Below are 57,671 nucleotides of genomic sequence, written 5' to 3' on the forward strand. Positions count from 1 at the left end.
GGCCGGCCTCGGGGCCCCGTCCGGGGGGGGGGGCCCGGCCCCCGCCCCTCCCCCCGCCCGCCCCCACCCCACGCCCCGGTCAACACCGTTGCTCAGTCGGCCGGCCCGGTCACCAGAGCGCGCTTGAGGATCTTCCCCATGTCGTTGCGCGGCAGCGCCGCCAGGAACCGCACCGTACGAGGACGCTTGTGCGGCGCCAACTGCACGGCGACATGGGTCATCAACTCCTCCTGGTCCGGAGGGGAGTGCGGCTCCGTCGGGACGATCCACGCCACCACCCGCTCACCGAGGTCGGCGTCCGACTCCCCGGTCACCGCCACCTCCCGGACCCCGGGATGGTCGAGCAGGGCGTTCTCGACCTCACCCGCGCCGATCTTGTATCCGCCGCTCTTGATCAGATCCGTGGCCCGGCGTCCCACGATCCGCACGGAGCCGTCCGGGTCGCGCACCGCCATGTCCCCGGTGCGGAACCACGTCCCGTCGAACGCATCCGCCGTCGCGTCCGGGCGGTTGAGGTACTCCGTGAACAGGTTCTCCCCCCGCACCTGGATCTCTCCGATGGTCTCCCCGTCCTGCTCCTCGACGGCCACGCCCTCGTCGTCGACCAGCCGCAGTTCAACCCCGAGCAGGGGCACGCCCACCGAGCCGGGGCTGGGCTCGCCGTCCGCCCGGACGCTCGTGTTGATCAGTGTCTCGGTCATGCCGTAGCGCTCGACCACCCTGCGCCCGGTCGCCGCCTCGATGCGCTCATGGTCGTGCAGGGGCAACGCCGCCGACCCCGACACCAGCAGCCGGGCACCCGTCAGCGCCTTCGCCACCGCGGCCGGCGATTCGGCGCCCGTACCGGCCGGCGAGGTGGCGACCCCGCTCAGCGCCTCGGCCAACCGGTGGTACATCGTGGGCACTCCGAAGAGCATGGTTCCGCCGTCGCCCAGTTCGCGGGCGACACCGTCCACGGTGAACCGTCCCAGGTGCCGCACCTCGCCCCCGCGGCGCAGCGGCCCGAGGATTCCCAGGATCAGCCCGTGCACATGGAACAGGGGCAGCCCGTGCACCAGCACGTCGTCCGCGCTCCAGTCCCAGGCGTCCGCGAGGGCGTCCAGATTGGCCGCGATCGCCCGACGTGGCAGTACCGCGCCCTTGGGCGGTCCCGTGGTGCCCGAGGTGTAGACGATCAGCGCGGGTGTGAGCGGATCGGGATCGTCCGGCAGCGGCCCCACGGTTCCGGTCACGGGCACGTCGATGCGCTGCAACCGCTCCAACGCGCCCGGCAGCACGGCCTCCGGCCCGGCCAGTACGGCGGCGGGCGCACTGTCGGCGACGATGTGCGCCAACTCCCGCTCGCCGGTCTTGGGATTCAACGGCACCACCGGTACGCCCGCGAGCAGCGCCGCCACGGTGCCGACCGCCGTCTCCAGGGTGGGGGTGGCCCACAGGGCGAGCCGTGCGGCCCCACCGATCCGTACGGCCAGCGAGCCCGCCGCGCCCGCCAGTTCTCCGTACGTCAGTCTGCGCTCGCCGAAGCGCAGTGCGGGCCGGTCCGATGCGACAGTCAGCGCGGGGAAGAGGTCACTCACTCGTCGTTCCTCCAAGATGGGCGGATGGATCGCACAGCGACCTCATTGTCCCGTCGGGCATCGGCGCGGGCGAGGAGCGGCGTGTTCGCACTCCTCCGTACGGTTCGCACCTCTTGGTGCGTCTCGACTTCTCGGTACGGTTCGCACGCCCGTGTCCATGGGGACGCCCCTCGACTTCGCAGGGCGGTGCCCGCTCACAGCGTCGGCAGGGGGAGCGCCACCTTCACCGCGTACGCCGCCACCAAGGCGAAGCCGATCCGAAACGTCCATATTCGAGCCGAGTCGGGGAGTCGGCTGCCGAGCGCCGCACTGACCAGTACCAGGGTCTGCTGCCACAGCAGCGATGCGAGGAAGACCGCACCCACGAACACCAGACCGGCCGTGCCGCCGCTCAGCTCGGCGCCCTGAGCGGTGGTGAGGGCCACGAAGTAGAGGGCGGTGGTCGGATTGATCAGGGTCAGGGCGGCGAACCGGAGGAAGATCCGGCCGAGGGCACCACGGTCGTCCTGGACCGGGACGCCCTCTGGTGTCGGGTCCGTGTGCCTCGCGGTGCCCGGTACCGCCCGGCCATCACCCGGTGATGTGCCCAGGGCCCTCGGCCGCCGCGAGGCGCGCAGACCCAAGCACGCGATCACCCCCAACACCATCGCCGACACCAGTCGCACCCATGCTTCGACCCCGGTGAGCGCGGTCGTGATCCAGGGACCCACCGCGGTCGCCACCCCCGCGTACAGCAGATCCACCGACGCCACCGCTGCCGCGGCGGCCATCGCCCCCCCGGCGGTCGCGCAGCCCCTCCTGCACCAGCAGGACGCCCACCGCGCCCATCGGCAGGGCCACCCCGAAGCCCGCCACCGCACCCGCCACCGCTGTTGTCATGACATCGCTCATGGCACGGCACTCTGGGACCCGGACCGACGCTCACGCGGCTGCGTTACGGTCAGAACTGCGACAATCGCACAATGGACCGAATCGACGGGGAAATCCTCGGTGTCTTGCAGGGGGATGCGCGGATCTCCTACCGCGACCTGGGAGTGCGGGTGGGGCTGAGCGCCAACGCGGCGGCGGACCGGGTTCGCAGGATGGTCCGCAGCGGAGTGATCCAGGGCTTCACCACCCTGGTTGACCCCACCGCGGACCACCGGGCGGGCCTGATGGTCTTCATCGACATCACCCTGCGGCTCGACACCTCCAACGAGGAGTTCGAGCGGGTCGCCCTGCGACTTCCCGGCATCACCGAGGTCGTCCATGTGACCGGCGCCCACGACTACCTCGTACGCGCCCGGGTGGCCGACCCCGCCGCACTCGACGCCCTGTTGCGCACCCTCAAGCGGGAGGCGGGCGTCGCCCAGTCCCAGACCCGCATCGCCTTGCGGGCGGCGTCAGCGTCCGACAGTCGCCCACGATGACACCTATGACACCTATGACACCTATGACACCGATGACGTTGATGACACCGATGCCACAGGCGTCACCGGTGACGGGCCCCTGACCGCCTAGCCGGGCGCCTGCCAACTCACCGTCGTACCCGAACCGTCGTCCTCGCGCTCGCCGTCGTCCCGGACCACCAACCGCACCCCCGTCCGGCCGTCCGGCAGCCGGGCCGTCGCATCCACCTCCACCTCCACCGCCGTGATGCCCGGCCGTCGACGGGCCGCGGCCAGCGCCCCGCGCAGCGCGGCCAGCAACTGCCGGTCGTCGGGTTCCCTTACGAGGGTGTCAACGGCGCCACGAAAGCGTACGGACGGCCGGAACCCCAGCGCCGAGGAGACCGCGGCCGTCTCCCTCAGCACCCGGCTGCGCAGACTCGCCGGTGTCTCGCTGGGCGGCTGCTGGAGGGCGAAGATGGCCGTCCGCACCTCCTGGATGGTCGAGTCCAACTCGTCCACCGCACGCGACAGGAGTTCGTCCGCGTCGTCGGCGGCGGCCCTGCGCCGGGTCGACTCCAACATCATCTCCGTGGCGAACAGCCGCTGCACCACCAGATCGTGCAGATCACGGGCGATGCGGTCGCGATCCTCGTACACCGCCAACTGCTCCCGGTTGTGCTGGGCGTCCGCGAGGACGAGTGCCAGCGCGGCCTGCGAGGCGAACTGGGCGGCGAGCAGCCGGTCGCCGGCCGTGTACGGGCGCCCGCCCCGCTCCCGGGGCAGGGCGAGCGTGCCGATCAACCGTCCACCGCTCTGGAGCGGCAGCATCATCGAGGGGCCGAACCTGGAGCGCACATGGGTGGTCATCCGCGGATCGGTGGCCGAGTCCGCTATGAACACCGGCTCTCCGCCCAACAACTGCACCAACACCGGCGAACCGGGCGCGATGGCCGCCCCCACGATGTCGTCGGCATCGCCGGAACCATCCGTGGCGGCGGCGACGATCTCCATCCCGCCGTCGTCGGTCGGCTGGAGCACCACCCCGGCCGACGCGTCGGCGAGGATGCGGGCCTGCTCGGCCACCGTCGTCAGCGCGTCGTCGGCGCTCTCGCCGGTCAACAGCGCGGTGGTGACCGCCGCCGCGCCCTCGATCCAACGGGCGCGCTGCCGCGCGCTCGCATAGAGCCGGGCGTTGCCGATGGCGATGCCCGCCTGGGAGGCGAGGACCTGGAGCACCGAAAGATCGTCTTCGGTGAAGGGGCCGTCGACCTTCTCGGAGAGGTAGAGATTGCCGAAGACCTCGGCGTGGACCCGGATGGGCACACCGAGGAAGGAACGCATCGCGGGATGGCCATCGGGGACCCCGGCCGCCCGGGGATCGGCCTCCACATCGTTGATCAACAGGGGCTGCGGGTCCCGGATGAGGACGCCCACCAGACCCGCGTCCCCGGTCGGCATCGGGCCGATGGCCTCCCGCTCGGCCGCACTGATGCCCGAGGTGAACAGCTCGGTGATCTGCTTGCACTCCGGGTCCACCACCCCGAGCGCCCCGAACCTGGCCCCGGCCAGTTGGGTGGCCGTGTCCACCAGGTGTTGCAGTGTCGTGGGCAGATCGAGATCGACCCCGACGCTCAGGACCGCCTCCAGGAACAGGGCGAGCCCGGCTTCCGTCGCCGTGCCCTGCCGTGCACCGGGGGACGGCAGGGCCCGCTCGTCACCCTTCGGACCGTTCACGCCGGATGTGCCTCCGCTGTCACTCGACCTCTGCCAGTGGGTTGAGCACCAGCGGCCGGATCTTGCCCTCCAGCATGGCGCCCAGACCCAGGATCGCGCAGATGTCCGGACGTTCCGCAATCTGTACCGGCATACCGGTCGCATCGCGCAGCATCTGGTCGAAACCCGGCAGCAGTGCACTGCCCCCGACCATCATGATCCCTCGGTCCGCGAGGTCGGCGACCAGGTCGGGCGGGCAGTCCCGCAGCACCTTCCCGATGCCGTCGAGCACGGAGGTGAGGGGGGTGTGGATGGCGTTGCGCACGGCGGCGGTGTTCACCTGCACCGAGCGGGCCAGCCCGGTGGCCACGTCCCGACCGTGGATCTCGGTGGACTCAGGCCCCTTGGAGGTCAGGCCGTTGCCGTGCAGCGCGATCTGGAGGGGGCGCACGGACTGGCTGGGCAGCATCAGCTCGTGCTGGGTGCGCAGGTGTTGGATGACCGCGTGGTCGATGGCGTTGCCGCCGACCGGCACCCGCTCGGCGGTGACGATCGAACCGAGCGAGAGCACCGCGATCTGCGTGGTCGCCGCACCACACACCATGATCATGGTCGCGGTCGGCTGCTCCACGGGCAGCCCACAGCCCACCGCCGCCGCGATGAGGGTGTCGACGAGTTCGACGCGCCGGGCCCCGAGGCCCACGAGCGTCTCCACGGCCGCGCGCTGGGCGAGGGGGTCACTCAGATGCGGGGTGCAGGCCGCCGCCCGCAGTCTCGGCTTGCGGCGCAGTTGGCGGCGCAACTTCTCCCCCAGCAGATGCCGGATCATCCGCTGGGCCATGTCGATGTCGACGACGGTGCCGCCGGAGACGGGACGGGCGACCCTGATGTAGTCCGGGGTGCGGCCCGTCATCTGCTCGGCCAGGGCCCCGACCGCGATCAGCGCACCGGTACGGGTGTTCACGGCGGCGACGCTCGGTTCGTCCACGACGAGCCCGGCACCCTTGACGAAGACCCTGGTCCGCGCGGCACCCAGGTCGACGGCGACATGGCAGCGGCGCAACTGCTCAAGACTGACGGTCACGGCGATTCCTCCCGAGTGCGGTACCTGGAGGCATCGTCCGGCGGCCGGAGTGCGGGCGCGCGCTGGGTGGGCCGCTCGGGGGTACGGGGAGCCCCGAGTGGCGCGGTCCAGGGGCCGTACGAGGACGCTGGCGTCCACCGGGCCGAGGCGCAGGTGTGCCCGGGCGGAGGTGTGCCCCGGCGCTACACCAGCCGCTGGAACAGCCCCCAGCAGAACTCGGCGGTACGGATCTCCCCGCCCGGGAGGGTCAGGGCGAGCCCCCAGCGGGTCGGCGCCGATCCCGGCAGCGGGGAGGCGGGGGCGAAGGCCCGTGCGGCCTCGTCCACCGTGCACGACCAGGGCCGTAGATCCGTGGCGGTGTGGAGATCGGGACCCGTCGCACCCGGGGCGCGCACCAGCCATTCGTTCCACACCGCGCCGCCGCGCGCCGCCGCCATCACCTCGAACCGGAGGTCGGGCCAGAGCGGGACCGGCCACAGCAGCGCCTCGCACTCCAGATCGCCGATGCGTCGTGCCTGACGCGATTCGGGTTCGCCGAGGACCGAGCGGTACCGGTTGAGCGTGCCCCGGCCCTTCGGTGAACGCACCATCGCCTGCCAGCGCCGGTTCGCCTCGCGCATGGCCGCCGTGGACACGCCGAGCTCGCGCCGGGCCTCCTCCACCAGCTCCGGGTGGAAGTCGGCCATCCGGCGCAGGAGGACCAGTTGGAAGTCGAGGGGCCCGAAGGGCGCTGTGGCCGTCATGGACACCATCCTGCCGGTGCCGGTGCCGGTGCCGGTGCCGGTGCCTAGTGCCAGTGCCAGTGCCAGTGCCGGGGATGGTGCCGGGGATGGTGCCGGTGACAGCGGCGACGCTCGTGCCCGGTCGGCTTTCGGCTCCCATGGCCCACTCGTACGCATGGGCGAAGAGTCCTCACCGCATCCTCACACCATCCGTCACTTCCGCGCCTTCACGCCTCATAGCCTTCGGGGCCCATGGACTACTGCCACCGTTGCCAACGGCATCTGAATGGAGCCCTCGCCTGTGCGGGCTGTGGAACGCCGGCATCCGAACTGATCCGACCGGCCTCGGCAGGGCCGGGGCCGGGTCGTGGCGACGACGCGATGGGCCGGAGTGCCGAGGTGATCGAGCCGATCGACGTGACTTCCAGGAGATCGCACTCCCGCCCGAGCCCACGACCCCCCGTCCGGCCAGGAGCACGTGCTCGGCGCGCCCGCAAGAGCCGTGGACGCACGGTACTGATCGGCGGTGTCTGCCTCGCACTCACGGCGGGCGCCTGGGGTCTGGTCGAGCTCACCCAGAACGACGAAGGGGCAGGGGCGGCCACCTCGGTCAAGGAGGCGACATCGCCGGAGCCGGAACCGGTGTCCGAGTCGACCGCCACCGTCGAGTCTCCAGCCGATCCCGTTGCGTCAGGCCATTCAGCCGGTTCGGATGAGGCGACCGGTCGACCGACCACCAGCGCCCCCACGACCGAACGCCCGCGCAAGCCCGCGGCGGATTCACGTGCCGACCGCACCCGCGCCCCCTCGCCGGCTGCCACCACCGACCCCTCGTCACGGCCCCCGAACCGAACCACCAGCCCCACCCCCAGCGCTCCCGGCCGTACCGCGAAGCCGCCGCAACCACGCCTTTCGTCGCTGCCGACACCTTCGCCCTCGCCGTCCGACGACTGCGAGCAGTTCCTCTGGTGGTGCGTCTAGGCGCGCCCACGCTCGGCTCGATGAGCCCGCGTCGCTGGCCTGGAGTCGGACGCGGCGCACCTCCCCCCGGTCGGCCGTCAGCGACCGGACGGACCGTATGTCTCGCCGAGCCGATGGATCTCCTCCAGCGGGTACGGAGTCCGTCTGCTCCGGCGCTGGAACTCGCGGTTGAAGTCGGACATCACGGCGGCGATGGGCGCGTGCCGGGCGATGATCGCTGCGGCCTCCGCGGGAATACCGGTGGGACGCTCGCCCTCCGCATAGGCGCGCACCCGCGCGCCGCGGCCGTCCCGGTCTTCGATCTGATATCCGTACAACGCGGTGACCAGCCAGTTCACCAGATGTGTGGCGATGTAGCAGCGGTCGTACGTCTGATGTCGGTCGAAGAAGTCGACCTCGTCCTGCGACAGTGCGAAGCGCGAGGAGATGGCGAGGCCGTAGTCAGCGAAGTACAGCCGCCGGCCGTCGGTGAGGATGTTCTCGAAGTGCGCGTCGAAGTGCTGGAGCCCGCGGCCGTTCATGAACGAGGCGCCGGCCGTCAGCTCCCGCTCCACCATGGCGCAGGCCCGGTCGGCGGCCCGGTCTCCGGCGGCGATCTGTGTGCTCAGCCACTGGTGCAGATTCTGCGGAACGTACTCCAGGAACAGCGCGACGCTCGCCGATGACTGCTGGAGGGCCTCGATCCGGTCGCGCACCTGCGGCCCACCGCCCCAGTAGGCGACGGCCCGGTCGACGTCGGCGAGCTCCTCCGGCAGGGGCGTCGAGTCCGGCAGCACCCGCCAGTGGTACATCAGCGGGAAGCCCTCGTGCTCCGCCGTGAGCACCCACTCCGTCGTCATGGTGTGCACGGCGAGTTCCCTCCAGGCCCCGAAGCCCGGCCCGCCGATGGCGCCGACGCCGTAGTGGCAGAAGTCCGGCAGCTCGAACAGGTTCGCCGTGGACCGGAGGTGTGGGGGCCGCACCTCCAGATCGGTGAGGGGTACGCGCTTCACGAAGACCGGAGTTCCGGCGATCTCCAGCAGGGTCGACTTCCCGCCGATGCCGGATCCGATCGGCGCGGCCGAGTCGACGAGTTCGAGGAGGGCACGATCACCGTGCCGGGCCAGGGCCGCGGAGACGGCGCCATGGGCGGCCAGCCGGGCACCGTGCGACCTGTCGGGGCACTCCACTGCCGTCTCCACCTCGCTGTGAACTCAATGCTTCAACCAGCCGAGCGCTTCCCATGGCGCGCTCCGGCCGAGCGCACACCTCGCCCGGACCGTCGCCGCAGCACTAGCCCGGACCGTCGCCCAACATGCGCTTCAGGAGGTCCCGCAGCACCCGACGCTCTTCGGGCGACAACTGTGCCAGGGGCTCGCGGGCGAACTCCAGCGAATCCCGCAACCGCTCCGCCGTGCTGGCGCCCTCCTCGGTGGGCGCGGCCAGCTTGACCCGGCGGTCCTGCGGGTCAGCCCGTCGCTCGACGAGGCCGCGGGCCTCCAGCCGGTCCACGATCCCGGTCACGTTCGACGGCTCGCAGGTGAGCTTCTCGGCTATCCGGCGCATGGGCAGCGCTTCGGCCGTCAGCAGTCCCAGCACCTTGGCCTGGGCCGCGGTGAGGGCCTGCTCGGCCGCAGCCTGTTCGTACTCCGCGTGGTAGCGGGCCACGACGGCGCCGATCAGGTCGACGACTTCGCGGGTCAAGGGGTCACTGCGCGGTGAGGCCATGGTGGACACCGTACCCAGATGTTTGTCATGGTGAAATATTCAGGTCGACAAGTATTCCATGTGCTGAACCAAATCCCGGAGGCTCCCCAGCATGTCCGCACTTCCCACGACCAGTCGTGAATGGCACCTCGTCGCCCGCCCCCACGGCTGGCCGACGACCGACGACGTCGCCCTGCGCGAGGTGGCCGTATCCGCACCGGGCGAAGGACGTGTCCTCGTGCGCAATCGCTACTTCAGCGTCGACCCCTACATGCGCGGCCGGATGAACGACGTGAAGTCCTACGTGCCGCCCTTCGAGCTGGACCGGCCCATGGAGGGCGGCGCGGTCGGTGAGGTCATCGCCTCCGCCGCGGAAGGGTTCGCGGTCGGCGACCACGTCCTGCACGGACTCGGCTGGCGTGAGTACGCCGAGGTGCCCGCCGCCCAGGCCACCAAGGTCAGCGCCGACCTCGCCCCGCTCTCCGCCTACCTCGGCGTCCTCGGCATGACCGGCCTGACCGCCTACGCCGGCCTGTTCAAGGTCGCCTCCTTCGTCGAGGGCGACACGGTATTCGTCTCCGGCGCCGCCGGCGCGGTCGGCAGCCAGGTCGGCCAACTGGCCCGTATCAAGGGCGCGTCCCGGGTGATCGGCTCGGCCGGCTCCGCCGAGAAGGTCCGGCTGCTCACCGAGGAGTACGGCTTCGACGCGGCCTTCAACTACAAGGACGGGCCGGTCGCCGAACAGCTGGCGAAGGCCGCCCCCGACGGCATCGACGTCTACTTCGACAATGTGGGCGGCGACCACCTCGAAGCCGCCATCTCCTCGTTCAACCTCCACGGGCGCGCCGCGATCTGCGGAATGATCTCCCTCTACAACAGCACCGAGCCGTCGCCCGCGCCGCGCAACCTCCCGCTGATCATCGGCAAGCGGCTGCGCCTCGAAGGCATGTTGGTGTGGGACCACGTCGACCTTCAGCCGCAGTTCGTCCAGGACGTGGCCGGATGGCTGACGTCCGGGGAGCTGAAGTACCGCGAGACCGTCGTCGACGGGATCGAGAACGGCTTCGACGCCTTCATCGGGCTCCTGCGCGGCGACAACACCGGCAAGATGGTCGTCGCGCTCGACCACTGACCCGCGCGGGCCGCATCCCGCCCGGGGCACCCACGGCCCCGCATCACGAGCACATGCCGAAGGCCGCACCCCCAACCCTCGGGGGTGCGGCCCTCACTCACTGGGTCAGCGGGTCAGCAGCGCCCGTCCGACCTGTGCGAACACACCCTTCGGGTGGTCGCGGAACATCGGCTCGGTACCGAACAGCACGACCGGCGCACCAGCCGCCGAGGTACCGCTGACGATCGACGCCTTGCCCGCCGCGTCGGTCGGTCCGCCCGTACCGCTGCTGGTGGTCCGCCAGTGGCCCGACACCAGCGGGTTGCCCGTGCCGTACGTCTGGTCGGCCCGGACGCCCGAGCCGAGGCCGGTGAACCACAGCGGCGAGTAGACGAAGGTGTGCTCCGGAGCGCCACCGGTGATCGCGCCGCCCGCGTTGGACACCTTCACCACGCCGTTGGCGTCGCCGTTGCCCGCCACCGCGGTCACCGGGATCAGCCCGGCGCCCGCGTTGAAGTTGGCACCGCCCGCGCCCCGGCCCACGACCGAGACACCGCTCGCCGTGAACGCCTCACGCGCGGCGGGGTTCAGGGTCGCGAAGCTCAGACCGGTCGAGACGATCAGTGCGTCCGTGCCCTTCCAGTCATAGCCGGCGTTGAGGATCGCCGTCGAGACCGGGACCACGTCGAAGCCCATCTCCCGCAGGGCGAACAGTTCGCCCGCGGTCACCGAAGCGGCCACCTTGGTCCGCTTCAGCGGTGCGACCCCACGGTCCCACGTCGCGTTGAAGGACACTCCGAGCCGCGACGCCTGGGTGTAAGCGGCCTTGCGCGCCGACGCCGGCACGATCGCCGCACCGTCGGCCGTACGCCGGACCGAGACGCCCTGGGCCAGCAGTGCGTTGACCGCGGCCAGCTCCTTCGGGTCGTCCAGACGCAGCTTCAGGTCGCCGATCGGGGCGACGTAACCGGTCGGACCCGCCGAGTTCACGGAACGGCTGATCACCCGGAGGTCACCGCTCGTGGCCTTGTGGACGGTCGCGCCCCACAGCAGTCCGAGGCTCCAGCCCGAGATGTCGTACATCGCCGACACATCGGGGCTGATGTCGCGGCCCTCGGCGAGGATCACATTGGCGATGCCGCGCTTGGGCTGACGCATGTCCACGACGTACGAACCCGCCGGGTGCACCTTGCCCGCCAGCTTGAACGGGAGCAACGCCCGCTCGACCCGGATGTCGTTGGCGATCAGATGGTCCACCAGACGACCCGCGGCCACCGAGCTGCGCTGGTCCCGCCCGGTCGGAATGACGTACGCCCGCGGGAAGGTGGTCGTGTAGACGTCCTCCGGACCGATCCCGGGCACGCCCGGCACGGTCTCCGAGGAGATCGGACGCTGCGCCTCACCGGCCGCACCGCGCCGGAATGTCTCGATCTGGTCGGCGATCACCGAAGTGCGGTTGGCCTGGGTGTAGTCCAGGGTTGACCGCATCACGGCACCGGCGATGTCGGTGTTGATGGCGGAGCGCCGACGCAACTCCTCCACCGGCAGCGACTCGTACGAGGCGTTGTTGACCCGCATAGGGAACTCGATGGTGTGCGAGGCGACCGCGCCCTGGAACGGCATGTACTGCGGGGTGAAGATGGGCGGCCAGTCGTCCCAGCCCTCCGCCTGGTCCCGGAACGGGATCTCGGCGGGCAGCACGCCGTCCTTCTCCGCGGTGTACCCGAGGCCGTTGACGGCCTTCTCCATGCCGAGGGCGTTGGCGTAGGAGTTCTTCAGGAACAGGTCGTACTCGTAGTTCTCACCGTGCGGCGGGGTCGTCGGCTCGATCAGTGTGCCGTTGACGTAGCCGTGCAGGTCGAGCATGACCGCGGGCTGCTTGTCGATGGCGATCTGCCGGATGGCGCGCGTCTCGGGCTGGGACGCCGTGATGAAGTCACGGTTGAGGTCGAAGCCGTTGGAGTTGGGGCGCGTGCCCGCTATGCGACCGTCGGGGTTGGCGGTCACATTGAGGTAGATGCGGTTCTTCGCCAGCAGACCAGCTGTCTTGGAGTCCTTGGCCTTGGCGAGTTCCTCGATCAGCTTGAGGGCCGCGTCCGTGCCCTCCCACTCGTTGCCGTGGATGTTGTTGTTGATGAAGATCGGAGTCTTGTACGAGGACTTGATCTTCCGGTCCCGGGCCGCGGACGCCGGGGAGTTCTCTATCTGCTCCCGCATCCGCTCCTGGTCGCGGACCTCGCGGGAGCTCTCCGGCTCGGTGACCGTCACGAGGTACAGGTCGTGACCGGCCGCCGACTTGCCCGCCAACTCCACGCTGACCCGGTTGCTGAGCCTTTGCAGGTCGTTCAGCTTCGGCGCGATCGAGTGGTAGGGGATCAACCCGAGCTTGATGGACTTGTCCGCCGGGTTGGTGGCGGGTGCCTTCAGGGCGGTGCGCCGGGGGTAGGCGTTTTCCTTGTGGAACGAGGGGTGCTTTTGCCCCAGCGCCTCCGGGGAAACCCGGGACTTGCCGAACGTCGCGAGGGGGGAGAGCGTGGAATCGCTTCCTCCGCGGTCCCGAAGCGGATGTCGGTCGTCGGACGGCTTCGGTGCCGTGGGAGCCGCGGTGGCGGAAACGGGCGCGAGCAGGACTGCGGTGGCCAGCGCTGCCGTGGCGACCAGGACGGGTCTGGAAATGCCCATGCGTGGATGCCTCCGGGGTAGAGGGTCGATCGACGCGACACGTGTCACATCGATCGTTAGGCGTCGGTCTATCGGTTGTAGGCCGCAACAATCAAGACTTGTAATCCACTTTGTTCTGGTATCTCAGTACGCGGGGCCTCCTCCGGCCGACCGTACGAGCAGCCCGGATAGGGTGCACCCATGCGCGATTTCGGGGTGGGTTTCAGCTACTTGATGAAGGGCCAGCGGTGGGTCGGTACCCACGGCCGCTGGTTCGGACTCGGTCTGCTGCCAGGCTTGTTGACATTTCTGCTGTACGTGGGCGCCCTCATCGGGCTCGCCTACGGAGCCGATGACCTCGTCGGCTGGGCTACCCCCTTCGCCGATGACTGGACGTCACCCTGGCAGGGTCTGTTCCGCGGATTCCTGACCGGACTTCTTTTCGTCCTCGGGCTCTTCCTGTCGGTGATCACCTTCACCGCGGTCACCCTGCTGATCGGCCAGCCCTTCTACGAATCGCTCTCCGAAGAGGTCGACCGGACCGAAGGCGGCGAGGTACCGGAGTCCGGTCTGCCGCTCTGGCGCGAACTCTGGATCTCCGCCCGTGACTCGCTGCGGATCCTGGCGCGGGTCGCCTGCTACGGCGTCATCCTCTTCGCCCTGGGCTTCATTCCGGTCGTTGGACAGACCGTCGTCCCCGTCATCGGGTTCTGTGTGACGGGCTACTTCCTCGCCGAGGAGCTCACGGCGGTCGCGCTCCAGCGCAGGGGTGTCGAGCTCAAGGAACGCCTTCAACTGCTGCGCGGCCACCGAATGATGACCATCGGGTTCGGCCTCCCCCTGGCGCTGGCGTTCATCGTGCCCTTCGTGGCCGTCTTCCTGATGCCCGGAGCGGTCGCCGGAGCGACGCTGATGGTGCGCAGGCTGGAAGGCGCTGAGGATGGTGCGGGCGGTGTGGACGGTGTGGACGGGGCCACTGACGGCGCACCGGACAGCCTCGCCGGCACCTGGCCGCAGCCTCCCGGCCATGGGTCCGATGTGACGTACTGAATGGCCACGTACTGGATGTCCCCGCACTGACTGTCCCCGTCCTGACCATCCCCGTACTGGATGTTCCGTCACATCGGACGGTGAGCCAGGACAGCGACCGGAACGCATCTCCGGAGCGAAGGTCCGCCGCGTCCGCTCGACCTCCGGGTCCTCGTACCCCGGCCTCTCCGAGCGGGTGGGGAAGGGTGATTCGAGCCCTTCCCCACGGAGGCGGCTAGCTGTGGGTGGCCCCTTCGATGGCTGCTTCGGCGACCGCCAGGGACCGCACGGACCGCCCCGCCGTCGCCAACAGGGTGCCGTCCGGCCCCCAGATCGAGCTGAGTCCCGGGCAGTCACCGATATCGCTCGGTCCCGTCTGGTTGGCGAGCACCACGAACAGCCCGTTCGTGCGGGCGCGCACCGGATAGACCGTCTCGAACGAGTCGTTGCCCTCCTCCAGCACCGAACTCGCCACGTACACCCGACAGCCGTCCGCCCCGGCCCGCTCCGCGATCTCCGGGAACCGGTTGTCGTAGCAGACCGCCATCGCGAAGCGGACCCCGTCGAGGGTGAACCGCCCGTCCGCAACGCCCGGTGCGAACAGTTCATGTTCCTCGCCGTGGAGATGACGCTTGTCATAGCGGGCCAGCAGGGCGCCGTCCGGCCCGATCACCAGCGAGGTGATGCCCGGCAGCTCACCGGCCGTACGGACCACGGCATTCACCACCACGGCGGTCGACGTCGCCCGGCACGCCTCCCGGATCGGGTCCAGCCGTGGATCGTCCTCGGTGAGCCAACTGCCGGGATCCCGGGCGATCAGCTCCAGCGCGTATCCCGTCACCGCCAGTTCGGGCAGGACGACGAGCCGGGCGCCCTCCCCGGCCGCCTGGACGATCAGCCCACGGATGGTCTCCAGATTGCCCGCAACATCACCGGGTACGGGGGTGAACTGCGCCGATGCCAATTTCATGAGGTCATCATCGCTTCCCTCCGCGGTGCGGGCGCCGCCGCCCTCGGTGCGAGGCACCGACACAGCGGGCCGGCGCCACTCCCGACGCGAGCGCCGGCCCCGCCCCGCTACGGACAGCCCGGTACCGGGCCTACGGCTGGGCCGCGACCTGGATGATCGCCCGCACCTGGGCGATGATGTCCAACCGGTTCTGCACGAAGACCGGGTCCGTGACCTCGGTGCTGTTGCCCGGGCCGAACTGGAGGACCGGGGTGTGCACATGGCCTCCCGCGTTCGTCAGCCCCAGCCGGTCGCGCAGCAGGGTCGCCCGGTAGGCGATCTCATTGGACAGGTAGTCACCGCCACCGCCGGCCCGGGCCGTGGAACCGGGCGTGGGGCCGTTCGGTGCGACGACCGCGGTGGTGGAGCCGGCGGGAATCTCCGTCACCGCCCGGTTGTCGTACACCGGGAAGCGGCCGGTGGGGCTCGCCACAATCCGGGCGTGGGGCAGGGTCGTCGACGTCCACTGCGGCTGCGACGACGGGTCGGCCACGGGCACCGTCTCGGTCCGCGAGACATTGAGGTTGTCCGGGAAACCGCCACGCCAGGCGCCGTTGGTCCGCTCGATGTCGAACCGACCCACCCGCCCCTGGCTCACCGTCGTGAAGAGGTCCGCCTTCGGCAACTGTGCGCGGAGCGTGCGCTCCACCGAGCCGTCAGCGAAGTCCTGCCAGCGCACCGGGAAGATCGCCGTCTCGATTCGGGCGGGGCCGGCCGCCGTCTGGATCAGCGTTCCGTCCAGGGCCAGCGCGCTCGCCCCCGAGGGGTTGCTGATCCGGATGTCGCGATCGAGTGTGAAGGGGTCGAAGCCGGTCATCACCACCCGCTTGACCCGCTTGCTCGACGGCAGGTCGATCGAGTCCTGACCCCGCGACGAACGCTCCAGTCGGTCCAGGAGCCGGGCGCGCTGGCCGTCCGTCAGCCGGAAGGAGGGCTGCCACTGGCGCAGCTCCAGCGTCAGCGACAGACGCGCCCAGTACAACGGCCGATCGTCGTCCCTGCTGAGGTCGCCCACCGCGGGACCCTTGCCCTGTGCCCGGTCAACCGCCCGCTCCCAGAGGTCGGAGCCGTGCTCCTGCACCGCCTTCCGCGCCTGCCCAAAGCTCCGGGCACGATCGAGCGCCTTGCGGAGATCGGTCGCCTCGCCGTCGAACCCACTGCGCCGCAGGATCTCCTGCGGCACCGCACGGGCGAGTCGCGCTTCCTCGACGGTGGCGTCCGCCGTGGGGGCGGGGGCGGGCGAAGCTGTGGCGGGCAGCGGTACGGAGAGGGTGAGCGCGGCGGCCAGAGCGGTGCCGACCACCGTCGCGCGGGCGCGTATCGGGGACACGGGTAATCCTTCCGTTGGGGGGTGGCGGAAGTATCACCTTGGGCTCGCGACCATGGCTAGAGAGATCATTTCGGCCAACAGGGGCGTGGACGGGCCGCATGGGGAGAAATCCCGCCAGCCTCAGTGGGAACACAGGCCACGTCCGCCCATGCCGCTTCTGCCGCCTCTGATCCTGCGAGGCGACAGAAGCAGCGGTGTCCCGCTGCGCTCGGGCCCGGGCGGCTCCCACCCCACCCCTGCACGTCGAGAGGGAGCGGTGCGGCAGTCCCGGCACGCTGGGACTGCCGCCGCACACTCGGGTACGGGACCACTCCGGGGGCGCCGGCCGACCCCCGTGCATACCGTGCACGGCTGTGGATCGTGCCGCCGACAACGCGGCTGACTAGACGGGCGGCTCGGCCGCCGTGACGTTCCGGTAGGCGATCTCCGCCAGTCGGCTCTGCCCCACCTTGCTCGGATGGAACCAGTCCCACCGGCTCAACAGGTCGCCGTCGAAGCGGTACTCGAACACCGCCCCGCCGTCGTACCGACAGCGCAGGTCCTTTCCGCAGACGTCCTTCAGCACCGCGTTGTACGCGACGACCCGCTCCTGCACCAACGCCCGGCGCTGGTGTGCCTTGGCGCTCACGTCCTCCGCATCGCCGAGCATGGTGGCGCAGATGCCCAGCTTCCAGATCTGCCGGCCCAACGCGTTCTCCTTGCCGGTGGACCAGAGCCGCTTGAGGTCCGGGACGCTGGAGACGTAGACGTGCGCCTTGGGCGCGGTGCGCCGCAACTCCCGCAACGCCTCACTGAAGGACGCCCGGAAGTCCTCCACCGGGGTCATCAGCGTCACCGAATCGGCGCACGCGTCGTTCGCACCCACCATGACCGTCACCAGTTCCGGCTGCTGTGCGGCAGCCTTGGTCATCTGGGCCGGGAGGTCCGCCGCCTCGGCGCCCGTTCGGGCGTAGTTCCACGCCCGCTGGGCGACGGTCGCGGGTGCGCCGATCAGCCGGGTGGCCAGGCTGCGCACCTTCGCGTCCGTGCCGGTTGCCCAGGACGCTTCGGGGCAGTCGGAGAGCACGACGCACGCGTCGAAGGCGCGGGTGATGGAGTCACCCACGGCGGCGATGGAGTCGGGGCTGCGATCCCAGACAGGAGTGGCGATGATGCGTTTCTTGGCGGGAGCGCCCTTGGTCTGCGCATCCGACGGGGAGTCACATCCGGTGAGCGCACCCGCCGTGAGGAGCGCGGCCGTGGTCAGGGCCGCGGTCGTCCGGATGCGTCGTGACTGATGGATCGGTCGTTTCCGTGGTGGCTGCATGGTGTTCTGCGGTGTGCGCTGTCCGCGCATCCCGTTCCCCTCCGTATCGACTGGCTGCCCCCGAGGTCCTGCCGAGTGAAAGCTTGGTGCGTACGGTCCTTGGAGCGAGATTACGGCACCTCGCAGTCACCTGCGCACGGTAGCTTTTCCCCGTCGATCCAGAGGCATCGTGCCCATCGGCTCCGGCGGTTCCGGTAAATTGCGTCACGTCACATACTGTCCCTTTTGCGGAGATTCACTCGTGATGCTGTTTACTGAGGCCGTTGGGAAGGCGATCCTCGTCCCACACTGGAGGTCCCGGTGACGACACGCGGCGTTTTGTATGTCCACTCCGCACCACGCGCGCTCTGCCCGCACGTCGAATGGGCGGTGGCCGGCGTGCTCGGTCTGAGGGTCCAGCTCGACTGGATCCGTCAGCCGGCTTCGCCGAGTACCTGGAGAGCGGAGTTCTCCTGGAAGGGTGAGGTGGGGACGGCGTCCAAGCTCGCCTCCGCCCTGCGGGGCTGGCACCTGCTGCGTTTCGAGGTGACGTCGGAACCCTGCGCCACGGCCGAGGGCGAGCGCTATAGCGCCACCCCTGACCTGGGAATCTTCCATGCGGTGACGGGAATGCACGGCGACATCCTGATTCCGGAGGACCGGCTGCGAGCCGCCATGGTCCGCTCGTCACAGGGCGAGACCGACCTGGCAGCGGAGATCGAGAAGCTGCTCGGCAAGCCGTGGGACGACGAGTTGGAGCCGTTCCGCTACGCCGGTGAAGGTGCGCCGGTCCGCTGGCTCCACCAGGTCGTCTGAGCCCCTACGCCACCTCGCCAGGAGTGTGCGCTCCCGTGTGCCTCCCGTTCGGACGCCAACGGTGAGCCCACTCGCGCCTTCGTGAACGAGCAACCGTTGTCCCAGGGCTGACCCGCCCTCATGCCTGAGCGGTCGGGGTCGTCGGGGTCGAGGGCGGGGGTGTTGGAGCGCGGCGCTCGGTCGACGCCACCGATTCGGTCCCTGTGCGAGCCGGTCGCCACTCAACTGTGTCTCGGTGCGCCGGCGCGGTCCGGCCCGGCGTGCACCCCCACATCGCCCGAGTGGCCCAATCGCGTCGATGTGTTTGAACCCACCAACCCGGTGCACCGATGTGTCTCGCTCCGCCTCCGCACGTCCTTGCCGAGGGGTTCCGGTACGTGCTCGAACCCGGCCCCGCCGTGAGATCGGATCCCGCTGCACCCCCGCCGTGACAGCAGGGCCGCAAGGCCGCCTCGGGTGGTACCGGCCCGTGCACACGGCCCACGGGCCCACGCACAAGGCACCACGCACAAGGCCCGCACCCCCGACGGACGGGAGCACGGGCCGGGAGTACGGGCCGAAGCCGAGAAGACCAGTCTGCCGGGCCGCGGGCCACGCGGCCCGGCAGAAGGCGATGTGGGTGCGGTCAGACCGTCCGGAACGCCAGCACCACGTTGTGGCCGCCGAAGCCGAACGAGTTGTTGATGGCGGCGATGGTGCCCTCCGGCAGCGCCCGCGGCTCACCGCGCACGATGTCGGCCTCGACCTGCTCGTCCAACTCGTCCACGTTGATCGTGGGCGGGGCGATCCGGTGGTACAGCGCCAGCACCGTCGCCACCGTCTCGATACCGCCCGCACCGCCCAGGAGGTGGCCGGTCATCGATTTCGTCGCCGAGACGGCCACGTGGTCGAGGTCGTCACCGAGGACCTGGCGCAGGGCCTTGACCTCCGCCACGTCACCCAACGGGGTCGAGGTGGCGTGCGCGTTCAGGTGGACGATCTCCTCCGGCTTGAGGTCGGAGGACTCCAGCAGATTGCGCATGGCCGCCGCGATGCCGCGACCCTCCGGCTCGGGCTGGGCGATGTGGTGGCTGTCCGCGGACAGCCCCTGCCCCAGCACCTCGCAGTAGACCCGGGCCCCGCGCCTGGCGGCGTGCTCGGCGGACTCCAGCACGATCACACCGGCGCCTTCGCCCAGGACGAAGCCGTCGCGGCCCTTGTCGTACGGGCGGGAAGCCTTCTCCGGCTCCTCGTTGTTCTTGGACATCGCCATCATGTTGGCGAACGCGGCCACCGGAAGGGGGTGGATCGCCGCCTCGGTACCGCCCGTGATGACCACGTCGGCCCGGCCGTTGCGGATCATCTCAAAGGCGTAGCCGATCGCCTCCGCGCCGGATGCGCACGCGGAGACCAGGGAGTGCACGCCCGCCTGGGCGTTCACCTCCAGGCCGACATTGGCCGACGGGCCGTTCGGCATGAGCATGGGCACGGTGTGCGGGGAGACCCGCCGCGGGCCCTTCTCCTTGAGCACGTCGTACTGGTCCAGCAGCGTGGTCACACCGCCGATGCCCGACGCGACCACGGCACCGAGCCGGGTCGGCTCGACCTGCTCGTCCTCGCCGGCCGGTGCGGTGAAGCCGGCGTCAGCCCATGCCTCCCGGGCCGCGATCAGCGCGAACTGCGCCGAGCGGTCCAGCTTGCGGGCCAGCGGACGCGGCAGTACGTCCAGCGGGTCGACCGCCGCAAGCGCGGCGATCTTGACCGGGAGTTCGGCAAAACGCTCGTCGTCGAGGAGCTTCGCTCCGGAGCGGCCGGCGAGCAGACCCTCCCAGGTCGATGCGCTGTCGCCACCCAACGGTGTGGTTGCGCCGATACCGGTGACGACCACGGTGCGATTGGTCGAGTTCATCGGAATTCATTCTCCACGTGTAAGGGGTGCTGAATGTGATGCGACGCCACCATCAGGTGGCGACAAGCGCGCCTTGGGGCTCAGGACCGATGGCCCGAGCCCGGGGCCGAACCGGTTACTTGGCGACCTGGTGCTTCGCGATGTAGTCCGCGGCGTCACCGACGGTCTTCAGGTTCTTGACGTCGTCGTCCGGGATCTTGACGTCGAAGCGCTCTTCGGCGGCGACGACGACCTCGACCATGGACAGCGAGTCGACATCCAGGTCATCGGTGAAGGACTTGTCCAGCTGGACGTCCTCGACCGGGATGCCGGCGATCTCGTTGACGATCTCCGCGAGACCGGAAACGATCTCTTCCTGCGTGGCGGCCATGTGGCGCTCCTTCGGTTTCTTTATCTAGCGGTGTGGCGTCCGGATGGTCCGGTTGCCTAGGGGAGGGTAACGACCGTGGCTGCGTAGACGAGACCCGCCCCGAAGCCGATGACGAGAGCTGTGTCGCCGCTCTTGGCCTGCCCGGTCGCCAGAAGCCGCTCCATCGCGAGCGGGATCGAGGCGGCCGAGGTGTTGCCGGTGGTCTCCACGTCACGGGCGACCGTGACGTGATCCGGCAGTTTCAAGGTCTTCACCATCGAGTCGATGATCCGCATGTTGGCCTGGTGCGGAATGAAGACGTCCAGGTCGCTCGCGCTGATTCCGGCCGCGTCCAGCGCCTGCTGGGCGACCTTCGCCATCTCGAACACGGCCCAGCGGAAGACCGCCTGGCCCTCCTGCATGATCGCGGGGAAGCGCTCCACCGTGCCGTCGCGGTAGTCGGTCCACGGAACGGTCTGGGTGATGGTGCTGGACTTGTCGCCCTCGGAGCCCCAGACGGTCGGACCGATCATGGGTTCCTTCGCGGGCCCCACGATCACCGCGCCGGCGCCGTCACCGAAGAGGAAGGCCGTCGCGCGGTCCTCCAGATCGGTCAGGTCGCTCAGCCGCTCCACGCCGATGACCAGCACATGGCTGGCCGAGCCGTCGGTCACCATGCCCTTGGCGAGCGTGAGGCCGTAGCCGAAGCCGGCGCATCCGGCCGAGATGTCGAACGCGGCCGGCTTGCCCGTGCCCAGCTTGTCCGCGATCTCGGTGGCCACTGCAGGGGTCTGCTTGAAGTGCGAAACGGTCGCCACGACCACGCCGTCGATGTCCTTGGGAGTGAGCCCCGCATCGGCGATCGCCTTCCCCGCCGCTTCCACGGACATCGCCGTCACGGTCTCCTCCGGGGAGGCCCAGTGGCGCGTGGCGATGCCGGAGCGGGAGCGGATCCACTCGTCGGACGAGTCGATCGTCTCCAGGATGACCTCGTTGGGCACCACCCGGGTGGGCCGGTAGCCGCCGACGCCCATGATCCGCGCGTACGGGGAGCCCTTGCTGGGCTTGATCTTCGCCATCTCTACGGCTCTCCTTGTCAGACTCGGCAGGGCGCGGTCAGGCGCCCGAACGGTCGGCGGTGGCGTCGGTCCCCGCGTGCTCGGCGAACAGCGCCCGAGCCGCGTCGAGGTCGTCGGGGGTCTTCAGGGCGAGGGTGGCCACGCCCGGCAGGGCCCGCTTGGCGATGCCGGTCAGGGTGCCTCCGGGGCAGACCTCCACGATCGCGGTCACGCCCAGTGCCTTGAAGGTCTCCATGCACCGGTCCCAGCGCACCGGGTTGGCCACCTGCCCGACCAGTCGGGCGATGACCTCGCTCCCCGTGGCGACGACCGCGCCGTCCTTGTTGGAGACATAGGGCAGGGCGGGATCGCCCACGGTCAGCTTCCTGGCCGCGTCCTCAAGGGCCACGACCGCGGGGGCCATGTGCTCTGTGTGGAAGGCCCCGGCGACCTTCAGGGCGACGACCCGCCGGACGTTCTCCGGCTTGTCCTCGGCCAGGGCGGCCAGCTGCTCCGCGGTGCCCGCGGCGACGATCTGGCCGGCGCCGTTCACATTGGCCGCCGTCAACCCGAGTCCTTCGAGATGGGCCACGACCTGCTCCGGTTCGCCGCCGAGCAGGGCGGCCATCCCGGTCTCGGTCACCGCGGCGGCCTCGGCCATCGCCTGGCCGCGCGTCCTGACGAAGCGCAGCGCGTCGAGCTCGTCGATGACCCGTGCGTACACGGAGGCGGTGATCTCGCCCACGCTGTGACCAGCGACGGCGTCAGGCTTGGCGTCCGTGCCCAGCGCGGCAGTGGACAGCAGTCCCGCGGCGACCAGCAGGGGCTGGGCCACGGCGGTGTCCCGGATCTCGTCCGCGTCGGCCTTGGTGCCGTAGTGGACGAGATCCAGTTCGATGGCCTCCGACCATTCCCCGACACGGCTGGAGAGCCCAGGGAGGTCGAGCCATGGGGTCAGGAAACCGGGCGACTGAGCGCCTTGGCCGGGAGCGACGAGTACGAGCACTCTCACACTCTCTCTTGTGTACGCCCCTGGACGCCCGTGGGGACAGGGACGAAGAACCGTCAGGGGAATTGTTGGTGTCTGACAAAAGTCTAGGACTGTGGATCAGCGTCAGCCAAGCGTCCGAGGATGAGAGCGATTCGCAGAGTGAACGCGGAGCGAACATCGGAGGGTGACCAGCCGGTGACATCAGTCACACGTCGGAGCCGGTAGCGCACGGTGTTGGGGTGAACGAACAGCATTCGTGCCGCGCCCTCCAGACTGCTCGCCTGTTCGAGATAGACACTGAGCGTTTCCAGCAGCGCGGAACCGGCCTCTTCCAGCGGTCTGTAGATCTCCTCCACCAGCTGCTCACGCGCGGCGGGATCGGACGCAATGGCGCGTTCCGGGAGGAGGTCGTCGGCCAGAACCGGCCGCGGAGCGTCCTGCCAGGCCAAACACGCCTTGAGCCCGGCCGCCGCCGCCTGGGCCGACTTCGTGGCCGCCAGCAGGTCGGGCACCACGGGCCCCGCGACCACCGGTCCTGCGGCATAAGGGCCGATCAGCGCCTTGGCGACCTGGATCGGATTGTCGCTACCGCCCGCGATCACCACGAGACGGTCCCCGAGCACTCCGGTCAGTACCTGGAGCTTGGCGTGCCGGGCGGCGCGCCGAATGGCCTCGACGGTCAGTTCGCTGTCCCCGTCCGGAGCGGTGCCGAGGATGACCGAGACGTGCTCGGGCGAGTTCCATCCCAGCGCGGCGGCCCGGGACACCGCGCCCTCGTCGGCCTCGCCCGACAGGACGGCGTTCACCACCAGGGACTCCAGGCGGGCGTCCCAGGCGCCACGGGCCTCGGCCGCCTGCGCGTACACCTGTGCGGTTGCGAAGGCGATCTCACGGGCGTACACGAGGAGGGCTTCCCGGAGCACCGATTCGTCGCCCGGCGCGGCGACCTCTTCGATCGCCGACTCCATCACCTCGATCGTCGTACGCACCATCTCCACGGTCTGGCGCAGGGTGATCGCCCTGGTCAGCTCGCGCGGGGCGGTGCCGAAGACATCGGTTGAAATGGCCTGGGGCGTGTCGGGGCGCCGGAACCACTCGGTGAACGCCGCGATGCCGGCCTGGGCGACCAGGCCGATCCACGAGCGGTTCTCCGGTGGCATCGCCCGGTACCAGGGCAGCGACTCGTCCATGCGTGCGATGGCGTTCGCGGCGAGCCGGCCGGATGACTGCTCCAGGCGGCGCAGGGTCGCGGAATGCGGGTGGGCGGCGTTCGATGCAGGTTCGGGCACGGGGACAAGAGTGCCTTATCAGGACGCCGTAGCTAAGTGCCGGGGTTCGTGGACGGTGCACAGGACACGGCCGGGCCCATGGCGGAGGCTACGGTGGGCACGTGATCGATGTACGGCGTTCGGATGAGCGCTACAGCGGTGGCGAGCCCGCACGGGGCATCACCACCCGCCACGCCTTCTCGTTCGGTTCCCACTACGACCCGGACAATCTTCGCTTCGGTGAGCTCATCGCCTGCAACGAGGAGCGTCTGGAGCCGGGGGCCGGCTTCGACGAACACCCCCACAGCCATACCGAGATCGTCACCTGGGTCGTGGAGGGCGAGTTGACCCACCGCGACTCGGCCGGCCACACCACCGTCGTACGGCCCGGGGACGTCCAACGGCTGAGTGCGGCGAGCGGGGTGCGGCACGAGGAGCGCAACGACGGTGACACCCCCCTGGTGTTCGTCCAGATGTGGCTGGCACCGCGCTCCCACGGGGGCGAGCCCTCGTACGAGGTGGTGCGCGCGATCGGGGACGCCGAGCCCTATGAACTGCCCGCGTCGGGTGCGCTGCTCCACATTCGCCGCCCGGCGGTGGGGGAGCGGACCGAGCTCCCCACGGCGGCGGCGGTCCACGTCCATGTCGTCCGCGGTCAACTCCGGCTGGGCGAACACGACCTGGGACCGGGTGACGCCGCGCGGGTCACGGACGGCCGAGGGCTGGAGCTGATCGCGACCGCCGGACCGGCCGAGGTGCTGATCTGGGAGTTCACCGGCTGAGCCGCTCGGTGTGGGCTCAGCCGGCAGCCGAACGCAGTTCGGCGAGCACGGCGTCCGTGAACGGTGGCCACGCCTCCACCGCCCACGCTCCGAAGGCCCGGTCGGTCAGGGCGACACAGGCCGCGCCCACCTCGGGGTCGATCCACAGGAACGTCCCCGACTGACCGAAGTGCCCGAAGGTGTGGGGCGAGGAGGAGGCGCCGGTCCAGTGCGGCGACTTGCCGTCCCTGATCTCGAAGCCGAGTCCCCAGTCGTTCGGCCGCTGCCGGCCGTACCCGGGCAGCAGTCCGTCGAGCCCGGGGTGCACGACCGTCATCGCCGTCAGGACCGTACGCGCGTCCAGGAGCCGTGGCGACTGCACCTCGGCCGCGAAGCGGACCAGATCGTTCACCGTGGAGACGGCGTCCTTCGCCGCGGAACCCTCCAGCGAGGTCCCCGTCATGCCCAGCGGTTCCAGGACGGCCTGGTGCAGATACTCGGCAAAGGGGATGTCGGTGGCCTTGGCCACGTGGTCGGCCAGCACCTCGAACCCGGCGTTGGAGTAAATCCGACGCGCCCCCGGCTCGGCGCTGACCTTGTGCTCGTCGAACGCCAGCCCCGAGGTGTGGGCGAGGAGATGGCGCACCGTGGACCCCTCGGGTCCGGCCGGCTCGTCCAGTTCGAGCGCACCCTCCTCGACGGCCACGAGCACCGCGTACGCGGCGAGCGGCTTGGTGACGGAGGCGAGCGGGAAGCGTCGGTCGACCGGACCGTGCGCACCGGTCACGGTGCCGTCCGCGCGTACGACGGCCGCCGCCGCGGTCGGAACGGGCCAGTCGTCGATCATTGCCAGGCTCTGCATGACCACGAGCCTAAAGGGTCAGCCTCATGGCCGGATCGGGGGTCCGGACGAACCCGAGGGAGGCGTAGAGCGGTTCGGCCTCCGGCGACGCCCGTAGCTCGACCCGGGTCAGGCCCCGCTCCCGGAACCAGTCCAGCAGGGCTTCCACACAGCCGCGGGACAGTCCCCGACGGCGCATGTCGGGGTCGGTGGCGACGCTGAAGAGATGGCCGTTCGTACCCCCGGGGTTGCCCGGACTGCCGAGCCGGCGCTCCACGGAGCCCACCGCACAGGCGGCCAGTGCGCCGCTCTCTGCACGCTCCGCGACGAACGCGGCCAGGTCAGCGTCCACGGGCGCGAGCCGTCTGCGCAGATCAGCGATCGCGACCGAGATCCACCTCCCATCGGGGTCCGGACTGCCGTAGGAGTCGAGCATGACTTTGCGTAGTCGGATGAGTTCTTCGGCGTCGGCAGGTGTGGCACGGCGAATGCGACTCATGGCCACGAACCTAGAACGGTCCACAGAGCGATCTCCACCGGATTCCGCTTGCTTGGAGTGCACTCCAAGGTCCTAGCGTGGAGGACATGACGCTGACCGAGAGCAGCACCACCAGGGAGCGCATCTGCTTCGCCCCCGCCGAAGCGCTTCCCCGCCCCGACGGCCGGGACCTCTACACGATCAGTGAGGTCGCGGACTTCACCGGACTGAGCGCACACACCCTGCGCTGGTACGAGCGGATCGGGCTGATGCCCCACGTGGATCGCTCGCACACCGGGCAGCGGCGGTTCAGGAACCGCGATCTGGAGTGGCTGTCCCTGGTCGGAAAGTTGCGGCTGACCGGAATGTCGGTCGCCGACATGGTCCGCTACGCCGAACTGACCCGGGTGGGGGACTCCACCTTGGCGGAGCGCCGTGAACTGCTGGCGCGCACCCGCCGGGATGTCCTCACCCGGATCGCGGAGCTCCAGGGCACCCTCGCGGTGCTGGACTACAAGATCGAGTTCTACGCGGACCGCCAGCAGGCGGCCGACTGACCGCTCGGGGCAGCCCGGTCGTGTCCCGTCCTCAGGTGAGACCTGACGGTCGAACGCCCCGTTCACCGCCCCGTCCACCGGCCCGCTCACCGTTCCGTCGACCGTCGACCGTCGACCTCCGACCGACTCCGATCGACCTTTCGACTGATCACTTCCCCTGAAACCGAAACGGACTGAATCTGATGGACACCAGCAGGATCGCATCGACCCGACTCGGCACCCACGGGCCTGCGGTCGGTGTGCAGGGCCTGGGCTGCATGGGCATCAGCGAGTTCTACGGGACCACCGACGAATCCGTCGCCCGCGAGACCCTTGACGCCGCCCTCGACGAAGGCGTCACCCTCTTCGACACTGCCGACGCCTACGGCCGCGGCGCCAACGAACGGTTCCTCGCGCCCTTCTTCAAGGCGAACCGCGACCGGATCACGATCGCCAGCAAGTTCGCGATCGTCCGCACCGACAACGCGGACCACCGCGGTGTGCGCAACGACCCCGCCTACGTCCGGCAGTCCATCGACGCCAGCCTGTCGCGGCTCGGCGTCGACGTGATCGACCTCTACTACATGCACCGCCGCGATCCGGCGGTTCCGTTGGCCGAGTCGGTGGGCGCCATGGGCGAACTGGTCACCGCGGGCAAGGTTCGACACCTCGGTCTGAGCGAGGTCACCGGTGCCGAACTGCGCGAGGCGCATGCGGTGCACCCGATCACCGCGCTCCAGTCCGAGTGGTCCCTGTTCAGCCGCGATGTGGAGCACAGCGCCGTGCCCGCGGCGGTCGAGCTGGGCATCGCCTTCGTCCCGTACTCACCGTTGGGCCGCGGCTTCTTGACCGGGTCCTTCACGGACGCTGCCCGGGACCTGGCGGCCGGCGACTACCGTTCCCACCAGCCTCGGTTCACCGGTGACAACGCGCGCCTCAACGCCGCACTGCTGGAGCCCGTGCGGAAGATCGCCGCCGCACACGGGGCGACACCCGCGCAGATCGCCCTGGCCTGGGTCCAGCAGCGTGCCACGGTCCACGGACTGTCGGTGGTGCCGATCCCGGGCACCCGCAGCCCCGGTCGTGTGCGCGAGAACACGGCGGCGACCCGACTGACGCTCACCGAAGCGGAGTTGACGCAGTTGGAGCCGATCGCGGGTCAGGTCGCCGGGGACCGCTACCCGGACATGACCTGGACCGCGGTGGCACGCGAAGGGTCCTGACCGCGCCGCCCACCCTTCCGTAACAACTCTCAGGCGAGCCCCAGCGCAAAGACGGCGAATCCCGCGGCGAGCACGCCCGCTGCCGCCCGACGGACCCCCGCCGATGCGCTTCCCGTCCGCCACGGCGATTCAAAGCCCCGTGCGTACCGTCCGATCAGTATGAGCAGCCCGGCGAACAGGGGGAGGAAGGCGATCCGGGCCAGCACCCAGCCGAGGGTGTCCGGGGCCGTGGTCAGCCCGGGCACCGCCCCCCCGAACGACACCGGCACGGTCGCCGCCAGCATCGCCGTCTGGTGCCAGCACAGGATCGTCATCGCGGACAGGTTGATGACCACGACGGGGGCCCAGAGTGCGGGCCGCGCCAGCAACTTCGCCAGTCGGCCGCGCAACAGGATCGCGGCACCGCTCTGGACCATGGCCAGCGCCAGGACCAGCAGCGACGGCGGGTGGGAGTTGGTGCGGGCCTCGCCCGGAACACCGACCATCGACGCCGGGTAGTGGAAGACGGCGAGCAGCAGGGCGAACAGTGCGGCGCCGCCGATGAGCAGTCCACGGGCGTGCCGCCGGGTGATGCGGCCCTCGCCCCAGCTCACTCCGAGCTGATAGGCGAACAGCCAGCCGGGCAGGATGTTGAGCATGCTCAGCCAGGAGGGCATGGCATCCGCGTACGGCCCGTACCGCAGCAGGTCCACGACGGCCACGCTCAGCAGCAGCGGGGCGGCGGCCCATGCGCCGAGCCTGCGGGCGGCCCGGATGCAGTAGGGCGTCAGTGCGGTGACCACCAGATACACGCCGACGAACCACAGGGGTTGGACGACCAGGGTGGAGCCGGTGCGCAGGGTGGTGAGGGGCACCCCGACCGCGTACAACACCGGGAGCAGCACGGCCCACACCGCCGTGACACCGAGCACGGGCCGACCGAGACGGGCCGTGCGCTGGCGCAGCCACTGACCGGTGGTCCCGGTGTGCCGACGGAAGGACAGCACGGAGGAGTAGCCGCCGACCAGGAAGAAGATCCCCAGCATCTGGAGCACCCAACTGATCGGTGCGAAGAAGCCGAAGGAGGCGAGCGGACTGGCGTTGCGCAGTGCGCCGTCGTCGCCGAGGGCGAGACCGCCCAGGAGCCAGTGGCCGAGGGGGACGGCCAGCAGGGCGAGCGCCCGCAGCCCGTCGACGGCGCGGTCGCGGTGTGCGGGGGTGCGGGCCTCGATCCTCGCGACCGTCGCGGCGAACGTCATCGTGCGCCTCCCGTCCTGGCGATGGCGGCGAACGCGTGGAGCGAGTCGGTGCCGGGGGCGAAGTAGCCGCTGTGCCCGTGGGCCTGGCGGGCCGGTACGGGGCGGGCGCCGAAGTCCGGGTCGGTGGGGTCGTTCCCGTGGCCGAGCCCCAGGAAGCGCACATGGGGCACCTTGGAGATCCAGTCGTCGGCGCTCTTGGCCGCCCACACCGGGGTCTTCAACTCCCTTGCCGAGTCGGCGCGCACCCCGGGGGAGCCGAAGACGACGATGCCGGAGGCGTTCAGGCTCTCGTCCCGTGCGCCGAGTCCACAGACGACGGAGCCGTAGCTGTGGCAGAACAGCACAGGAGCCGGTAGCGCCAGCGCCTTGAGGCCCTGCCCGAAGCGGGTCAGCCGCACGGCACCTGCTTCGGCGAGCTCTCCCGTGGCGGCGTCGAGACCGACACCGACGGGTGTCGTGTACCCCGCCCAGGCGATGACGGCGGTCCCACTCCCCGCCGCGGTGCGCAACGACTTGGCCATCCCCGTCGGCGTGCCGTAGGGGTCGCCGGTCCGATCGAAGGTCCCGGCGTCGATGTCCGCCCCGGGCACGACCACGGACACGGTACGGGCCCGCTCCAGGTCCCCGTACACCTCGGCGACCTGCCCCCGCCCCCGGGGATCGAAGGCCAGGATCTGCCGCCCGGGAGCCGCCAGCCGCTCGAAGGAGGTGCCGCGCACGGCCAATGAGTTGGCCCGGTAGCGCAGGGCGACGGGTACGCCGTCCAGGTTTCCCACGACGAGCGGATGCCGTCGCACGAGCTCTCCCTGCTGCGGAGGGCTCAACGTACGGAAGAAGCCGGCCACCTGCCGCGCCGACGCGGTCGACGGGTGCGGCAACGCCCGTCCGATGGAGCGGTCTTCGACCCAGGCGCCGGTGCCGGGCGGAGGCCCGGTGACCGCGCGCTGCGCACTTCCCGACGCCCATCCGGCGGTTCCGGTGATGACACTGGTCGCGAGCGCGACGGCCAGCAGGGTCCTCTTGTAGCGGCGCATCGGCCCGTCCCCTCCTTCTTCCGTTGTGTGTGACGGGAGGAAGGTAGGAAGGCGACGGGTCGCGGATCGTCACCCCGGGGAGCCAAGCCGGGGATGCTACTGGGGTAGGGGGTGTAGGGGTCGTGCGCTCACATCGGCGGTTGAAGCGCGCGGTGCCGGCCGGAACTCGTGATCAACGGTGGCCGGGTTTCGGCGCCGATGGCCGAGCGGCATGGACGAGCCCCGACTCGTATGCGCTGATGACCAGCTGCGCACGGTCCCGAGCCCCCAGCTTGCTCAGCAGCCGGCCCATGTGGGTCTTGACCGTGCCGCTGCTGAGGTGGAGGTACTCGCAGATGTCGGTGTTGGACAGTCCTCGTGCCACGAGCACCAGGACCTCGCGCTCCCGGGCGGTGAGGGCCTCCAGTGCGGGGGCCGGTGGGTGAAGCGGTCGCGCCGGCGGGTGTCGCGAGGTGTGCCGGCGAGCGGTCGTCCCGTGTCCGGATCGACGTCTGCGGCGCTCCTCCCGGCCAGTTTGAGCCGTGCCCGCACCCCACGGCCCGAACGGGTCCGTGCGGCGAGCGCCGTCGATCGCTACGACGACCCCGGGCGCACCAACCCCGACTCGTACGCGAAGATCACGGCCTGTGCGCGGTCCCGCAGGGCGAGTTTGGCCAGCACCCGCCCGATGTGGGTCTTCACCGTCTGCTCGGCCAACACCAACTGCTCGGCGATCTCCCGGTTCGACAGGCCCCGGGCGATCAGTTCCAGCACCTCCGTCTCCCGTGGTGTCAGGCCCTTGAGCCTCAGCGACGGGTCCTTGCGCGGTGCCGGTCGCTGGGTGGCGAAGTCCGCGATGAGCCGGCGGGTCACCGAAGGCGCGAGCAGGGCCTCCCCGGCCGCCACGATCCGTACCGCGGCGATCAGATCGGCGGGCGGTGCGTCCTTCAACAGGAAGCCCGAGGCCCCGGCGCGCAGCGCCTCGTACACGTAGTCGTCCACGTCGAAGGTCGTCAGCATCAACACCTTCGGCACATGGATCACCCCCGGCGGCGGGGAGAGGATCGCGCGGGCTGCGGCCAGGCCGTCCATCTCCGGCATCCTGACGTCCATCAGCACCACGTCCGGATGGGTGGTGCGGGACACCTCCACCCCCGCCCTGCCGTCCGCGGCCTCGCCCACCACATCGATGTCCGACTGTGCCGACAGGAGCGCGGCGAAACCGGCGCGCACCATGGCCTGGTCGTCGACGATGATCACACGAATGGTCACGAAGGATCCTTCGGGCCGACTGGCGGGGTCAGGGGCAGTTGGGCGGCCACCGTGAAACCGCCGTCGGGCAGTGGTCCGGTGTCCAGCCTCCCACCGGTCAACCGTACGCGCTCACGCATTCCGACCAGGCCGTGACCGGTGCCGGGATGGGACTCCAGGGGTGCGGCGCGTTCCTCGGCGGGGCCGTTGACGACCAGGACCATCAACTGCTCGCCGTCCGAGGTGATGGACACCCGCGTCGAGGCTCCCGGCGCGTGCCGAACCACGTTCGACAGCGCCTCCTGGACGATCCGGTACGCCGACAGATCGACCGACTGCGGCACCGCCCCGGCCGGCGGACTCATGGTCAACTCCGCCGGCACCCCCGCCCGCACCGCCGCCTCCACCAACTGCTGTACGCGGGACAGACCCGGTTGCGGTGCCAGTTCGCCCTCCGTGCCCTCGCTGCGCAACACGGTCAGCAGTCGGCGCATCTCGTTGAGCGACTCCCGGGAGCCGGCCGCGATCGCCGCGAACTCCTCCTGCGCGGCGGGCGGCAGACCTTCGATCCGGTACGGGGCCGAATCTGCCTGGACGGTGATCACCGACATGTGGTGGGCGACCACGTCATGGAGCTCACGGGCGATCCGGGTGCGTTCCTCCAACAGGGTGCGCCGGGCGCGCTCGGCCTCGCTGATGGTCTCCTGGGCGACCAATCTGCGCTGTGCGTCGCCGCGTTCGCGCAGCGCGCCCGTGACCACTAGGACCACCCCCGTCAGCACGAACAGCAGTACATGAACGCCGTCGCTCAGCGTCTGGGAGACCAGTTCGAAGACGATCCCGGCGACACCGGTGGCCAGCCAGACCGCCACCAGGGTGCGGCGCGGCTCCCGTAGGCCCACGAAGGCCATCAGCAGCAGATAGCCGACCACGACCATGGGTGTCCAGGGCCAGGCCAGCCCCTCGGTGCGGTCCGCGCCCATCAGGGCCACCGCACCCAGCACATCGGCGGTGTAGATGATCCACCACGCCTTCAGCGGGCGGGTCACGGCGAGCAGCAGCGGTGCGGTCTGGGCGGTGGCCAGCGCACCCGCGAGGGCTCCGTTGAGGCCGTACCCGTTGGTCAGCACGTTGATGGTGACCGGCAGCAGCGCTGCGACGCCGGCGAAGGCGACGACGTACGGCAGCGCCCGCAGCCACGGTCTGCGGGCCGTGCCGAGCAGGGGGGCCGTCGAGGCGGACGGCGCCCGGAGGTCGGCCGTGAGGAAGCCCCAGCCGCGGCGGGCGGTGTGGAGCGCGCGCCCGCGCAGGTCGGGGGGATGGGGGGGAGGAGTATCAGACATGGCCTGGTCAGAGTAGGCAGACCGGTTCAGCGAAGCGTCATACCCAGGAGCCGAAACGGGTGTCATACCTGGGTATGACACCCGTTCGAAGGCCGCCGGAGGTCAGAGCTCCGCCAGCAGCTGCGCCTTCTTGGAACTGAACTCGTCGTCGGTCACCAGGCCCGCCTGATGCAGTTCGCCAAGATGTCTGATCCGCTCGGCGATGTCAGCCGGGTCGCGCCGTGCGGTGTGCAGGGCCAGAGCGGGCGCAGCGCCGGACTTCTGCACCGATTCCAACACCGCAGCCGCGAAGGGCAGCGACTCGTGCACCGGTCCGCTGCGGACGCCGAACACGACCGCTGCGGGGTCCTGGTCCACCCGCGCGGGGGGCGTGCTCCCCTCGCCGAGGAGGACGTCCGACCTGCGCAGCAGCCGCAGATATCCGTCGGCGGCTTCGGGCGTGCGCCACTCGACCCCGCTGAGCTCGCTCACCGCGAAGCTCTGGTCGCCCGCCTTCCACTTTGCGGAGGAGGCCCCCGTGCGGGACCAGCGGAAGCCGACGTGCCGACCGTCGAAGGACGCCCTTCCGTCGGACGCCTTGAACGTCAGCGGTGCGTCGGGGGCGGCAACGGCGTACCGCTCGGTGGGCCGGTCCGCGTCCGCGGCCAGTACTGTTCTGAGTTCCCCGGCATGGAACTCGGCCATGTCCTTGCCATCGGCCGGTAGCACCAGTCGATAGGGGTCGCACTCTTCCTTGAGCTGTCCGGCCGCGGCTTCCATCAGCGGGTCCGCGCCTGGTCTGGGCGCCGCGTACAGCACCACCGTCCCCCGCCTGCCCGGGGAGAGAGTCACCGATGCCAACGCCTCGTGGGGGATGCGGCGTTCATGGAGCGCCTGCAAGAGCTTCGGCGTTCGGTGTCCCCGTTCATAGCGGATGAGCACGGAGTCGGACTCAAACTCCCATGTGGCTTGAATTCCAGCCAATACATCACCCATACGCATCATCGTAGGCTGCCGGCGCTTCCACGTCGCCCCTTCGTCAGGTGTGCAATACACGGAGCTCTACGCGCGTCAGGCCGCTGCTTCACCGAAAATATCGTGGCCGCACTCGATGTCCGCGGGGGAGCAGACCACCTCGGCGTAGGACCCGACACCTATCACCGCCAGGTTGGCGATGCTCTCGGTGCCCGGCTCGAAATAGCCGCTGTGGCCGATCGCGCCGTCCGCCGACATCACACGTGCCCCGAACTCGGGAGCCATCGGATCGGCGCCGTGACCTAGGCCGCCGACCTGGAGATGGGGCACGTCCTCAATCCAATCATCGCGGTCCCGCATCGCCCACACCCGGGCGCGGGCGCGGAGTTCGGTCACATTGCCGGCGCGCATCCCCGGGCTGCCCGCGACCGCGATGTCGGTGACGCGGGGCGATAGTTCCCTGGCCGCGAGCCCGCACACCACCGAACCGTAGCTGTGGCAGAACAGGGCGATCTCCGATGCGCCGGGCAGTGCGTCGACCAGCCGGGTCAGTCGCGCCGCACCGTTCTCCGCGAGCCGCCCGGTGGCCGAGTCCATCCCGAGCCCGGCGGGGGTGATGTAGTCGGCCCAGGCGATGACCGCGGTACGGGTACGGGGGGAGGCGACGCGTTCGGCGGCGTAGAGCGACTGCGCCATGCCCACGGGGGCGCTGTACTTGCGGGCGCTGCGCTGGAAGGTGAGGAGATTGGTGTCGACCCCGGGGACGATCACCGAGACCCGGTCGGCCCGCTCCAGACTGCCGAAGACTTCGGCAGCCCTGCCGGAGCCGGACGGATCGAAGGCCAGGATCTGCCGCCCGGGCCGCATCAGGGCCTGGAAGCGATGGATCCGGCGCATGCTGTGGTGGCGACCCTCGGCATTGAGCCGGGCCGTCTTGCGTCGCTGGGTCTCGACGGCGAGCGAGTGGGCGATGGCCGTGCGGTTGGCCTGATAGCGCAGCGCGACCGGGGCGCCGTTGAGATTGCCGACCACCAACGGGAACCGCTGGGCGAGCCGATGGCTCCGGGCACGGTCGAGCGAGGCGAAGAAGGCGGCCAGCTGCGAGGGCGTGCTGTCCGTGCCGGGCAGGGCACGGCCGTCGACCCTGGCCTTGCGCCATGCCGTCGACTCCGCCTCGAAGAAGTCGCGCGGCGCGCTCCGCTGGCGTTCGGCGGTCCAACCGGTGGTGGTCAACATGATGAACACGACCGCGAGCGCAAGGAGACCGCGCCAACCGGCCAGGGCGGGAGAAGGGCTGAAAGGAGTCACTGCCCACCACCCTAGGAGAGACGTGATGGGCCTCGTCGGGACCGTGAGGTAACTCACGTGTCCAAGAGGGATATCGGGAGTGGAGGGGGGAAGGGCCGTGACTCGACGGGCGGTGGATCGTTGGCGCACACCCGCGGTAGGGATCCTGACGATCCGTCAGGGCCCGCGGTGCGTCAGAACCGGAGGGCCGTCAGGTCGGGACGCGATGCCGCGGGACCGTTAGTCACTGCTCACTGCTCACTGCTCACTGCTTCTACCGCTTCACCGTCGAGCGCGGTCTCGTTGCTCCCGTGCCCGCCGTGCCAGTCCTGGGCCAGTGCCGGACCCAGTTGCAGCAGATATCCGGCGGTCAAGTCCCGCAGGGCGTCCTTGCTGGGGTCATCGCCACGGCTCCACAGCTGTCCGGCCACCCTCATCACCGCACTGAAGGCCGCCACCAGGGTGCGCGGGCGTGGGTCCGCGTCGACATCGAGCCCTTCGCGCGCCGCGATCAGCCGGGCGACCTGCTCCTCCATCTCCGTGGAGCGGCGCAGATGCGCGGCGAGCAGGGCGGGCGTCGACTCGATCATGAGACAGGTCTGGAAGTGGATCTCGACCGGCGCGATCTGGCCGAGCGCCTCGTCGATGTGGTCCCAGCCCAGGAGGACCGCGTTCCGCAGGGCTTCGAACGGCACTTCGTGGGCCGGGCGCTCCTTCAGGAGTGCGCAGAAGCGGTTGCTGACGAGGTCCTGGAGGGCGAAGGCCACCTCCTCCTTGCTGGTGAAGTACCGGAAGAAGGTCCGCTGGGAGACGTCGACCACGTCCGCGATCTCATCGACGGTGGTCTGCTCGTACCCCTGGGAGATGAACAGCTCCAAGGACGCACGCACGAGCGCATCACGGGTGAGCTGCTTCTTCCGCTCACGCAGCCCGGTCGGCTCGGCCATGGGCTCGGCCGCCATCTGGCCCGTCACTTGACCCTCGATTCATGGTCTCTTGCACCGGACATTTCGCCGGATACTTCACCGGACACTGCGCCGGACGTCGCACCGCACATGCCCAGCGCGTTGAACTGATCGACCGGTTCAGCCTACCTGTGAGACAGATGACAGTAGCTGACTAAAGAAATCGTTTGTCAACTGTCAGAGGCTGTCACTAGTCTCATCGCATGACTAGTCAGACCACCATCGACAAGACGCCGCAGGATGACCCCCTGGGGCCACGCGACGTAGCGGCGGGTCCGGCCAAGGGGCTTCGCGGCCACCCTTGGCTGACGCTCTTCGCAGTGGCCATCGGCGTGATGATGGTTGCACTGGACGGCACCATCGTAGCCATCGCCAATCCCGCGATAGCCGCCGACCTCAAGGCCACGATGGCCGACGTCCAATGGATCAGCCACGGCTACTTCCTGGCGCTCGCCGTCACCCTGATCACCGCGGGCAAGCTGGGTGACCGCTTCGGCCACCGCCAGACCTTTCTCATCGGCATCGTCGGTTTCGCCGCGTCGTCCGCGGCCATCGGATTCTCCGAAGGCATCGTCTCGATCGTGACCTTCCGAGTGGCCCAGGGCCTCTTCGGAGCCCTGCTGATGCCCGCCGCGCTCGGTCTGCTCCGGGCGACCTTCCCCGCCGAGAAGCTGAACATGGCGATCGGCATCTGGGGCATGGTCATCGGTGCGTCCACCGCGGGCGGACCGATCGTCGGCGGCCTGCTGGTCGAGCACGTCAGCTGGCAGTCCGTGTTCTTCATCAACGTCCCCGTGGGCATCATCGCCCTGGTCCTCGGTCTGGTGATCCTCAAGGACCACCGAGCGGAGAACGCCCCCAAGTCCTTCGACGTCCCCGGCATCCTGCTGCTGTCGGGCGGCATGTTCTGTCTCGTCTGGGCGCTGATCAAGGCCGCCGAGTGGGGCTGGGGCGACGGCAAGACATGGGGCTTCATCGGTGCCTCGATCGTCGCCTTCGCGCTGTTCGCCTTCTGGGAGAACAAGGTCGCCGAACCACTGATCCCGTTGAAGCTGTTCCGCTCGGTGCCGCTGTCTGCCGGTGTGGTGCTGATGGTGCTCATGGCCATCGGCTTCATGGGCGGTCTCTTCTTCGTCACCTTCTACCTTCAGAACGTCCACGGCATGAGCCCGGTCGACAGCGGTCTGCATCTGCTGCCGCTCACCGGAATGATGATCGTCGGCTCCCCGCTGGCCGGTGCGGTGATCACCAAGGTCGGACCACGGATCCCGCTCGCGGGCGGCATGCTCTTCACCACGATCGCCCTGTTCGGCATGTCCACCCTGGAGACCGACACCAGCAGCCTGACGATGTCGATCTGGTTCGCCCTGCTCGGTCTCGGCCTCGCGCCGGTCATGGTGGGTGCGACCGAGGTCATCGTGGGCAACGCCCCGATGGAGCTGTCCGGTGTCGCCGGCGGTCTCCAGCAGGCAGCCATGCAGATCGGCGGCAGCCTCGGCACCGCGGTGCTCGGCGCGGTCATGGCCGCCAAGGTCAACAGCGACCTCGCCGGCAACTGGGCCGCCGCGAAGCTCCCGCCGCTGCCCGCCGAGCAGATGGAGCAGGCCGCGAAGGCCGTCGAGGTCGGAGTGGCCCCGGTCGGCAAGGGCACCCCGCCCGAGGTGGTTGCCAAGATCACCGAGGTCGCGCATGACACGTTCGTGTCCGGCATGGGCCTCGCCTGCCTCGTTGCTGCGGGCATCTCGGCTCTGGCCATCGGGGTGGCGCTGCTGACCAAGCGCGGCGCCAACGCGGAGGCGGGCGCCGGCGCGGCTCACATCTGAGCCGTTCCGTCCCCCGCGAGGCGTCAACCTCGTACCGCCAACAGCCCCACCGGGTCAGCCCGGTGGGGCTGTTCGCCTATCAGGGTGATCCCGCTCGGTGCCCCTGTTGTCGTCCTCGGGCCGTGGGTCAGGGTGCGGTCGACCGATTCATATGATCACGGGGGTTCACCGCCATGCGACGACACACCATCGCCCTGTCCGCACTCATCGCCCTGGCCGCCCTGAGCACGACCCTCACCCCCTCGGGGCCGGCACTGGCCGCGACGCGACTGGGGGAGTGCCCCACGGGCGCGCTCTGTCTGTGGGAGCGGTCCGGCTTCGGCGGAGCCCGGCATCTGTACGAGCTCTCCGGCACCGACATCGAGAGCTGCATCCCGCTGCGCGCCGGGGTCACCGCACAGTCGCTCGCCAACCGCACCGGGCGGCCCGTCACCACCTACCAGTCCGCCGAGTGCCAGGAGACGGGCGAGTTCGAGACCTATCCCGGCTCCGGGACCTGGTCGCCCCAGTCGCCCTACCGGGTCCGGGCGTTCAAGATCTGGGAGAGCTGAGGGCCGGTCCGCGGCCCGGCGCGGCGGGAGGGCCCGTCAACCGGCACGAGGGCGGCGGAACCTCATCGGAGGTTCCGCCGCCCTCGTGTTCACACCGCTGTGGGCGTCAGGCGTCGCCGCCCGCAGGGCCGGGGTCGGCCGCCGCCACGTCGAGCAGCTGATAGCGGTCCACGGCCTGCTTCAGTACCGAGCGGTCCACCTTGCCCTCGCGCGCCAACTCGGTCAGCACGCCCAGCACGATCGACTGCGCGTCGATGTGGAAGTAGCGGCGGGCCGCACCACGGGTGTCCGCGAAGCCGAAGCCGTCCGCACCCAGCGAGGCGTAGGTACCGGGCACCCAGCGGGAGATCTGGTCGGGTACCGAGCGCATCCAGTCGGAGACCGCCACGAACGGACCCTCGACGCCGGAGAATTTGCGCGTGACGTACGGAACGCGCTGCTCCTCCTCGGGGTGCAGCAGGTTGTACTCCTCCACCGACACGGCCTCGCGGCGCAGCTCGTTCCAGGACGTCGCCGACCAGACGTCGGCGCGCACGTTCCAGTCCGTCGCCAGGATCTGCTGGGCCTCGACGGCCCACGGCACGGCCACACCGGACGCCAGGATCTGCGCCGGGATCTGCCCCTGCTCGGCGCTCTTGTAGCGGTAGACGCCCTTGAGGATGCCGTCCACGTCGACGTTCTCCGGCTCGGCCGGGTGCTGGATCGGCTCGTTGTAGACGGTCAGGTAGTAGAAGACGTCCTCGTTCTCCTCGGGCGTCCCTCCGTACATCCGCCGCAGACCGTCCTTGACGATGTGGGCCATCTCGAACCCGAACGCCGGGTCGTACGCCACACAGCCGGGGTTGGTCGAAGCCAGCAGCTGCGAATGGCCGTCCGCGTGCTGAAGGCCCTCGCCGGTCAGCGTCGTGCGGCCCGCGGTCGCGCCCAGTACGAAACCGCGCGCCAACTGGTCCGCCATCTGCCAGAACTGGTCACCGGTGCGCTGGAAACCGAACATCGAGTAGAAGACGTACACCGGGATCAGCGGCTCGCCATGGGTGGCGTACGCGGAACCGGCGGCGATCAGCGAGGCCGTGCAGCCCGCCTCGGAGATGCCGTCGTGCAGCATCTGGCCGGTCGGCGACTCCTTGTAGGCGAGCAGCAGCTCGCGGTCCACGGACTCGTACTGCTGGCCCAGCGGGTTGTAGATCTTCGCGCTCGGGAAGAACGAGTCCATCCCGAAGGTGCGGTACTCGTCGGGCGCGATCAGCACGAACCGCTTGCCGATCTCCTTGTCCCGCATCAGGTCCTTCAGCAGCCGGACGAACGCCATGGTGGTGGCGATCGACTGCTGCCCCGAGCCCTTGCGGACGGCCGCGTAGGTCTTGTCCTCGGGCAGCACCAGGGGCTTCGCCCGCACGACACGGGTCGGCACATAGCCGCCCAGCGCCTTGCGGCGGTCGTGCATGTACTGGATCTCCTCCGAGTCGCGACCCGGGTGGTAGTACGGCGGCAGGCCGTCTTCCAGCTGGGAGTCCGCGATCGGGATGTGCAGCCGGTCCCGGAAGCCCTTGAGGTCGTCGACCGTGAGCTTCTTCATCTGGTGGGTGGCGTTGCGGCCCTCGAAGTTCGGGCCGAGGGTCCAGCCCTTGACCGTCTGGGCGAGGATCACGGTCGGCTGGCCCTTGTGGGCCTTGGCCGCCGCGAACGCCGCGAACACCTTGCGGTGGTCGTGACCACCGCGACCGAGGTGCAGGATCTGCTCGTCGGACATGTTCTCGACCATGGCGCGCAGCCGCTGGTCCCCACCGAAGAAGTGCTCGCGGATGTACGCGCCGGTCTCGGTGGCGTACGTCTGGAACTGGCCGTCGGGGGTGGTGTTCAACTTGTTCACCAGCAGGCCGTCGCGGTCCTGCGCCAGCAGCGGGTCCCAGGAGCGGTCCCAGACCAGCTTGATCACGTTCCAGCCGGCGCCGCGGAACTGCGACTCCAGCTCCTGGATGATCTTGCCGTTGCCGCGTACCGGACCATCCAGCCGCTGGAGGTTGCAGTTGACGACGAAGGTGAGGTTGTCCAGGCCCTCACGGGAGGCGATGGAGAGCTGACCGAGCGACTCGGGCTCGTCCATCTCGCCGTCACCGAGGAACGCCCACACATGCGACTTCGAGGTGTCCGCGACGCCCCGGGCCTGCATGTAGCGGTTCATCCGGGCCTGGTAGATCGCGCCCAGGGGGCCGAGGCCCATCGAGACCGTCGGGAACTCCCAGAAGTCCGGCATCAGCCGCGGGTGCGGGTAGCTGGAGAGCCCGTTCGGATACTTCGACTTCTCCTGGCGGAAGGCGTCGAGCTGGGTCTCGCTCAGCCGGTCGAGCAGAAAGGCGCGGGCGTAGATGCCGGGCGAGGCATGGCCCTGGAAGAAGATCTGGTCGCCGCCGTCGCCCTCGTCCTTGCCCCGGAAGAAGTGGTTGAAGCCGACGTCGTAGAGCGAGGCGGAGGACGCGAAGGTGGCGATGTGGCCGCCGACGCCGATCCCGGGACGCTGGGCGCGGGAGACCATCACCGCGGCGTTCCAGCGGGTCGCGTTGAGGACCTTGCGCTCGACCTCCTCGTTGCCGGGGAAGAACGGCTCGTCCTTGGTGGCGATGGTGTTCACATAGTCCGTGCTGCGCATCTCGGGCACGGCCACCCGCTTCTCACGGGCGCGCTCGATGAGGCGGAGCATCAGATAGCGGGCCCGTTCCCGGCCTCGCTCGTCGACGGCGGCGTCGAGTGAGTCCAGCCATTCCTGGGTCTCTTCGGGATCGAAGTCCGGAACCTGACTGGGAAGGCCGCCAATGATGATCGGGTTGCGATCTGATCCGGAAGCCACGCTGATCCTTCACTGTTCGGGGTGGTGAGCCGAGTTTTCTGGCAGAGTTTGCAGAGATCGTGGGGCGCTGCCGTACCGCCTCCATCGTGTACCGCGGGACGGGAAACGTCATCTCTACTGAGAGGTAACCCATGATCTCGCCGACGTCCCGCCCTGATCGGGTCCTGCTCACCAGGTGGGCTAGGTAGGGTCAAATCGCAACCTTACGCCCATCCCGGTATCGCGTTCAGTTCGGGTGTTCGGTTCCGAGGGTGATAGCAGAGGGACGTAAGGTGGCAAAGGCGACCGAAGAGTGTCGCGTGCCCGACAGGCTTCGTTGGGACGTGTGTGGAGTTGCGTCGAGACGGGCGCAAACGTCACCGTTTCGGCGGTCTGAACGGCCGGGTACTTGCGCGATCCGCCCGGCGCGTGTGGACTACGGCCAACGCCACGCGTACGCGCGAGGCCGCAGCATCTACCGAACATGATCAGGAGGCAAGCCGTGAGCGCGACCGCGGACCACGCGGAGGAGCGGACCAACCCAGCAGCAAGGCTGGGGTTCGAGCCCGGACAGGTGGTCCAGGAGATCGGCTACGACGAGGACGCCGACCAGGATCTCCGTGAAGGCATCGAGTCCGTGATCGGCCAGGACCTCGTGGACGAGGAGTACGACGACGTCGCAGACGCAGTCGTCCTCTGGTTCCGCGATGAGGACGGCGACCTGACGGACACGCTGGTGGACTCCATCAGCCTGCTCGACGAAGGCGGCCTGATCTGGCTCCTTACGCCGAAGACGGGCCGGGAGGGCTACGTGGAGCCCAGCGACATCAGCGATGCCGCGCAGACTGCCGGTCTCTCGCAGACCAAGAGCATCAGTGTGGCCAAGGACTGGTCCGGCAGCCGGCTGGTGGCACCCAAGGCGAAGCGCTGAGGAGCCCCTAAGCAGGCCCGGGCCAGGCACCGGGCACACCCTGAGCGCATCGGCACCAACTACCGGTAGGCCCCCTTTGACCCAGGTCAAAGGGGGCCTACCGGTGTCTAGGGGGTTCTTGGTACGCGCCTAGAGTGGACCCGTCACCCAAACGGGCTCAGCGAAGGGAACCACCCATCATGGCGATCGACGTCGGCACCGAGGCACCCGCATTCGAGCTGAAGGACAACCACGGGCGCACGGTGAGGCTCGCCGACTTCCGCGGCGAGAAGAACGTGGTGCTCCTCTTCTACCCCTTCGCCTTCACCGGTGTGTGCACGGGCGAGCTGTGCGCGCTCCGCGACGAGCTCCCGGCGTTCGTCAACGACGACACCCAGCTGCTCGCCGTCTCCAACGACTCGATCCACACCCTGCGCGTCTTCGCCGAGCAGGAGGGACTGGAGTACCCGCTGCTGTCCGACTTCTGGCCGCACGGCGAGGTGTCCAGGGCGTACGGGGTCTTCGACGAGGAGAAGGGCTGCGCCGTGCGCGGCACCTTCATCATCGACAAGGAGGGCGTCGTCCGCTGGAGCGTCGTGAACGCCCTGCCGGACGCCCGCGACCTGAACGAGTACACCAAGGCCCTCGCGGCCATCTGAGACCGCCCGAGCGCCCCGTACCGCCCCGTCGTGCGGACACACCACGAGCGGGCAGCGGTTCGGGGCCGGAGCGCCCGTACGGGCCGGGCGGCGGTGTGCCCCCGCCCCCGGCTGGGACGCCCTCCGTCCGCTCTCCCCGCGTGCCGCTGCGAGGCCCCAGCGGCGCTCCAGGGCCGCGCTGGTGTCGCCGACGCATTCAGGACAGCGACCACCGCCCGGTCTGGCCGCCCAACCAGCATCCAACCGGGATGCAACGGGCGACCTCCCGAGTCAAACCCTGTCTTGCGCGGGAACCGGTCACTAGGATCGGATCGTTGATCCGACACGAACGCACGACGGGGGCGCTGCCCCTGGAAACCAATGGAGGGACTCGTGGGAGTCAGCCTCAGCAAGGGCGGCAACGTCTCGCTGACCAAGGCCGCGCCCGGCCTCACCGCCGTCACGGTGGGCCTGGGCTGGGACATCCGTACCACCACCGGCACGGACTTCGACCTGGATGCCAGCGCCCTGCTGACGAACGCCGAGGGCAAGGTCACCAGCGACGGCAACTTCGTCTTCTTCAACAACCTCAAGAGCGCCGACGGCTCCGTCGAGCACACCGGGGACAACCTCACGGGTGAGGGCGAGGGCGACGACGAGCAGATCAAGATCCATCTGGCGTCGGTCCCGGCCGACGTCGACAAGATCGTCTTCCCGGTCTCGATCTATGAGGCCGAGAGCCGGCAGCAGTCGTTCGGACAGGTGCGCAACGCGTTCATCCGCGTGGTCAACCAGGCGGACAACAACGAACTGGCTCGCTACGACCTGAGCGAGGATGCCTCGACCGAGACCGCCATGGTCTTCGGCGAGCTCTACCGCAACGGCGCGGAGTGGAAGTTCCGGGCCATCGGCCAGGGTTACGCCTCCGGTCTGCGCGGCATCGCGCAGGACTTCGGCGTCAACGTCTGAGCAGCTCGCATTCCGTCCGGCGCCGCACTGAACAGTGCGGCGCCGGACGTGCCTGTTCCCACGGGCATGGCGCGGTGTGATCAGGGCATGTCTGTGCCAGTGGGTCCGGTCCGCTTCGGCGCCGGTTCCGCATGCGTGCGCAGTCGTCCCCTCGTACACCCGTGATGGCGATGCGGGTGCTGCACCCCCACGAGAACGGGGGTGGGGCGGCCGTGCGAGCGCAGCGCGGGCGAGGGCGCCGACGTCGGACGGGGGGCGGGGTCATGGCGTCACCCGACGCCGAAGTAACGGGGTGGCGTGCCCGTGCAAGCACGCCGAGGGTGGGTTCCGGGGCGAACGGCGCCGGACAGCCACAACGATCGACTGGGGAGGATCACATCATGGGCGTCACGCTCGCCAAGGGAGGCAACGTCTCCCTCTCCAAGGCCGCACCCAATCTCACGCATGTGCTGGTGGGACTGGGCTGGGACGCGCGCTCCACCACCGGAGCCGACTTCGACCTCGACGCGAGCGCACTGCTCTGCGGCAACGGTCGCGTCCTGGGCGACGACTACTTCGTCTTCTACAACAACCTGAAGAGTCCCGAGGGTTCCGTCGAGCACACCGGTGACAACCTCACGGGCGTCGGCGTCGGCGACGACGAGTCCCTGATCGTGGACCTCACCAAGGTGCCGCAGACGGTCGACAAGATCGTCTTTCCGGTCTCCATCCACGACGCGGACAATCGCGGCCAGTCGTTCGGCCAGGTGAGCAATGCCTTCATCCGCGTGGTCAACCAGGCGGACGGCCAGGAGTTGGCGCGTTACGACCTGAGTGAGGACGCTTCGACCGAGACCGCGATGATCTTCGGTGAGCTGTACCGGTATGGCGTGGAGTGGAAGTTCCGCGCCGTCGGCCAGGGGTACGCGTCGGGACTGCGGGGCATCGCTCTAGACTTCGGGGTCAATGTTTCGTAAAGCTCCGCACGTTGCGCGGAGAACTGTCCTCGGTGTGTGGGCGTTACTCCCCCGGGCCTGGCCCGGGGGCACCCCCACCTAAACGATTGGGTGCCAGTGGTTCTGAAAACCTTCGGCTGGTCGTTCGCGGTTACCGCGCTCGGCTTGGTCGCAGCGGTGCTCTACGGAGGATGGACCGCGTTCGGGATCGTGGCGATCCTGTCCATCCTTGAAATCTCGCTATCGTTCGACAACGCGGTCGTCAACGCCGGCATCCTGAAGAAGATGAATGCCTTCTGGCAGAAGATCTTCCTCACGATCGGCATTCTCATCGCCGTATTCGGTATGCGGCTGGTGTTCCCCGTCGTCATCGTCGCTGTCAGTGCTCAGCTCGGCCCCATCGAGGCGGTCGAACTGGCACTCAACGACAAGGACAAGTACGAGGAACTGGTGACCGACGCCCATCCGTCGATCGCCGCCTTCGGTGGCATGTTCCTCCTGATGATCTTCCTCAACTTCATCTTCGAGGACCGGGAGATCAAGTGGCTGGCCTGGCTGGAGCGCCCGCTCGCCAAGCTCGGCAAGGTCGAGGCCCTCTCGGTCTGCATCGCCTTGATCGTTTTGATGATCAGCGCCATGACCTTCGCCGTCAACGCCCATCAGCATGGCGGTGGCCATGCGAACAAGGCTGAGACGGTTCTCCTCTCCGGTGTCGCCGGTCTGATCACTTATCTGATCGTCGCCGGTCTCTCCAGCTTCTTCGAGAACAAGCTCGAAGAGGAGGAGGAACGCGAACACGAGGAGGAGGAGAAGGCCCGCAAGAGCGGGAAGAAGGTCACCGCCGTCGCCGTCGGTGGCAAGGCCGCCTTCTTCATGTTCATGTACCTGGAGGTCCTGGACGCGTCGTTCTCCTTCGACGGAGTCATCGGCGCGTTCGCCATCACCAATGACATCGTGCTGATGGCCCTCGGTCTCGGCATCGGCGCCATGTACGTCCGATCGCTCACCGTCTACCTGGTGCGCCAGGGAACGCTCGACGAGTACGTGTACCTGGAGCACGGCGCCCACTACGCGATCGGCGCGCTGGCGATCATCCTGCTGATCACCATCCAGTACCAGATCCACGAACTGATCACCGGTCTCGTCGGTGTCGCCCTGATCGGCTGGTCCTTCGTGTCGTCGCTGCGACGGAATCGAGAGGTCGCCGCTCAGGAAGCCCTGAGCGAAAAGGCCGAGTCACGCTCCTGATCGGGGGTGTGACCGTCGACGAATTGCGGAACGCTTCTCGCGGGGCGGTTACGAGGCACGTGCCTCGTAGCCGCCCCGTACCGTGCGCGGGAGCGGGGCCGGGCGCGCTCGGCCAAGGCGCCGGGGAGATGTGTCGGGCGGGTCCAACGAAAGGACTAGGGGCGGGACATGGCCTTCTGGGACAACCTGTGGCAGGGCAGGTCGACGCAGTTCGACTCCGGCAATGCCGCGACGAACTCCATCTCACTCAACCGGCGCCGTCCCTCGGTGTCGCTCACCAAACAGGGAGCGGCCAGCGGCCATCTGCGGGTCAACCTCTCCTGGCGGATGCGGACGTCCGACATCGAGGGCAGGCAGCAGAACAGCCTGCTGCGCCACCCCTTCAAGCTCTTCAAGCCCGAGGTGGTCCAGGCCCACACCCAGGGCATGGTCAACGTCGACCTCGACCTCGGCTGTCTCTACGAGTTGGCCGACGGCAGCAAGGGCGTGGTCCAGCCGCTGGGGAACTTCTTCGGTTCCACCAATGAGGCGCCGTACGTCAAACTCAGCGGTGACGACCGGTTCGGCTCCGGTTCCGGCGAGACCATCTACGTCAACCTCGACCATCACGCAGAGATCAAACGACTGCTGTTCTTCGTCTACATCTACGACCAGACCCCGGCCTTCGACCGTACGCACGCCCAGGTGACCCTTTACCCGAGCAGTGGCCCCCGGGTCGAGATCGAACTCGACGAACGCGCGCCCGAGGCCCGTTCCTGTGCCGTGTTCTCCGTCGACAACACCAAGGGCGAACTGGTCGTACGCCGTGAGGTGAAGTTCGTCTACGGCTTCCAGGCAGAGCTGGACCGACTGTACGGCTGGGGCCTCCAGTGGGGCCGCGGGTACAAGTCGCGGGTCTGAACCGACCCGCACCCGTGCCGGCCGGAGGTTCAGGGGCGAGCGAACTGCGGGCCCATCGGCGGCAGCCGGAAGTCCGGGTCCGGCACCAGGGCCGGCTGAGGGTAGCCGTACCCCTGCTGCTGCCCCGGGCGGGCCGCCCCGGACTGCGGATAGCCCTGGGCGGGGTCCGCGGTCGGCCGGGTCGGTACCGCGGGGGCGCCCGCCATGGCCGCGGTCTCCCCGACGTCGGCCGAATCGTTCCCGGAGCCTTCGCCGTCGTCCACCGAAATGCCGAAGTCGGTCGCCAGCCCCACCAGACCGGTCGGATAGCCCTGTCCCACGGCCCGGAACTTCCAACCGTCACCGCGGCGGTACAACTCGCCGCAAATGATGGCGGTCTCCGCACCCGTCTCGGGTTGCACATCGAAGACCGCCAGCGGCTCGGAGTCGGTGAGAGCCGCGTCGTACAGCAGTATCCGCAGATCACGCACGTGCTGGAAGGTGTCGCCGTCGGAGGAGGCGGCCAGTACCACCTGGTCGACGGAGGGCTCCAGCGCGGAGAGATCGGCCTCCACGGTGTCGGTGAGATGGTCGGCGACGCGCTTCTTCGACAGCCTGCGCACCAGCCCGGAGGGGTGGCGCGGCTGGTTGTAGAAGACGAAGTCCTCGTCGGAGCGCACCCGGGCGTCGGGGCCGAGCAACAGGGCGGAGGCGTCCACATCCGGTACGCCGACACCCGGTGTCCAGCGCAGCACGGCGCGTACGGCCGTCGCATCGAGGGGGACGTTCGAGCCCTTCAGCATCGCGTGCGTCATGTCGGTCATCCTGCCTTCTCAGGGGCCGCCCGGACAACGCGGGAGCACGGCCCACCGCGCGGAAGTAGCAGTTCCGGGCGGTGGGGTGCTCGCTGCGCGCGGCGAGCACCATCCGGATGGACACTCGAACGGGGCCTTCCGAGCGATCGGCGCGGGAGACTCGTACGGTAGTCCGGCGCAGCGCCGGATGCAGTGGTACGGAAAGACACATGCATGGTGCATGTGGGATACCTGGAATTCATGGACCCGGGGACCTCTTGAGCCACTTTCGTACGTACTATTACCGGCCATGCCAGTCAGGTGAGCCGCCAAGCAGTACGGGGGAGTTTCATGCGTCATTTCGGGCAGCTTTCGCTCGCAGTGCGTGAGCGTCTGTTCCATCAGGAGCCGTGCGATTTCACCGCCGACTCCTCCGCCCGTACGCTCGCGGTGGCCTTGGGCGCCACGCTCTACAGCCCGGCCACCCGTCCCAAACTCGCTGACGACATCCACAAGCAGGTGGCGCGCGGAGTGGTCTCCATGGTGCTCTGCCTGGAGGATTCCATTGACGACTCCGAGGTGACGGACGCCGAGGAGAATCTCGTCCACCACTTCGCCGACCTCCATGCGCGCGGTGATGAACTGCCCCTGCTCTTCATCCGAGTGCGTGAGCCGCGGCAGATCCCTGACCTGGCCACCCGGCTGGGGGAATCCATCGGGTTGCTGTCGGGATTCGTGCTGCCCAAATTCACCGAGGAGCGGGGCGTCCCCTTCCTGGAGGCGCTCGCTGCGGCCGAGGCCGCGACCGGGCGGCGACTCTTCGCGATGCCCGTTCTGGAATCCCCCGAACTGCTCCATCTGGAGTCCCGGGGGGAGACGCTCGCGGGCATCTCCCGCACCGTCGACAAATACCGCGACCGCGTGCTGGCACTACGGCTCGGCGTCACCGATTTCTGCTCCGCCTACGGTCTGCGCCGCAGCCCCGATATGACGGCGTACGACGTCAAGATCGTGGCCTCGGTCATCGCGGACGTGGTGAATGTCCTCGGCCGCGCCGACGGTACGGGATACACGGTGACCGGTCCGGTGTGGGAGTACTTCCGGGTCCAGGAGCGCATGTTCAAACCGCAACTCAGGCGCAGCCCCTTTATGGAAGGCCGCGCAGATGAGCTGCGTACCGCTCTTATTCGGCATGATCTCGATGGACTTCTGCGCGAGATCGAACTCGACCGGGCCAATGGTCTGACGGGCAAGACCTGTATCCACCCCTCGCACGTGGTCCCCGTACACGCGCTCTCCGTGGTCAGCCACGAGGAATTCAGCGATGCCCGGGACATCCTGCGCCCCGAAAGGGAGGGCGGCGGCGTGCTGCGCTCCGCCTACACGAACAAGATGAACGAGGTGAAGCCCCACCGCGCGTGGGCGGAACGGACCCTGCTGCGGGCCGAGGTCTTCGGCGTGGCCAGGGAGGACATCGGTTTCGTGGAGCTGCTGACGGCCGGACACTCGGCTTGAGGGCCGTCGACACGACGACCTGCCCTGCCTGCCCTGTCGGGAGCCTGGCCCCAGCCCGTCCACCGGGGCCGTAGCCGTAGCCTGCATGGGGCCATACATCCGCACAGATCGCGACGACAGCGAAGGCTGGGATGACAGGGAAGCCCGGAAACACTGCGAATGCCGCTCGGACCGCGCAGAGCGCGACGACGGCGAGCACCAGAGGGAGAGAGACGGTCGACGTGGAGTGGTCGGGATCATGGGTCGCCCAGCGCCTCGGCGTGAGGCTCGAAGGTGATCCACAACTGCCCGCCCTGTTGGGGATGGCCCTGCGCCGCAACCCCAAACGGGCCCATCTGCTGGTGTCGAACGTGTTGGGCAAGCACGTGCCCCAGTCGCCCGCAGTCGTCCACGGGGCCGGATACGACCTCGGAGTACGGGTCCGGGCCCTGCTGGGGGACGAGGAATCGTCCCGCGCGGTCGTCCTCGGCTATGCGGAGACGGCGACGGCCCTCGGCCACTCGGTGGCCGACGGCGTGGCCCTCGCCCCCTATCTGCACTCCACCCGCCGCCCCGTCGCAGGGGTGGCACGGGCGGGTGGATTCGAGGAGTCCCACTCCCACGCCACCTCGCACCTCCTGCTGCCCGAGGACCCGCAGCTGCTCGCGGGCGAGGGTCCGCTGGTGCTGGTGGACGACGAGTTCTCCACCGGCAACACCGTGCTGAACACCATCCGCGCACTCCACGAGCGCTATCCCAGGGACCGCTATGTGGTGGTGGCGCTGGTGGATCTGCGCTCGCTCGCCGACCAGGGGCGGTTGGCGGCCCTGTCAGCCGAGCTCGACGCCCGGATCGACCTGGTGACATTGGCGAAGGGCACGGTGGGGCTGCCGGCCGACGTCCTGGCCAAGGGGCAGGCGCTGGTGGCCGAACACACAGCACCCACCGACCGTGAGGCAACACCCACCGACCCCAGGGCAGCGACCGAGGGCGCTGGAGCTGCCACCCGAGTGGACCTCGACTGGCCCCCGGGCCTCCCCGACGGCGGACGCCACGGCTTCACACCCGAGCACCGCGCACGCCTGGAGAAGGCCCTGCCCGCGATGGCCGGGACCATCGCCGCCGCCCTCGGCCTGGAATCCGCGACACCGGACTCCATACCCACAGGACCGGCCGCTGCCTCCCACCCTCACCCCTCAGCCTCCGACGCCCCCCGGCGGGTGCTCGTGCTCGGCTTCGAGGAGCTGATGTACGCACCCCTGCGCCTGGGCACCGCCCTGGAACGGCTCACCACCGCCGAGGTGCGTTTCTCCACCACCACCCGGTCACCGGTGCTCGCCGTCGACGACCCGGGCTACGCGATCCGCACCGCGCTCGCCTTCCCCGCCCACGACGACCCCGCAGACGGCCCGGGCGACCGCTACGCCTACAACGTGGCAGGTGCCGGCTTCGACGCCGTCGTCGCCGTCGTGGACTCCACCGCCGACACCCCTGCACTCCACGCCCCGGGCGGCCTCCTCGACCGGCTCGCCGCCCATACCCCCCGGGTGCTCCTCGCGGTCCTCCCCAGCCACCGACCCGAAGGGGCAGCCATGGCGCCCACGCCCTCCACCTCGGCCCTGGCCGAGCCCCTGCGCGGCCCCGCCTTCTCCTCGTACGCCGCAGAGGACGTCGGCTGGCTGCTCCAGGACCTCTCCGACGTACAGCTCGAAGCGCCCACGGAGGAGCGCGAGGAGGCGATCCAGCACGGCGGCGCCCACTACGCCGAGTCGCTGCCCGTCGAGTACCAGCCGTCGGCCGACTACCAGCAGCTCTTCCACAACGCCCTGGAGACCTCGGCCGCCCGCATCGCGCAGGCCGTCGGGGTCGTCACCGAGACCGTGCTCGCCGAGCGGGCCGCCGTGACGGACCGTCCCGTACTGGTCTCCCTGGCCCGGGCCGGCACGCCGGTCGGGGTACTGATGCGCCGCTGGGCCCAGTGGCGGCACGGCATCGACCTGCCGCACTACGCCGTCTCCATCGTCCGGGGGCGCGGCATCGACGCCAATGCCCTGCGCTGGCTCGCCGACCGTCATGACCCGGCCTCGGTGGTGTTCGTCGACGGCTGGACCGGGAAGGGCGCGATCACCCGTGAACTGGCCGCCGCGATCGCACGCTTCGACGGCTTCAACCCGGAGATCGCCGTACTCGCCGACCCCGGTGGGTGCGTCCGCACCTACGGCACCCGCGAGGACTTCCTCATCCCGTCGGCCTGTCTGAACTCGACCGTCTCCGGACTCATATCCCGTACGGTCCTGCGGTCCGACCTGGTCGGCGCCGACGACTACCACGGCGCCAAGTTCTACCGTGAGTTGGCGGATGCCGATCTCTCCCAACACTTCCTCGACACCATCGCCGCCCGCTTCGACGAGGTGACGGGCCCCGTGGACGCCGAGGTGAAGGAGTTGCTGGCGATGGACCGCGCGCCCACCTGGGAAGGCTGGGCGGCCGTCGAGCGGATCAGCGAGGAGTACGGCATCCACGATGTGAACCTGGTGAAACCGGGCGTCGGCGAAACCACCCGTGTGCTGCTGCGGCGCGTCCCCTGGAAGATCCTCGCCCGCGCTGGTGCCGGCGCCGACCTCGATCACATACGGCTCCTCGCCGACCAGCGCGGCGTACCCGTCGAGGAGGTCGACGACCTCCCCTACAGCTGTGTGGGGCTCATCCACCCCCAGTACACGCGCGGTGCGACCGGTGCCGACGGCAAGGCGGTGACGTCCCCGTGAGCACATCCCCACACCGGACAACGCACCACGACACCGTCGAGAAGGACCCCGCCCACACGGCCGTGAATGCATCGGCCGACGGGTCGGGCAGCGGGCGCCCGCTGGTCGCCAGCGACCTCGACCGCACCCTCATCTACTCGCGCCGAGCCCTCCACCTCACCATGCCCGACGCCGAGGCCCCCCGACTGCTGTGCGTCGAGGTCTACCAGGGCGGGCCCCTGTCGTACCTCACCGAGACGGCAGCCGCACTGCTGACGCGACTGGCCGACGAGACCGACTTCGTACCGGCCACCACCCGCACCCGGGAGCAGTACACGCGCATCCGGCTCCCCATCCCCACCCCCCGGTACGCCATCTGTGCCAACGGCGGCCACATCCTCGTCGACGGAGTCTCCGACCCCGATTGGCAGCGGCAGGTGACGGCCCGACTCGCCGATGAGTGCGTCCCCCTCGCCGAGGTGCGCGCCCATCTGATCGCGACCTCCGACCCGGCTTGGCTGCGCAAGGAACGCGTAGCCGAGGACCTCTTCGCGTACCTCGTCGTCGAACGCGAACTGCTCCCCGCCGACTGGATCAAGGAACTCGCGGCCTGGGCAGGCCCTCGGGGCTGGGCCGTCTCCCTCCAGGGCCGCAAGATCTACGCCGTACCGCAGCCGCTCACCAAGAGCGCTGCCGTACGGGAGGTGGCCCGGCGCACCGGGGCGCAGCGGGTGCTCGCGGCCGGTGACTCCCTGCTCGACGCCGACCTGCTGCTCGCGGCGGACCGCGGCTGGCGGCCCGGCCACGGTGAACTCGCGGACTCCGGCTGGAGCGCCCCCCATGTGGAGGCATTGGCGGAGTCGGGCGTACTGGCGGGCGAGGAGATCATCCGCAGGTTCCTGGCAGGCTGAGCGCACGAGCGACCGACGGCTCCACCGGAGTCCGTCGGTCGCTCGCAGCGGGGGGTGTTGCCGCGTGGTTCTCGGTGAGGTCGCTACTTGCGGCGGGAGCCGGCGCCCGGCTTCATCAGCCGCACCACGATGAACGCCAGCACACCCACCACCGCGGCGATCAACACCACCTTGGAGTAGGTGGAGACGTATCCCGCGACCTCTTCCCAGTTCTCGCCCAGCGCGTACCCCGCCAGGACGAACGCCGTGTTCCAGATCGCGCTGCCGAGCGTCGTGAGCGTCAGGAACAGCGGGAGCGGCATCCGCTCCACACCGGCCGGAACCGAGATCAACGACCGGAAGACCGGAATCATCCGGCCGAAGAAGACGGCCTTGGCACCATGCCGGGCGAACCAAGCCTCCGTGCGCTCAATGTCCGAGACCTTCAGCAGCGGCAGTTTCGCCGCGATGCGCACCGTACGGTCCCGACCGAGCAGCGCTCCGATCCCGTACAGGGCGAGCGCACCGACCACCGATCCGGCGGTCGTCCACAACAGGGCGGCGATCAACCCCATGTGTCCCGTACTGGCGGCGAAACCGGCCAGCGGCAGGATCACCTCGCTCGGCAGCGGAGGAAAGAGGTTCTCCAGGGCGATCAGTATGCCCGCCCCCGGCGCACCGAGGGTCTCCATCATGCTGTTGACCCAGCCGGGAGCACTGCTCTCCAGGCCCGCCGCACTGCTAACGATCATGTGATCCATGAGCTCCACGCTAGAAAACCGCAGCTGAAGGGAGTCTGAAGAGGGCCTCGGCCCATGCTGCGCGTCTACCCCAGTGTGCGGGACTCATGGCTGGCTGATGTTCTGGATCATGGCGAAGGCAGCAGGACGGACCCTTGTGCATGCGGTCGATCGGCGCTGACCGGGATACCAGCAGACGAAAAGGATCCCACTGCGGGTCCTCATCGAGCCGAGGTGCCACTCTCACGGCCCCCGGTGCGCGCTTCCCGACCTTCAGAGCCTGCGTCCGCGGCCACCACGAGTGGAGAGCCGGGTGGTGCCGTCAGTTGTTCGTGGATCTGGGAAGCACTGGGATTCACGGTTGGGGGTTGTTCATGGGGCAGGGCGGCCCCGGGCACCGAGAACAGCGGCCCGGAGCTGCTCCGAGAGACGGTCACTTTCGCCAGAACAAATGGTGCACCACTCCGCTGGGGCTGGGCACGACGTCCAGGTGGAACCGGTCGAGCAGCTCATCGGGGGACTCCCAGAGCCGTACTCCGGATCCGAACTCCACTGGTGAGACCGCCACGTGCAGGGTGTCGACGAGGTCGGCGTCGAGGAACTGCCGGATGGTGGTGGCTCCGCCACCGAGTCGGACGTCCTTGCCCTGTGCCGCCTCCTTGGCCTGTTCGAGAACCGCGGCAGGGTCGCCGTCGACAAAGTGGAACGTGGTGTCGGAGAGCGTGAACGACGGACGCTTGTGATGGGTCAGGACGAACACCGGGGTACGGAAAGGGGGCTCATCACCCCACCAGCCCTGCCACTCATGGTCCTGCCAGGGCCCGCGCTGGGGGCCGAACTTGTTGCGGCCCATGATCTCGGCACCGATGTTGCGCGCGTAGTCCCGCGTGAGGTAGTCATCCAGGCCCCGGCTCCCCCCGGGTTCGGTGCGCATGGGCCAGCTTGCCGTGGCGCCGGCCCAGGCGAACAGCCTCCCGGGATCGACATGACCGAATGGTCTTTCGAGGGTCTGGTCGTCACCGGCACCGATGCCGTCACTTGAGACGTTGAAGTTCTGGACTCTCAGTAGCTGAACCACGCGTTCCTCCTTTGATGGGGCGATAACAGTGGTGAGACTCTTTGGGTCAGGCAAACTCATCGCCCTCTCTGCGGCCGGTCAGAGATTCGGCTGACCAGCGCGCTGAGCTGTGAGATTGCGCGCCTTCGGCAGGCTCCCGAGGTGAGTGGCATCCGCCCCTTTGGCCCTGCCACGATCTGCTCGGTCTGGAGGAATTCTCGGCCGTGCGAGCCAGTGCGGCATCCCGAGTGCGGCAGATCCCGCCGGCATTGCTCGGCGGCTGCCGCCGGGAAGCCCGATAGATCCAGGCGCCTGTACCCCAACAGCGGTCGCGGGGCCATGGAAGGCGCGTGTCGGACATACCGCGGGGCAGCGCTCCTGCCCCGTACACGAGGAGCCTTCGCGGGTGTTGACTCCTGGATCGGTGTCGGCGCGCTCAGAGACACAGGAACACGGCAACGAGGACGGTCACGTGGGGATGTGGACTCCACGTGGCATTCGGCAACGGAAACGGCCCCCCGGTCGCGATGACCGAAGGGCCGTAACAGGCTCTCACCTGCTCGTTCCTACTGGTGGGCGCGGACGGTTTCGAACCGCCGACATCTGCTTTGTAAGTTCGGTCCGAGTCTGCTTCTGCCGCTGTCGTCGACTGGTACGACGGTTGGGCAGGGACGCTGGCGTACGCTCCCGTCCTGCGTCGTTGATGTCAGTTGTTGATGTCAGAAGCCATCTGATCCGTAGCTCTAGCCGGATCGGTCAGGGGCGGCCATACCGGCCGTTACGAGGACCCGGAGAGACGGTGGCGGGCGGGGGCGGTTGCTGTGGTTGCGGTACGCCGCTGCTGTACAGCGGCCCTATCCATGGGCGGATCCTTTGGACCCACGTCACCCTCGTCATTGCTCGGTCTTGGCCAGCGGACAAGAGGCAGCAACATTTCCCCGATCATGACCCCAACGTCGCGCTTCACGGGCAGGCCCACTGACTGCCCGACTCGCCATAAGCTTACGGGGCCATGATCAGCGCTCCCAGAGCAGCTCCAGCGAAAAGCCGCTCCACCGACCTACTCGCCTGACGCTGATTCATCGGCACGGGGCGCATCTTCCGAACCAAGTTCTTTCGCTCTAATGAATGAAGGCACCTCACTCGCGACCTCGGCGTAGATTGGATTAGTCGCCAAATCAATTAGGGTGAGCTTCTGGCGAGCCAGAAGCTCCTCGATTAGCCTGACAGCCTCTTCACTTTCTCCAATCAGAACCTTTTTACAGTGAACAAACTCCTCCGAGAGCCCGCTAACATCCCATTCCTCAACCTCTCCCCTGATCGCATCTGGACCATATTTTCCCCTCCTGGCCGTCCAACTCAGCAACTGCGCTCGCAGATGCACCCCCCTATTCAAATCTCCTCTCAGGAGGTACGCACTGAGCGCCTCGACAACACTCCACGCCTTACGCCTGACCGCGATATCAGAAATTCTGATCAGCACAGATGACAACTCCCTGGCCTCCCGCTTATGCAGCTTACCTGCCACATCCGCAGAAAGCAGAATTCCCAGCGCCAGCAGCCCCTGCACTCCCTCCGCGAAATACTGTTTGTCAATTTTCAGCTTTGCACCCAGCTTTACCTCGCCACCGTTGCCGCCTAGATCATTGATAATGGACAGATAGATGCGATTTACCACGCCACCGTTGTGGACAACTAGATTTCTCCGGGCAAACACTTCTCTGGTCGACGGCCAGTCAATTGGTAGATCCTCCATGGAAACACCCTTAACAGCTTTCCCCAGCCACCTCCCCCAGCCATCCACGCTGTCACGCATCAGCGCAGCAATGCGCCGCTCGACTAGGAACTCCCGCGCATCATCCATCGAGGCGAATTCCGCCAATTCCTGAAGGGAGAATTTATATTCAGATTCATTCAATGCTGACTTATTTACGCGATAGACCCTTTCAGCGAGTCTCCCGAAAAGAACCTCGAACGTCGATACCGCAGATACCAGGAGGGACTTCCTCAGCATGTCTTCGCGAGGGTCGGCCTTAACGCCCATGATGCTATCGAAAATTACCTGACCGAACGCGCTGGATGCATTCGCGCTACGGAAGGAGAATGATTTCCCATCCGCCTCGCCATCAGCCTTTTCGTGTACCTCGCCGCCCTCTTTTCGTTGAGCGACACCATCCCGATTCTCAAAGATTTTTCCGAGCGATCCACCAAACCACTCCACCGCCCGTGAAAATTCGGCATACTCATCCTCCGAGAGGAGGTGTCGATGCAAATCCATGAATGCAAAAATCTCACTCTCCTGGCGTTGCACCATTTCTGGAATGAGGGTTTCACTCACTTGGAGGAATGAAAACATTTGCGCACTAAAATCCTCAATGGCGATGCACCAATCAGCCATCTTGCGATTTTTGGAGTCGGAAATGATCACAGGTTCTCCCTTTAGCTCCCGGGTTTCAGGGTCAGCTATGACAGGATTCCACGCCTCGGGTTGCAATGTGAACGATTCTGTCTAAAAGACCTGCAAACTGCCCGGCGTTGCCAACTGCCGGTGGCAGACCACTTCACGCCTCAACCCACCACTCGCCTCGGCTTCCATCCCGTCCGCCTTCGACCCACACGTCGTGGAGCGGGCGTGGTTCAGGGCGTCAAGGTGGAGCGCGCCACTGTACGAACGACCTTGACGCCCTGGGCCGCGACTGCTCGGCTCTGCCTGGGTCGAAGGCGGTCGGGATGGGAGCCCCACGACGCTCGCCACGCTCCGGCCAGCACTCGCGAACGGCGCCCCGTCCATCCCGGAGTCTGAGCGCCCCCGCCGGAGGCATCATCGTGAAGCCGCGGGCTTGGTTCTCGTCTTAGAGGTCGTTTTCTCCCGTTGTTTCATCCCGTTGTGCGAATTTGATCCGGTGATGTCGGGTCGCGCCAGGAGATGGTGCTCTCGCCGGTGAGGCGGCGGGCCATCAGGTCGGTCATGGCCAGGTGGATCATGGCTTCGGAGCGGGCCGGGAGTGTCTCGTAGTCGCGGGCCAGGCGGCGGTTCAGCATGAGCCAGCCGTAGGTCCGCTCCACGGCCCAGCGCTTGGGTATGGGAGTGAATCCCCTGGTCCCTGCCTTGCGGGTGGTGATTTCCATGTCGATGCCGAGGGTGGCGGCGCGCTCGACGAGGTGCTTGCGGTAGCCGCCGTCCACCCAGGTCTTGCGGATCGCGGGGTGGTCGGCGGCGACCTGGTCGAGCAGGCGGGTGCCGGCGCTGGAGTCCTGCACGCCGGCCGCGGTGACCAGGACCGCGAGCAGGAGGCCGAGGGTGTCGGTCACGATGCTGCGCTTCCTGCCCACGATCTTCTTGGCGTTGTC

51 protein-coding genes (1 of these 51 cut by a window edge) are annotated in these 57,671 nt (G+C 68.8%); 19 read left to right on the top strand and 32 right to left on the bottom strand.

From position 1 onward, the window contains the following. Positions 1–92 precede the first annotated feature (92 nt). On the bottom strand, positions 93–1,577 hold the full coding sequence (locus tag ACFXJL_RS10810) for an acyl-CoA synthetase (RefSeq protein WP_384691114.1): 1,485 nt from the start codon (positions 1,575–1,577) through the stop codon (positions 93–95). Between the two features lie 194 nt (positions 1,578–1,771). Next, a complete protein-coding gene (locus tag ACFXJL_RS10815; RefSeq protein WP_384691117.1) occupies positions 1,772–2,347 on the bottom strand; it encodes a LysE family transporter in 576 nt (191 codons plus the stop codon). A gap of 192 nt (positions 2,348–2,539) precedes the next feature. Here ACFXJL_RS10815 and ACFXJL_RS10820 point away from each other — a divergent pair, with 192 nt between their 5' ends. Beyond that, complete coding sequence (locus ACFXJL_RS10820; protein WP_358881183.1) at positions 2,540–2,986, top strand: Lrp/AsnC family transcriptional regulator; 447 nt, start codon at positions 2,540–2,542, stop codon at positions 2,984–2,986. 87 nt (positions 2,987–3,073) lie between these two features. On the opposite strand, the gene ACFXJL_RS10825 is transcribed toward ACFXJL_RS10820, so the two are convergent. The 3 genes from ACFXJL_RS10825 to ACFXJL_RS10835 all read right to left on the bottom strand — a co-directional run bounded on the left by ACFXJL_RS10825 (position 3,074) and on the right by ACFXJL_RS10835 (position 6,496). Continuing rightward, positions 3,074–4,651, bottom strand: coding sequence for a GAF domain-containing protein (locus ACFXJL_RS10825; protein ID WP_384691374.1), 1,578 nt, complete (start codon positions 4,649–4,651; stop codon positions 3,074–3,076). Between the two features lie 49 nt (positions 4,652–4,700). Continuing rightward, complete coding sequence (locus ACFXJL_RS10830) at positions 4,701–5,744, bottom strand: rod shape-determining protein (protein WP_329018292.1); 1,044 nt, start codon at positions 5,742–5,744, stop codon at positions 4,701–4,703. Positions 5,745–5,926: 182 nt separating this feature from the next. Then, complete coding sequence (locus ACFXJL_RS10835; protein ID WP_384691377.1) at positions 5,927–6,496, bottom strand: hypothetical protein; 570 nt, start codon at positions 6,494–6,496, stop codon at positions 5,927–5,929. A 387-nt stretch (positions 6,497–6,883) separates the two neighbouring features. Between ACFXJL_RS10835 and ACFXJL_RS10840 the strand changes: the two genes are divergently transcribed. Beyond that, on the top strand, positions 6,884–7,447 hold the full coding sequence (locus ACFXJL_RS10840; protein WP_384691121.1) for a hypothetical protein: 564 nt from the start codon (positions 6,884–6,886) through the stop codon (positions 7,445–7,447). 77 nt (positions 7,448–7,524) lie between these two features. Here ACFXJL_RS10840 and ACFXJL_RS10845 read toward each other — a convergent pair whose 3' ends face one another. Further along, the gene (locus ACFXJL_RS10845; protein WP_358881181.1) at positions 7,525–8,628 is read right to left on the bottom strand and encodes a serine/threonine-protein kinase; all 1,104 of its coding nucleotides are present in this window, start codon (positions 8,626–8,628) and stop codon (positions 7,525–7,527) included. Positions 8,629–8,719: 91 nt separating this feature from the next. Further along, positions 8,720–9,154, bottom strand: a complete 435-nt coding sequence (locus ACFXJL_RS10850) for a MarR family transcriptional regulator (protein WP_358881180.1) — start codon at positions 9,152–9,154, stop codon at positions 8,720–8,722. 91 nt (positions 9,155–9,245) lie between these two features. Here ACFXJL_RS10850 and ACFXJL_RS10855 point away from each other — a divergent pair, with 91 nt between their 5' ends. Beyond that, positions 9,246–10,265: an NADP-dependent oxidoreductase gene (locus ACFXJL_RS10855; RefSeq protein WP_384691125.1), complete on the top strand. Its 1,020-nt coding sequence runs from the start codon at positions 9,246–9,248 to the stop codon at positions 10,263–10,265. A 105-nt stretch (positions 10,266–10,370) separates the two neighbouring features. On the opposite strand, the gene ACFXJL_RS10860 is transcribed toward ACFXJL_RS10855, so the two are convergent. Next, entirely contained in the window at positions 10,371–12,926 is a 2,556-nt protein-coding gene (locus ACFXJL_RS10860) for a M14 family zinc carboxypeptidase (RefSeq protein ID WP_384691128.1), read from the bottom strand. A 180-nt stretch (positions 12,927–13,106) separates the two neighbouring features. On the opposite strand from ACFXJL_RS10860, the gene ACFXJL_RS10865 reads away from it, so the two are divergent. Further along, entirely contained in the window at positions 13,107–13,955 is an 849-nt protein-coding gene (locus tag ACFXJL_RS10865) for an EI24 domain-containing protein (RefSeq protein WP_358881177.1), read from the top strand. Positions 13,956–14,169: 214 nt separating this feature from the next. Here ACFXJL_RS10865 and ACFXJL_RS10870 read toward each other — a convergent pair whose 3' ends face one another. From ACFXJL_RS10870 to ACFXJL_RS10880, 3 genes are all read right to left on the bottom strand, one after another. Next, entirely contained in the window at positions 14,170–14,904 is a 735-nt protein-coding gene (locus tag ACFXJL_RS10870) for a carbon-nitrogen hydrolase family protein (protein ID WP_384691132.1), read from the bottom strand. Between the two features lie 130 nt (positions 14,905–15,034). Then, a complete protein-coding gene (locus ACFXJL_RS10875) occupies positions 15,035–16,273 on the bottom strand; it encodes a pyroglutamyl peptidase (protein WP_358881175.1) in 1,239 nt (412 codons plus the stop codon). Positions 16,274–16,655: 382 nt separating this feature from the next. Then, complete coding sequence (locus tag ACFXJL_RS10880) at positions 16,656–17,579, bottom strand: SGNH/GDSL hydrolase family protein (protein ID WP_358881196.1); 924 nt, start codon at positions 17,577–17,579, stop codon at positions 16,656–16,658. Positions 17,580–17,879: 300 nt separating this feature from the next. Between ACFXJL_RS10880 and ACFXJL_RS10885 the strand changes: the two genes are divergently transcribed. Then, positions 17,880–18,374, top strand: a complete 495-nt coding sequence (locus ACFXJL_RS10885; protein WP_384691136.1) for a DUF3145 domain-containing protein — start codon at positions 17,880–17,882, stop codon at positions 18,372–18,374. A 625-nt stretch (positions 18,375–18,999) separates the two neighbouring features. Here the strand turns inward: ACFXJL_RS10885 and fabF are convergent. The 5 genes from fabF to ACFXJL_RS10910 all read right to left on the bottom strand — a co-directional run bounded on the left by fabF (position 19,000) and on the right by ACFXJL_RS10910 (position 23,949). Beyond that, positions 19,000–20,262 carry a beta-ketoacyl-ACP synthase II gene (gene fabF / locus ACFXJL_RS10890; protein ID WP_358881174.1) on the bottom strand — a complete coding sequence of 421 codons (1,263 nt, stop codon included), beginning with the start codon at positions 20,260–20,262 and terminating at the stop codon, positions 19,000–19,002. A gap of 115 nt (positions 20,263–20,377) precedes the next feature. Continuing rightward, complete coding sequence (locus ACFXJL_RS10895; protein ID WP_250918979.1) at positions 20,378–20,632, bottom strand: acyl carrier protein; 255 nt, start codon at positions 20,630–20,632, stop codon at positions 20,378–20,380. Positions 20,633–20,688: 56 nt separating this feature from the next. Next, a complete protein-coding gene (locus tag ACFXJL_RS10900; protein WP_358881173.1) occupies positions 20,689–21,690 on the bottom strand; it encodes a ketoacyl-ACP synthase III in 1,002 nt (333 codons plus the stop codon). Between the two features lie 37 nt (positions 21,691–21,727). Next, complete coding sequence (locus ACFXJL_RS10905; RefSeq protein ID WP_358881172.1) at positions 21,728–22,675, bottom strand: ACP S-malonyltransferase; 948 nt, start codon at positions 22,673–22,675, stop codon at positions 21,728–21,730. Positions 22,676–22,764: 89 nt separating this feature from the next. Continuing rightward, positions 22,765–23,949 carry a helix-turn-helix domain-containing protein gene (locus ACFXJL_RS10910; protein ID WP_329018247.1) on the bottom strand — a complete coding sequence of 395 codons (1,185 nt, stop codon included), beginning with the start codon at positions 23,947–23,949 and terminating at the stop codon, positions 22,765–22,767. A gap of 101 nt (positions 23,950–24,050) precedes the next feature. Here ACFXJL_RS10910 and ACFXJL_RS10915 point away from each other — a divergent pair, with 101 nt between their 5' ends. Continuing rightward, complete coding sequence (locus tag ACFXJL_RS10915) at positions 24,051–24,710, top strand: pirin family protein (RefSeq protein WP_358881171.1); 660 nt, start codon at positions 24,051–24,053, stop codon at positions 24,708–24,710. 16 nt (positions 24,711–24,726) lie between these two features. Here the strand turns inward: ACFXJL_RS10915 and ACFXJL_RS10920 are convergent, their stop codons facing one another. Beyond that, entirely contained in the window at positions 24,727–25,551 is an 825-nt protein-coding gene (locus tag ACFXJL_RS10920; RefSeq protein ID WP_384691142.1) for a serine hydrolase domain-containing protein, read from the bottom strand. A gap of 10 nt (positions 25,552–25,561) precedes the next feature. Beyond that, positions 25,562–26,029, bottom strand: coding sequence for a GNAT family N-acetyltransferase (locus ACFXJL_RS10925; protein ID WP_384640831.1), 468 nt, complete (start codon positions 26,027–26,029; stop codon positions 25,562–25,564). An 86-nt stretch (positions 26,030–26,115) separates the two neighbouring features. Between ACFXJL_RS10925 and ACFXJL_RS10930 the strand changes: the two genes are divergently transcribed. Continuing rightward, positions 26,116–26,565: a MerR family transcriptional regulator gene (locus ACFXJL_RS10930; RefSeq protein ID WP_358881168.1), complete on the top strand. Its 450-nt coding sequence runs from the start codon at positions 26,116–26,118 to the stop codon at positions 26,563–26,565. Between the two features lie 182 nt (positions 26,566–26,747). Beyond that, a complete protein-coding gene (locus ACFXJL_RS10935; protein ID WP_384640827.1) occupies positions 26,748–27,767 on the top strand; it encodes an aldo/keto reductase in 1,020 nt (339 codons plus the stop codon). Between the two features lie 29 nt (positions 27,768–27,796). Here ACFXJL_RS10935 and ACFXJL_RS10940 read toward each other — a convergent pair whose 3' ends face one another. The 8 genes from ACFXJL_RS10940 to ACFXJL_RS10975 all read right to left on the bottom strand — a co-directional run bounded on the left by ACFXJL_RS10940 (position 27,797) and on the right by ACFXJL_RS10975 (position 35,800). Beyond that, positions 27,797–29,005, bottom strand: coding sequence for an acyltransferase (locus tag ACFXJL_RS10940; RefSeq protein ID WP_384691146.1), 1,209 nt, complete (start codon positions 29,003–29,005; stop codon positions 27,797–27,799). Then, a complete protein-coding gene (locus tag ACFXJL_RS10945; protein ID WP_384691149.1) occupies positions 29,002–30,039 on the bottom strand; it encodes an alpha/beta hydrolase in 1,038 nt (345 codons plus the stop codon). Before ACFXJL_RS10945 ends, ACFXJL_RS10940 begins: the two co-directional genes overlap by 4 nt. A gap of 172 nt (positions 30,040–30,211) precedes the next feature. Continuing rightward, entirely contained in the window at positions 30,212–30,610 is a 399-nt protein-coding gene (locus ACFXJL_RS10950) for a response regulator transcription factor (RefSeq protein WP_384691380.1), read from the bottom strand. Positions 30,611–30,612: 2 nt separating this feature from the next. Next, positions 30,613–31,290 (bottom strand): response regulator, encoded by a 678-nt coding sequence (locus ACFXJL_RS10955; RefSeq protein WP_384691152.1) that lies wholly within the window; start codon positions 31,288–31,290, stop codon positions 30,613–30,615. After that, positions 31,287–32,612: a sensor histidine kinase gene (locus ACFXJL_RS10960; protein WP_384691155.1), complete on the bottom strand. Its 1,326-nt coding sequence runs from the start codon at positions 32,610–32,612 to the stop codon at positions 31,287–31,289. Before ACFXJL_RS10960 ends, ACFXJL_RS10955 begins: the two co-directional genes overlap by 4 nt. Before the next feature lie 102 nt (positions 32,613–32,714). Continuing rightward, entirely contained in the window at positions 32,715–33,587 is an 873-nt protein-coding gene (locus ACFXJL_RS10965) for a DUF4429 domain-containing protein (RefSeq protein WP_384640809.1), read from the bottom strand. Between the two features lie 75 nt (positions 33,588–33,662). Further along, entirely contained in the window at positions 33,663–34,874 is a 1,212-nt protein-coding gene (locus ACFXJL_RS10970; protein WP_384640806.1) for an alpha/beta hydrolase, read from the bottom strand. A 230-nt stretch (positions 34,875–35,104) separates the two neighbouring features. Next, entirely contained in the window at positions 35,105–35,800 is a 696-nt protein-coding gene (locus tag ACFXJL_RS10975; RefSeq protein ID WP_384640803.1) for a TetR family transcriptional regulator, read from the bottom strand. Positions 35,801–36,039: 239 nt separating this feature from the next. On the opposite strand from ACFXJL_RS10975, the gene ACFXJL_RS10980 reads away from it, so the two are divergent. Beyond that, positions 36,040–37,641: an MFS transporter gene (locus ACFXJL_RS10980; protein WP_384691383.1), complete on the top strand. Its 1,602-nt coding sequence runs from the start codon at positions 36,040–36,042 to the stop codon at positions 37,639–37,641. A 173-nt stretch (positions 37,642–37,814) separates the two neighbouring features. Continuing rightward, positions 37,815–38,192, top strand: a complete 378-nt coding sequence (locus tag ACFXJL_RS10985) for a peptidase inhibitor family I36 protein (protein ID WP_384691160.1) — start codon at positions 37,815–37,817, stop codon at positions 38,190–38,192. A gap of 106 nt (positions 38,193–38,298) precedes the next feature. Here the strand turns inward: ACFXJL_RS10985 and aceE are convergent, their stop codons facing one another. Continuing rightward, the gene (aceE, locus tag ACFXJL_RS10990; RefSeq protein ID WP_358881155.1) at positions 38,299–41,040 is read right to left on the bottom strand and encodes a pyruvate dehydrogenase (acetyl-transferring), homodimeric type; all 2,742 of its coding nucleotides are present in this window, start codon (positions 41,038–41,040) and stop codon (positions 38,299–38,301) included. Positions 41,041–41,521: 481 nt separating this feature from the next. On the opposite strand from aceE, the gene ACFXJL_RS10995 reads away from it, so the two are divergent. From ACFXJL_RS10995 to ACFXJL_RS11020, 6 genes are all read left to right on the top strand, one after another. Further along, entirely contained in the window at positions 41,522–41,950 is a 429-nt protein-coding gene (locus tag ACFXJL_RS10995; RefSeq protein WP_329018191.1) for a DUF3052 domain-containing protein, read from the top strand. Positions 41,951–42,129: 179 nt separating this feature from the next. Further along, on the top strand, positions 42,130–42,588 hold the full coding sequence (locus ACFXJL_RS11000) for a peroxiredoxin (RefSeq protein ID WP_329018188.1): 459 nt from the start codon (positions 42,130–42,132) through the stop codon (positions 42,586–42,588). A gap of 372 nt (positions 42,589–42,960) precedes the next feature. Beyond that, positions 42,961–43,536 carry a TerD family protein gene (locus ACFXJL_RS11005; RefSeq protein ID WP_329018185.1) on the top strand — a complete coding sequence of 192 codons (576 nt, stop codon included), beginning with the start codon at positions 42,961–42,963 and terminating at the stop codon, positions 43,534–43,536. Positions 43,537–43,916: 380 nt separating this feature from the next. Beyond that, on the top strand, positions 43,917–44,492 hold the full coding sequence (locus ACFXJL_RS11010; protein WP_384691165.1) for a TerD family protein: 576 nt from the start codon (positions 43,917–43,919) through the stop codon (positions 44,490–44,492). Between the two features lie 96 nt (positions 44,493–44,588). Next, on the top strand, positions 44,589–45,719 hold the full coding sequence (locus ACFXJL_RS11015) for a DUF475 domain-containing protein (RefSeq protein ID WP_358881153.1): 1,131 nt from the start codon (positions 44,589–44,591) through the stop codon (positions 45,717–45,719). 168 nt (positions 45,720–45,887) lie between these two features. Further along, complete coding sequence (locus ACFXJL_RS11020; protein WP_358882200.1) at positions 45,888–46,619, top strand: Tellurium resistance; 732 nt, start codon at positions 45,888–45,890, stop codon at positions 46,617–46,619. A 29-nt stretch (positions 46,620–46,648) separates the two neighbouring features. Here ACFXJL_RS11020 and ACFXJL_RS11025 read toward each other — a convergent pair whose 3' ends face one another. Further along, entirely contained in the window at positions 46,649–47,413 is a 765-nt protein-coding gene (locus tag ACFXJL_RS11025; protein WP_384691386.1) for a TerD family protein, read from the bottom strand. Between the two features lie 330 nt (positions 47,414–47,743). Here ACFXJL_RS11025 and ACFXJL_RS11030 point away from each other — a divergent pair, with 330 nt between their 5' ends. The 3 genes from ACFXJL_RS11030 to ACFXJL_RS11040 all read left to right on the top strand — a co-directional run bounded on the left by ACFXJL_RS11030 (position 47,744) and on the right by ACFXJL_RS11040 (position 52,544). Beyond that, the gene (locus ACFXJL_RS11030) at positions 47,744–48,907 is read left to right on the top strand and encodes an HpcH/HpaI aldolase/citrate lyase family protein (protein WP_384691168.1); all 1,164 of its coding nucleotides are present in this window, start codon (positions 47,744–47,746) and stop codon (positions 48,905–48,907) included. A 221-nt stretch (positions 48,908–49,128) separates the two neighbouring features. Continuing rightward, positions 49,129–51,654 (top strand): phosphoribosyltransferase, encoded by a 2,526-nt coding sequence (locus ACFXJL_RS11035; protein WP_384691171.1) that lies wholly within the window; start codon positions 49,129–49,131, stop codon positions 51,652–51,654. A gap of 161 nt (positions 51,655–51,815) precedes the next feature. Next, positions 51,816–52,544: an HAD family hydrolase gene (locus ACFXJL_RS11040; RefSeq protein ID WP_384691389.1), complete on the top strand. Its 729-nt coding sequence runs from the start codon at positions 51,816–51,818 to the stop codon at positions 52,542–52,544. An 83-nt stretch (positions 52,545–52,627) separates the two neighbouring features. Here the strand turns inward: ACFXJL_RS11040 and ACFXJL_RS11045 are convergent, their stop codons facing one another. From ACFXJL_RS11045 to ACFXJL_RS11060, 4 genes are all read right to left on the bottom strand, one after another. Next, positions 52,628–53,275, bottom strand: a complete 648-nt coding sequence (locus ACFXJL_RS11045) for a DedA family protein (protein WP_358882197.1) — start codon at positions 53,273–53,275, stop codon at positions 52,628–52,630. A gap of 421 nt (positions 53,276–53,696) precedes the next feature. Beyond that, the gene (locus ACFXJL_RS11050) at positions 53,697–54,341 is read right to left on the bottom strand and encodes a dihydrofolate reductase family protein (protein WP_358882196.1); all 645 of its coding nucleotides are present in this window, start codon (positions 54,339–54,341) and stop codon (positions 53,697–53,699) included. A gap of 1,039 nt (positions 54,342–55,380) precedes the next feature. Then, entirely contained in the window at positions 55,381–56,748 is a 1,368-nt protein-coding gene (locus ACFXJL_RS11055) for a hypothetical protein (RefSeq protein WP_384691175.1), read from the bottom strand. Between the two features lie 449 nt (positions 56,749–57,197). Next, positions 57,198–57,671 carry the 3' portion of an IS5 family transposase gene (locus ACFXJL_RS11060; RefSeq protein ID WP_384691178.1) on the bottom strand. Its footprint extends 396 nt past the window's final position, so only the last 474 of its 870 coding nucleotides appear in the window; the start codon falls outside the window, past its right edge; it ends in the stop codon at positions 57,198–57,200.

It is taken from the genome of Streptomyces sp. NPDC059256, from assembly GCF_042753785.1.
Taxonomy (GTDB): domain Bacteria; phylum Actinomycetota; class Actinomycetes; order Streptomycetales; family Streptomycetaceae; genus Streptomyces.

Excerpts from the sequence above, each read along its gene's own strand:
- fabF (WP_358881174.1), bottom strand. The coding sequence starts at position 20,262 with ATGAACTCGACCAATCGCACCGTGGTCGTCACCGGTATCGGCGCAACC.
- ACFXJL_RS11020 (WP_358882200.1), top strand. The coding sequence starts at position 45,888 with ATGGCCTTCTGGGACAACCTGTGGCAGGGCAGGTCGACGCAGTTCGAC.
- ACFXJL_RS10820 (WP_358881183.1), top strand. The coding sequence starts at position 2,540 with ATGGACCGAATCGACGGGGAAATCCTCGGTGTCTTGCAGGGGGATGCG.
- ACFXJL_RS10935 (WP_384640827.1), top strand. The coding sequence starts at position 26,748 with ATGGACACCAGCAGGATCGCATCGACCCGACTCGGCACCCACGGGCCT.
- ACFXJL_RS10860 (WP_384691128.1), bottom strand. The coding sequence starts at position 12,926 with ATGGGCATTTCCAGACCCGTCCTGGTCGCCACGGCAGCGCTGGCCACC.
- ACFXJL_RS10855 (WP_384691125.1), top strand. The coding sequence starts at position 9,246 with ATGTCCGCACTTCCCACGACCAGTCGTGAATGGCACCTCGTCGCCCGC.
- ACFXJL_RS11000 (WP_329018188.1), top strand. The coding sequence starts at position 42,130 with ATGGCGATCGACGTCGGCACCGAGGCACCCGCATTCGAGCTGAAGGAC.
- ACFXJL_RS10865 (WP_358881177.1), top strand. The coding sequence starts at position 13,107 with ATGCGCGATTTCGGGGTGGGTTTCAGCTACTTGATGAAGGGCCAGCGG.
- ACFXJL_RS11045 (WP_358882197.1), bottom strand. The coding sequence starts at position 53,275 with ATGATCGTTAGCAGTGCGGCGGGCCTGGAGAGCAGTGCTCCCGGCTGG.
- ACFXJL_RS10835 (WP_384691377.1), bottom strand. The coding sequence starts at position 6,496 with ATGGTGTCCATGACGGCCACAGCGCCCTTCGGGCCCCTCGACTTCCAA.
- ACFXJL_RS10920 (WP_384691142.1), bottom strand. The coding sequence starts at position 25,551 with ATGCAGAGCCTGGCAATGATCGACGACTGGCCCGTTCCGACCGCGGCG.
- ACFXJL_RS10945 (WP_384691149.1), bottom strand. The coding sequence starts at position 30,039 with ATGCGCCGCTACAAGAGGACCCTGCTGGCCGTCGCGCTCGCGACCAGT.
- ACFXJL_RS10900 (WP_358881173.1), bottom strand. The coding sequence starts at position 21,690 with ATGGCGAAGATCAAGCCCAGCAAGGGCTCCCCGTACGCGCGGATCATG.
- ACFXJL_RS11010 (WP_384691165.1), top strand. The coding sequence starts at position 43,917 with ATGGGCGTCACGCTCGCCAAGGGAGGCAACGTCTCCCTCTCCAAGGCC.
- ACFXJL_RS10985 (WP_384691160.1), top strand. The coding sequence starts at position 37,815 with ATGCGACGACACACCATCGCCCTGTCCGCACTCATCGCCCTGGCCGCC.
- ACFXJL_RS10815 (WP_384691117.1), bottom strand. The coding sequence starts at position 2,347 with ATGGCCGCCGCGGCAGCGGTGGCGTCGGTGGATCTGCTGTACGCGGGG.
- ACFXJL_RS11040 (WP_384691389.1), top strand. The coding sequence starts at position 51,816 with ATGCCCGACGCCGAGGCCCCCCGACTGCTGTGCGTCGAGGTCTACCAG.
- ACFXJL_RS10850 (WP_358881180.1), bottom strand. The coding sequence starts at position 9,154 with ATGGCCTCACCGCGCAGTGACCCCTTGACCCGCGAAGTCGTCGACCTG.
- ACFXJL_RS10895 (WP_250918979.1), bottom strand. The coding sequence starts at position 20,632 with ATGGCCGCCACGCAGGAAGAGATCGTTTCCGGTCTCGCGGAGATCGTC.
- ACFXJL_RS10965 (WP_384640809.1), bottom strand. The coding sequence starts at position 33,587 with ATGGGTGATGTATTGGCTGGAATTCAAGCCACATGGGAGTTTGAGTCC.
- ACFXJL_RS11030 (WP_384691168.1), top strand. The coding sequence starts at position 47,744 with ATGCGTCATTTCGGGCAGCTTTCGCTCGCAGTGCGTGAGCGTCTGTTC.
- ACFXJL_RS10925 (WP_384640831.1), bottom strand. The coding sequence starts at position 26,029 with ATGAGTCGCATTCGCCGTGCCACACCTGCCGACGCCGAAGAACTCATC.
- ACFXJL_RS10880 (WP_358881196.1), bottom strand. The coding sequence starts at position 17,579 with ATGCAGCCACCACGGAAACGACCGATCCATCAGTCACGACGCATCCGG.
- ACFXJL_RS10960 (WP_384691155.1), bottom strand. The coding sequence starts at position 32,612 with ATGTCTGATACTCCTCCCCCCCATCCCCCCGACCTGCGCGGGCGCGCG.
- ACFXJL_RS10870 (WP_384691132.1), bottom strand. The coding sequence starts at position 14,904 with ATGAAATTGGCATCGGCGCAGTTCACCCCCGTACCCGGTGATGTTGCG.
- ACFXJL_RS11025 (WP_384691386.1), bottom strand. The coding sequence starts at position 47,413 with ATGACGCACGCGATGCTGAAGGGCTCGAACGTCCCCCTCGATGCGACG.
- ACFXJL_RS10940 (WP_384691146.1), bottom strand. The coding sequence starts at position 29,005 with ATGACGTTCGCCGCGACGGTCGCGAGGATCGAGGCCCGCACCCCCGCA.
- ACFXJL_RS10975 (WP_384640803.1), bottom strand. The coding sequence starts at position 35,800 with ATGGCCGAGCCGACCGGGCTGCGTGAGCGGAAGAAGCAGCTCACCCGT.
- ACFXJL_RS10930 (WP_358881168.1), top strand. The coding sequence starts at position 26,116 with ATGACGCTGACCGAGAGCAGCACCACCAGGGAGCGCATCTGCTTCGCC.